The organism is Acinetobacter sp. S4397-1 (assembly GCF_024129285.1).
In the GTDB taxonomy this organism is placed as follows: Bacteria; Pseudomonadota; Gammaproteobacteria; order Pseudomonadales; family Moraxellaceae; genus Acinetobacter; species Acinetobacter lwoffii_C.
The window spans coordinates 1-49,727 of the sequence record NZ_JAMXXZ010000020.1; the positions used below are offsets into that span (position 1 = coordinate 1).

Annotated in this window: 50 protein-coding genes and 8 tRNA genes; 20 read left to right on the top strand and 38 right to left on the bottom strand. The window is 45.3% G+C overall.

All coding sequences use genetic code 11. From position 1 onward, the window contains the following. From NI467_RS10175 to NI467_RS10265, 19 genes are all read right to left on the bottom strand, one after another. Nucleotides 1-90: GTP-binding protein (locus NI467_RS10175; protein WP_072292276.1), on the bottom strand; the 90-nt coding region annotated here is incomplete at its 3' end. Nucleotides 91-241: 151 nt separating this feature from the next. After that, nucleotides 242-316: transfer RNA gene (locus tag NI467_RS10180), tRNA-Thr, on the bottom strand. A 21-nt stretch (nucleotides 317-337) separates the two neighbouring features. Further along, nucleotides 338-413, bottom strand: a tRNA-Gly gene (locus tag NI467_RS10185). A 37-nt stretch (nucleotides 414-450) separates the two neighbouring features. After that, nucleotides 451-534, bottom strand: a tRNA-Tyr gene (locus NI467_RS10190). Between the two features lie 54 nt (nucleotides 535-588). Continuing rightward, nucleotides 589-664: transfer RNA gene (locus tag NI467_RS10195), tRNA-Thr, on the bottom strand. A 107-nt stretch (nucleotides 665-771) separates the two neighbouring features. Next, nucleotides 772-2,265: an anthranilate synthase component I gene (gene trpE / locus NI467_RS10200; protein WP_174659172.1), complete on the bottom strand. Its 1,494-nt coding sequence runs from the start codon at nucleotides 2,263-2,265 to the stop codon at nucleotides 772-774. A gap of 110 nt (nucleotides 2,266-2,375) precedes the next feature. Further along, nucleotides 2,376-3,044, bottom strand: a complete 669-nt coding sequence (gene gph, locus NI467_RS10205) for a phosphoglycolate phosphatase (protein ID WP_151207613.1) — start codon at nucleotides 3,042-3,044, stop codon at nucleotides 2,376-2,378. A 79-nt stretch (nucleotides 3,045-3,123) separates the two neighbouring features. Beyond that, on the bottom strand, nucleotides 3,124-3,783 hold the full coding sequence (locus NI467_RS10210; protein ID WP_174659171.1) for an FHA domain-containing protein: 660 nt from the start codon (nucleotides 3,781-3,783) through the stop codon (nucleotides 3,124-3,126). 62 nt (nucleotides 3,784-3,845) lie between these two features. After that, nucleotides 3,846-6,101 (bottom strand): type II secretion system secretin GspD, encoded by a 2,256-nt coding sequence (gene gspD, locus NI467_RS10215; RefSeq protein WP_253152774.1) that lies wholly within the window; start codon nucleotides 6,099-6,101, stop codon nucleotides 3,846-3,848. A 41-nt stretch (nucleotides 6,102-6,142) separates the two neighbouring features. Next, nucleotides 6,143-7,003 (bottom strand): type II secretion system protein N, encoded by an 861-nt coding sequence (locus NI467_RS10220; RefSeq protein ID WP_174659169.1) that lies wholly within the window; start codon nucleotides 7,001-7,003, stop codon nucleotides 6,143-6,145. After that, the gene (gspN, locus tag NI467_RS10225) at nucleotides 7,003-7,746 is read right to left on the bottom strand and encodes a type II secretion system protein N (protein WP_174659168.1); all 744 of its coding nucleotides are present in this window, start codon (nucleotides 7,744-7,746) and stop codon (nucleotides 7,003-7,005) included. Before gspN ends, NI467_RS10220 begins: the two co-directional genes overlap by 1 nt. A 180-nt stretch (nucleotides 7,747-7,926) precedes the next feature. Next, complete coding sequence (locus tag NI467_RS10230; RefSeq protein ID WP_171478826.1) at nucleotides 7,927-8,253, bottom strand: H-NS family nucleoid-associated regulatory protein; 327 nt, start codon at nucleotides 8,251-8,253, stop codon at nucleotides 7,927-7,929. A gap of 149 nt (nucleotides 8,254-8,402) precedes the next feature. After that, nucleotides 8,403-8,831 carry a thioesterase family protein gene (locus NI467_RS10235; RefSeq protein ID WP_174659167.1) on the bottom strand — a complete coding sequence of 143 codons (429 nt, stop codon included), beginning with the start codon at nucleotides 8,829-8,831 and terminating at the stop codon, nucleotides 8,403-8,405. Between the two features lie 8 nt (nucleotides 8,832-8,839). After that, nucleotides 8,840-10,033 (bottom strand): heme biosynthesis protein HemY, encoded by a 1,194-nt coding sequence (locus NI467_RS10240; protein WP_253152776.1) that lies wholly within the window; start codon nucleotides 10,031-10,033, stop codon nucleotides 8,840-8,842. A 6-nt stretch (nucleotides 10,034-10,039) separates the two neighbouring features. Next, entirely contained in the window at nucleotides 10,040-10,876 is an 837-nt protein-coding gene (locus NI467_RS10245; RefSeq protein ID WP_253152778.1) for a hypothetical protein, read from the bottom strand. After that, entirely contained in the window at nucleotides 10,873-11,655 is a 783-nt protein-coding gene (locus NI467_RS10250; protein WP_174659164.1) for a uroporphyrinogen-III synthase, read from the bottom strand. Before NI467_RS10250 ends, NI467_RS10245 begins: the two co-directional genes overlap by 4 nt. Next, entirely contained in the window at nucleotides 11,655-12,578 is a 924-nt protein-coding gene (hemC, locus tag NI467_RS10255; RefSeq protein ID WP_151207596.1) for a hydroxymethylbilane synthase, read from the bottom strand. Before hemC ends, NI467_RS10250 begins: the two co-directional genes overlap by 1 nt. Before the next feature lie 105 nt (nucleotides 12,579-12,683). Next, the gene (locus NI467_RS10260) at nucleotides 12,684-13,424 is read right to left on the bottom strand and encodes a LytTR family DNA-binding domain-containing protein (RefSeq protein WP_253152780.1); all 741 of its coding nucleotides are present in this window, start codon (nucleotides 13,422-13,424) and stop codon (nucleotides 12,684-12,686) included. Between the two features lie 69 nt (nucleotides 13,425-13,493). Further along, on the bottom strand, nucleotides 13,494-14,648 hold the full coding sequence (locus NI467_RS10265; protein WP_253152781.1) for a sensor histidine kinase: 1,155 nt from the start codon (nucleotides 14,646-14,648) through the stop codon (nucleotides 13,494-13,496). Here NI467_RS10265 and argH point away from each other — a divergent pair. Continuing rightward, the gene (gene argH / locus NI467_RS10270) at nucleotides 14,639-16,069 is read left to right on the top strand and encodes an argininosuccinate lyase (RefSeq protein ID WP_253152783.1); all 1,431 of its coding nucleotides are present in this window, start codon (nucleotides 14,639-14,641) and stop codon (nucleotides 16,067-16,069) included. The genes NI467_RS10265 and argH overlap by 10 nt on opposite strands. Nucleotides 16,070-16,098: 29 nt before the next feature. Next, entirely contained in the window at nucleotides 16,099-16,371 is a 273-nt protein-coding gene (locus tag NI467_RS10275; protein WP_151205448.1) for an oxidative damage protection protein, read from the top strand. 659 nt (nucleotides 16,372-17,030) lie between these two features. Here NI467_RS10275 and pgsA read toward each other — a convergent pair. The 3 genes from pgsA to uvrC all read right to left on the bottom strand — a co-directional run bounded on the left by pgsA (nucleotide 17,031) and on the right by uvrC (nucleotide 20,432). Continuing rightward, on the bottom strand, nucleotides 17,031-17,618 hold the full coding sequence (gene pgsA / locus NI467_RS10280) for a CDP-diacylglycerol--glycerol-3-phosphate 3-phosphatidyltransferase (RefSeq protein WP_253152785.1): 588 nt from the start codon (nucleotides 17,616-17,618) through the stop codon (nucleotides 17,031-17,033). Between the two features lie 107 nt (nucleotides 17,619-17,725). Continuing rightward, complete coding sequence (locus NI467_RS10285) at nucleotides 17,726-18,520, bottom strand: thioesterase family protein (RefSeq protein WP_151207590.1); 795 nt, start codon at nucleotides 18,518-18,520, stop codon at nucleotides 17,726-17,728. A gap of 112 nt (nucleotides 18,521-18,632) precedes the next feature. After that, nucleotides 18,633-20,432, bottom strand: coding sequence for an excinuclease ABC subunit UvrC (gene uvrC / locus NI467_RS10290; protein WP_253152787.1), 1,800 nt, complete (start codon nucleotides 20,430-20,432; stop codon nucleotides 18,633-18,635). 221 nt (nucleotides 20,433-20,653) lie between these two features. On the opposite strand from uvrC, the gene NI467_RS10295 reads away from it, so the two are divergent. Continuing rightward, nucleotides 20,654-21,715: an AAA family ATPase gene (locus NI467_RS10295; protein WP_253152788.1), complete on the top strand. Its 1,062-nt coding sequence runs from the start codon at nucleotides 20,654-20,656 to the stop codon at nucleotides 21,713-21,715. Between the two features lie 11 nt (nucleotides 21,716-21,726). Here the strand turns inward: NI467_RS10295 and NI467_RS10300 are convergent, their stop codons facing one another. Further along, nucleotides 21,727-22,161: a PH domain-containing protein gene (locus NI467_RS10300; RefSeq protein ID WP_253152791.1), complete on the bottom strand. Its 435-nt coding sequence runs from the start codon at nucleotides 22,159-22,161 to the stop codon at nucleotides 21,727-21,729. A gap of 110 nt (nucleotides 22,162-22,271) precedes the next feature. Continuing rightward, the gene (lpxO, locus tag NI467_RS10305) at nucleotides 22,272-23,189 is read right to left on the bottom strand and encodes a lipid A hydroxylase LpxO (RefSeq protein ID WP_151204960.1); all 918 of its coding nucleotides are present in this window, start codon (nucleotides 23,187-23,189) and stop codon (nucleotides 22,272-22,274) included. Nucleotides 23,190-23,681: 492 nt separating this feature from the next. On the opposite strand from lpxO, the gene fadB reads away from it, so the two are divergent. The 5 genes from fadB to NI467_RS10330 all read left to right on the top strand — a co-directional run bounded on the left by fadB (nucleotide 23,682) and on the right by NI467_RS10330 (nucleotide 29,596). Further along, nucleotides 23,682-25,832 (top strand): fatty acid oxidation complex subunit alpha FadB, encoded by a 2,151-nt coding sequence (gene fadB / locus NI467_RS10310; RefSeq protein ID WP_151204959.1) that lies wholly within the window; start codon nucleotides 23,682-23,684, stop codon nucleotides 25,830-25,832. A 12-nt stretch (nucleotides 25,833-25,844) separates the two neighbouring features. After that, nucleotides 25,845-27,017 (top strand): acetyl-CoA C-acyltransferase FadA, encoded by a 1,173-nt coding sequence (fadA, locus tag NI467_RS10315; RefSeq protein WP_151204958.1) that lies wholly within the window; start codon nucleotides 25,845-25,847, stop codon nucleotides 27,015-27,017. Nucleotides 27,018-27,169: 152 nt separating this feature from the next. Continuing rightward, nucleotides 27,170-27,871, top strand: coding sequence for a hypothetical protein (locus tag NI467_RS10320; protein WP_253152793.1), 702 nt, complete (start codon nucleotides 27,170-27,172; stop codon nucleotides 27,869-27,871). Between the two features lie 39 nt (nucleotides 27,872-27,910). Then, entirely contained in the window at nucleotides 27,911-29,020 is a 1,110-nt protein-coding gene (locus NI467_RS10325) for an ImmA/IrrE family metallo-endopeptidase (protein ID WP_253152795.1), read from the top strand. Nucleotides 29,021-29,170: 150 nt separating this feature from the next. Then, nucleotides 29,171-29,596 carry a hypothetical protein gene (locus NI467_RS10330; RefSeq protein WP_253152797.1) on the top strand — a complete coding sequence of 142 codons (426 nt, stop codon included), beginning with the start codon at nucleotides 29,171-29,173 and terminating at the stop codon, nucleotides 29,594-29,596. A 91-nt stretch (nucleotides 29,597-29,687) separates the two neighbouring features. Here the strand turns inward: NI467_RS10330 and tehB are convergent, their stop codons facing one another. The 7 genes from tehB to NI467_RS10365 all read right to left on the bottom strand — a co-directional run bounded on the left by tehB (nucleotide 29,688) and on the right by NI467_RS10365 (nucleotide 33,648). Next, on the bottom strand, nucleotides 29,688-30,551 hold the full coding sequence (gene tehB / locus NI467_RS10335) for an SAM-dependent methyltransferase TehB (protein WP_151204954.1): 864 nt from the start codon (nucleotides 30,549-30,551) through the stop codon (nucleotides 29,688-29,690). 212 nt (nucleotides 30,552-30,763) lie between these two features. Beyond that, nucleotides 30,764-31,036 carry a hypothetical protein gene (locus NI467_RS10340; protein WP_151204953.1) on the bottom strand — a complete coding sequence of 91 codons (273 nt, stop codon included), beginning with the start codon at nucleotides 31,034-31,036 and terminating at the stop codon, nucleotides 30,764-30,766. Between the two features lie 110 nt (nucleotides 31,037-31,146). Next, complete coding sequence (locus tag NI467_RS10345) at nucleotides 31,147-31,896, bottom strand: hypothetical protein (RefSeq protein ID WP_253152799.1); 750 nt, start codon at nucleotides 31,894-31,896, stop codon at nucleotides 31,147-31,149. Nucleotides 31,897-32,093: 197 nt separating this feature from the next. Next, entirely contained in the window at nucleotides 32,094-32,585 is a 492-nt protein-coding gene (locus tag NI467_RS10350; protein ID WP_253152855.1) for a hypothetical protein, read from the bottom strand. Between the two features lie 229 nt (nucleotides 32,586-32,814). After that, a tRNA-Phe gene (locus NI467_RS10355) sits at nucleotides 32,815-32,890 on the bottom strand. A gap of 137 nt (nucleotides 32,891-33,027) precedes the next feature. Next, nucleotides 33,028-33,103: transfer RNA gene (locus NI467_RS10360), tRNA-Phe, on the bottom strand. A 167-nt stretch (nucleotides 33,104-33,270) separates the two neighbouring features. After that, a complete protein-coding gene (locus NI467_RS10365) occupies nucleotides 33,271-33,648 on the bottom strand; it encodes a GNAT family N-acetyltransferase (RefSeq protein WP_151204951.1) in 378 nt (125 codons plus the stop codon). A gap of 97 nt (nucleotides 33,649-33,745) precedes the next feature. Here NI467_RS10365 and hisB point away from each other — a divergent pair, with 97 nt between their 5' ends. From hisB to NI467_RS10395, 6 genes are all read left to right on the top strand, one after another. After that, complete coding sequence (gene hisB / locus NI467_RS10370; RefSeq protein WP_253152801.1) at nucleotides 33,746-34,339, top strand: imidazoleglycerol-phosphate dehydratase HisB; 594 nt, start codon at nucleotides 33,746-33,748, stop codon at nucleotides 34,337-34,339. After that, entirely contained in the window at nucleotides 34,339-34,956 is a 618-nt protein-coding gene (gene hisH, locus NI467_RS10375; RefSeq protein WP_253152803.1) for an imidazole glycerol phosphate synthase subunit HisH, read from the top strand. The genes hisB and hisH overlap by 1 nt, the downstream gene beginning before the upstream one ends. Nucleotides 34,957-35,086: 130 nt before the next feature. Next, nucleotides 35,087-35,566: a DUF805 domain-containing protein gene (locus tag NI467_RS10380; RefSeq protein WP_253152805.1), complete on the top strand. Its 480-nt coding sequence runs from the start codon at nucleotides 35,087-35,089 to the stop codon at nucleotides 35,564-35,566. Between the two features lie 122 nt (nucleotides 35,567-35,688). Further along, nucleotides 35,689-36,351: a 3'-5' exonuclease gene (locus tag NI467_RS10385; RefSeq protein WP_253152807.1), complete on the top strand. Its 663-nt coding sequence runs from the start codon at nucleotides 35,689-35,691 to the stop codon at nucleotides 36,349-36,351. Nucleotides 36,352-36,693: 342 nt separating this feature from the next. Further along, nucleotides 36,694-37,428 carry a 1-(5-phosphoribosyl)-5-[(5-phosphoribosylamino)methylideneamino]imidazole-4-carboxamide isomerase gene (hisA, locus tag NI467_RS10390; RefSeq protein ID WP_253152809.1) on the top strand — a complete coding sequence of 245 codons (735 nt, stop codon included), beginning with the start codon at nucleotides 36,694-36,696 and terminating at the stop codon, nucleotides 37,426-37,428. Nucleotides 37,429-37,497: 69 nt separating this feature from the next. Further along, nucleotides 37,498-38,415 carry a DMT family transporter gene (locus tag NI467_RS10395; protein WP_253152810.1) on the top strand — a complete coding sequence of 306 codons (918 nt, stop codon included), beginning with the start codon at nucleotides 37,498-37,500 and terminating at the stop codon, nucleotides 38,413-38,415. A 104-nt stretch (nucleotides 38,416-38,519) separates the two neighbouring features. Here the strand turns inward: NI467_RS10395 and NI467_RS10400 are convergent, their stop codons facing one another. The 3 genes from NI467_RS10400 to NI467_RS10410 are packed head-to-tail and all read right to left on the bottom strand — an operon-like array spanning nucleotide 38,520 to nucleotide 40,540. Then, a complete protein-coding gene (locus NI467_RS10400; protein WP_151205414.1) occupies nucleotides 38,520-38,921 on the bottom strand; it encodes a hypothetical protein in 402 nt (133 codons plus the stop codon). Nucleotides 38,922-38,940: 19 nt separating this feature from the next. Then, nucleotides 38,941-39,567, bottom strand: coding sequence for a DUF1294 domain-containing protein (locus NI467_RS10405; protein WP_151205413.1), 627 nt, complete (start codon nucleotides 39,565-39,567; stop codon nucleotides 38,941-38,943). A gap of 25 nt (nucleotides 39,568-39,592) precedes the next feature. Next, nucleotides 39,593-40,540, bottom strand: a complete 948-nt coding sequence (locus tag NI467_RS10410; RefSeq protein ID WP_253152811.1) for a homoserine kinase — start codon at nucleotides 40,538-40,540, stop codon at nucleotides 39,593-39,595. A gap of 113 nt (nucleotides 40,541-40,653) precedes the next feature. On the opposite strand from NI467_RS10410, the gene hisF reads away from it, so the two are divergent. Continuing rightward, the gene (gene hisF / locus NI467_RS10415) at nucleotides 40,654-41,412 is read left to right on the top strand and encodes an imidazole glycerol phosphate synthase subunit HisF (RefSeq protein ID WP_253152812.1); all 759 of its coding nucleotides are present in this window, start codon (nucleotides 40,654-40,656) and stop codon (nucleotides 41,410-41,412) included. A gap of 338 nt (nucleotides 41,413-41,750) precedes the next feature. Here the strand turns inward: hisF and NI467_RS10420 are convergent, their stop codons facing one another. Further along, complete coding sequence (locus NI467_RS10420) at nucleotides 41,751-42,353, bottom strand: hypothetical protein (RefSeq protein WP_151207578.1); 603 nt, start codon at nucleotides 42,351-42,353, stop codon at nucleotides 41,751-41,753. A 109-nt stretch (nucleotides 42,354-42,462) separates the two neighbouring features. On the opposite strand from NI467_RS10420, the gene NI467_RS10425 reads away from it, so the two are divergent. Next, on the top strand, nucleotides 42,463-43,473 hold the full coding sequence (locus NI467_RS10425; RefSeq protein WP_174659143.1) for an AraC family transcriptional regulator: 1,011 nt from the start codon (nucleotides 42,463-42,465) through the stop codon (nucleotides 43,471-43,473). A gap of 138 nt (nucleotides 43,474-43,611) precedes the next feature. Here the strand turns inward: NI467_RS10425 and NI467_RS10430 are convergent, their stop codons facing one another. Next, a complete protein-coding gene (locus NI467_RS10430) occupies nucleotides 43,612-43,857 on the bottom strand; it encodes a hypothetical protein (RefSeq protein WP_174659142.1) in 246 nt (81 codons plus the stop codon). Nucleotides 43,858-43,930: 73 nt separating this feature from the next. Continuing rightward, nucleotides 43,931-45,022 (bottom strand): DNA/RNA non-specific endonuclease, encoded by a 1,092-nt coding sequence (locus tag NI467_RS10435; protein WP_253152849.1) that lies wholly within the window; start codon nucleotides 45,020-45,022, stop codon nucleotides 43,931-43,933. Nucleotides 45,023-45,281: 259 nt separating this feature from the next. Between NI467_RS10435 and NI467_RS10440 the strand changes: the two genes are divergently transcribed. Beyond that, nucleotides 45,282-45,755, top strand: coding sequence for a hypothetical protein (locus NI467_RS10440; RefSeq protein WP_253152851.1), 474 nt, complete (start codon nucleotides 45,282-45,284; stop codon nucleotides 45,753-45,755). A gap of 104 nt (nucleotides 45,756-45,859) precedes the next feature. On the opposite strand, the gene NI467_RS10445 is transcribed toward NI467_RS10440, so the two are convergent. After that, nucleotides 45,860-47,740, bottom strand: coding sequence for a potassium transporter Kup (locus NI467_RS10445; protein WP_253152853.1), 1,881 nt, complete (start codon nucleotides 47,738-47,740; stop codon nucleotides 45,860-45,862). A gap of 120 nt (nucleotides 47,741-47,860) precedes the next feature. Between NI467_RS10445 and NI467_RS10450 the strand changes: the two genes are divergently transcribed. From NI467_RS10450 to NI467_RS10460, 3 genes are all read left to right on the top strand, one after another. Beyond that, nucleotides 47,861-47,951: transfer RNA gene (locus NI467_RS10450), tRNA-Ser, on the top strand. A 366-nt stretch (nucleotides 47,952-48,317) separates the two neighbouring features. Further along, complete coding sequence (locus NI467_RS10455; protein ID WP_151205090.1) at nucleotides 48,318-48,545, top strand: hypothetical protein; 228 nt, start codon at nucleotides 48,318-48,320, stop codon at nucleotides 48,543-48,545. A 199-nt stretch (nucleotides 48,546-48,744) separates the two neighbouring features. Beyond that, nucleotides 48,745-48,820: transfer RNA gene (locus NI467_RS10460), tRNA-Thr, on the top strand. Nucleotides 48,821-49,727 lie beyond the last annotated feature (907 nt).

Here is a 49,727-nt window from a genome sequence, read left to right on the forward strand (position 1 = left end):
AGCTGTTAAAGTTGTTTTACCATGGTCAACGTGACCGATTGTGCCCACGTTAACGTGTGGCTTATTACGTTCAAACTTAGCCTTAGCCATGTTAATCTTCCTCGTTTACGTCGAACACAATTCTGAGTAAAACCCAGCTCCGACATATCGTTTAAAAAAACCGAACACCAAATACTTGAAAAGCAGACTAAATAGCCTGCTTTTGGAATATTTTTGCAACTTAAGTTGCCAAACTGTAATCTGGAGCTCTTATCGAGATTTGAACTCGAGACCTCTCCCTTACCAAGGGAGTGCTCTACCACTGAGCTATAAGAGCAAATATTAGTACTTCAACTCATGGAGCGGGAGACGAGGATCGAACTCGCGACATGCAGCTTGGAAGGCTGCCGCTCTACCAACTGAGCTACTCCCGCACGATGTTGGTACTGAACCACTTTGAAGTCTTAAAATTGGTGGTGGGAGAAGGATTCGAACCTTCGAAACTTTCGTAGCGGAGTTACAGTCCGCCCCCTTTGACCGCTCGGGAATCCCACCATTTTACACTTACATCAGTGTCGTTCTTTACTTTGTACTCCAAACTTTCTAAGATGGTGCCGGCACACGGATTCGAACTGTGGACCTACTGATTACAAGTCAGTTGCTCTACCAACTGAGCTATGCCGGCGTTTCTTAGTGTTTCGTACGTTTCGTACGTTTCGTATCGGAACGGTGTGCAGTTTAGCAAAACTTGAAATCCGTGCAAGTGTTTTTTTCAAAAAAAATGCCAAAAACTCACAAAATCAATCCGTTTGACGATAATTCAACCGCTTTGATCACTGCGCGAGCTTTTATTTGGGTTTCATTCCACTCAGACTCAGGATTTGAGTCTGCAACTAAACCTGCTCCGGCCTGTACATAGACCTTATTTTCACGAATAACGCAGGTACGAATCGCAATCGACATGTCCATTTCACCATGCCAGCCTAAATAACCCACAGCACCGCCAAAAATCCCACGTTTTACCGGCTCGACTTCATCAATAATTTCCATGGCGCGGATTTTAGGCGCACCAGAAAGTGTGCCTGCTGGGAAAGTGGCTTTAAAAACATCCAGCGCATCGACATCATCGCGGACTTCACCCTGTACATTCGACACAATATGCATGACATGGGAATAACGCTCGATCACCATTTGATCTGTCACTTGCACTTTTCCAGTTTTTGAGACCCGCCCCACATCATTTCGCCCCAAGTCGATCAGCATGACATGCTCGGCGATCTCTTTTTCATCAGAAAGCAACTCTTGTTCTAAAGCCAGATCTTCTTCTTTACTCTTGCCGCGTGGACGGGTTCCTGCCAGCGGGCGGACTGTAGCAATACCATTTTCCAGACGGGACAGAATTTCTGGTGAAGAACCGACAATATGAAACGGCGTCTGGTTGTCCAGGGTCTGTCCTTGTACCAAAAACAGATAAGGGGATGGATTCAAATGACGCAATGCGCGATAAACCTGTAACGGGTCGCCATCAAAGTCAGACACCATCCGGTGGCCTGGTACCACCTGCATGACATCTCCAGCACGGATATACTCCTTAACCTGCTCTACCGACTCCAAAAACTTATCTTTTCCGGTGAGCGACTCGAAATGCGGAGGGGTATGTTTTTCTGCTTTTAAGCTGACTGGGGTTGCCAGAATATTTTCCAGTTCATTTAATTGTTCCTGTGCTTTTTCATAAGCAACTGGATCCGTGGCATCGCCATGTACAATCAGGAACAAGGTATCTTTTAAATTATCAAACACGATAACGGTTTTAGACAGCATCATCCAGAGGTCTGGCAGACCCACAGGATCCGCTTCAGGCATATTGTTCAGGCGTGGTTCGATATAACGCACCGTATCGTAACCAAAGTAACCGACCAGACCGCCGGTAAAACTTGGCAATGCCGGAAGTTCGGCCTGAGTCGGAACTTTAAACTGGGCCTGAAAATCACGGATATATTGAAATGGATCGCTACATGCCTGCTGCTCAAGGCGGCCATCGGCATGTTGTATTGTGAGTTGCCCTGCATTACAGGAGAATACGGTAGATTCACCGAGTCCAATAATGGAATAGCGCGCCCAGTTTTCACCGCCCTCAACAGATTCAAATAAATAGGCATGTTGATGCTGTTTTAAACGGGCAAATACGGACAATGGGGTTTCTGTATCCGCCAGACGCTGGCGATAAACAGGAATCAGGTTGTACCCTTGTGCTGCAAGTTGCTGGAATTGGGCTTGAGTGGTCATTCGGTTTTTCTCTTTTAATAGGGTTTACTTAGTTTGCAAATTGAAGTGAACCGAGCGACGCCATCGAAAAACCGTATCACTATTCATTCTATTTCCTTTATTCCCTTGTGCTAGTTCAGCAAATCTCTTAAGTCACTCACGATCTGCTGTGGCTGCGAATCCGCAATATCCTCGCCATGATTATAGCCATAGCTGACTACAATACAATCAATGCCGGCCCGACGTGCTGCTTCAATATCATTGCAAGAATCACCAATCAGCAAGACCTGTTCTTTGGCCACCTGATAGTGCTCTACACAATGTAATAGCTGACGTGGATGCGGCTTACGTTCGGCAAACCGGTCACCACCGATGGTATCTGTAAAATACTGTGACATTTCCAAGGTATCCAGAATACTGCATGCCGGACGCTCCGGTTTATTGGTAACACAGATCAGGGTTTTACCTTCGGCCTTGGCCCAAGCCAGAAATTCCAGAATCCCCGGGAAAGGCACGGTATCAATACATGGATCGGCATTGTAAATTTCCAGAAAGGTACTGAGTAATTCCTGATGCTGCGCTGGCATCACCTCACCGACCAAATGGCGCAGGACGCTCTCGCAAAAGAGGGAACTGCCCTTGCCAATCCAGACCCGCACCTGCTCTTCCGTCACCGAGGGCAGTTGCATGATATTAAGACTCATATTCATGGCGCGATACAGATCATGAGCCGAATCCACCAAGGTACCATCCAGATCAAATAAAATCAGCTGGCGCTGTTCGAGCTGTGCAATTGACATCCTGACCCTCGTTTTTAGTTATGCATTGTCAAAAAAGGCATGCGTTCTGCATGCCTTGATTGTATAGCCAATCATCGGCCTATTTAAATAATACCCAGGCAATAATCGCCAGAATCACCAGTACAATCAGGGAAATCAAGCCTACAGAAGCATTTTTCTGCGCCTGTTTTTCCTGTTCAACACGGGAAATCGGCTGCTCTACCGAAACCGGGGCAGGCTCAGGCTTGACGGCGGTCAGATCAATACCTTCAGCAATCGGGGCCGGTTTCGGAATACCGACATTGGTTGGCATGCCATCACGTGTTAACTGGATTGAAGCATCACGCTCTTTCAATTCTGGTATACCTTGCTCATTCATATGTTGAGCTGGCGTTTTTTCAACCACTTCTACATCTTCAGTCACTTTTTCAGCAGTTGCTTCAATGTCTGCAGCAACGTCAACCGCACGAACCGGTTCAAGCACCAAAAACTTCAAGCTGGCGAATTGAACGATATCATCTTGCTTTAACAGGGTTTCCTGCTCAATACGCAGATCATTTACAAAGGTACCATTGGATGAACCCAAATCCTGCACCCACAGTGCATCCTCTTTAAGCAGGAAAGCCGCATGTTTACGCGAAATCTCTGCTGCCTGCAACACAATATCGGCGCTCTGATGACGCCCTACCAGCATGTCACGCTCTATTGCAATATCTTGTCCAGCGAGATCATCTGTAATCGCATGTATTTTCCAAGTCATGAAATCCACTTCTCTATTCTCTTTGCCGCTATCATAACATGCTGCATGCCCATGCGAATATCCTAGCTTTTCGGTCTAAGTGTAGTGGTTGTAACGGTATTTTTACTTTTTTCGATCTGCTCGACAGGCGGTACAGTCTGCTGTGGAATGACTGGCTCGATTGCAACAGGTGTGGTCGTCACTGTAGATGAGTTCGTTGCAGGGGCCGTTGGCACAGTCTGATAAGGCGAATTTTTTAATGGGGTTTTAGACACTGGAATACGCTGCTGATAGACATCATCTACATTTTCCGGCAATTTGGAGAAATTCCCATCTGCATCCAGAGCCAATTGCAAACTATATAACTGGCTATAGCGCTGTTGGGTCAGTTTGCGTACTGCATTCTTGTCGCCCACAATGGTCGGATGAATAAAAATCAACAGGTTACGTTTCTGATTAGACTTTCCTTCGGAGCGGAATAAGCGGCCAAGACCTGGAATGGCACCCAGACCCGGTATAGCCTGACGGCCATAACTGGTGTTGTCCGAAATCAGACCGCCCAATACAATGGTTTGGCCATGTTCAGCCAGAATCGAGGTTTTAATGGCCCGTTTACTGGTCACCAGATCAGATGCCTGTCCTTTATTGGCTTTAACATCCGATACCTCCTGTTCGACTTCCAGACGTACCGTACCATCCTCCCCAATGTGTGGAATCACTTTTAAGGTTACCCCGACATCCTTACGTTCAATCGTGGTATAGGGATTGGCAACACCAGCAGCACCCGTCGATACTGAACCGGTAACAAAAGGTACGTTTTCACCTACCACGATATACGCTTCTTCATTGTCCATCGTGACAATAGACGGCGTAGACAACAGATTGGATTTGGTGGTTTCTTTGAGCGCCTGAATCAAGGCTCCATACAGCTTGCGGGACCCATCTGCCCCTTCTTTATAGTCACCCAGGATTAATGAGCCACCTGTACCCAGCGCACTGCCCGCCCCTGCTAGGCCGCCAGTCAGATAACCCGCGGCAATATTTTTCAGGCTGCTGCCAAAATTATCAAAGTTAATCAAGCCAATACCGCTATTGAGATCACCCAGGGCCCATTGCACCCCAAGCTGGTCCGCGTCATTGCCTTCAATCTCAATAATGGCAGCTTCAATCAGCACCTGCTGGCGACGAACATCCAGCTGGTTAATTGCAGATTCTATTTCACGCATTAACTGCGGATCTGCTTTGACCACCAGCGAGTTCTGGGTAGCGTCCGCAATAATACTAACCCCATTGGCACTAAAACTACTGATGCCCCCCTGCTCGGCTTTCATGCCACTGTTCAGCTGAATACCGGAAGCACCATTACTATTTGAATTGCTGCCAGCACTGTTGCTATTGCTTAAATTACTGATGGGATTGGAGGAAGATGAGTCAGATGACGCATGATCCGAACTACTTTTCACGGCCTGCCCTGTGACCAGACCTTGCAGAATTTCCGCCAGATTCTTGGCACTCGCATATTTCAGGCGAAAGACTTTTAATCCGCCCAGACGGTCGGCGGCCGGCACATCCAGCGTTTCAATCATCTGACGTACCCGTTTGCGGGTGGCCAAATCACCTTTGATCAGAATCCGGTTGGTTCGCACATCGGCAATTACCCGAACACGAGAACCACGCAGATCCTTGGCGGCACCTGTCGCGGTCATCGACTCAATCAGCTCGATCATTTCTTCAGCCTGACTCGATTGCAGGCTTACTGCCTCGATGTCATTTTGCCCTGTTCCGTCCAGATTACGGATGATGGTTTCCAGCTGATAAATATTATTGGCACGATCTGACACGATCAGGGCATTGGTGCCCGGCACAGCAGCCAGATGGGCAAATTGCGGCATTAAAGGACGCAGGGCCGAAATCAGGTCATTCGGATTGGTATTTTCCAGCCAGATGACCCGGGTAACAATCTGGTCTCCACGAGCGCGGCTACGGGCATCATAGGGAATGCCCGAGTTTTTGACATTGCTATCAGGCACCAACTTGATGGTATTACCTGAAGGAATGGCCACCACCCCATTGACATTCAACACGCCTAAAAACAGGTCATAAACTTCATTTTTATTTAAAGGTTTATTGGAAATCACCGTAACATTACCACGTACCCGGGGATCTACTGCAAAATTTTTACCTGTAATATCAGCAACTTCATTAATGAAAGCGGTTAAGTCTGCATCCCGGAGATTAATTTTCCAGGTTTGTGCATAACTGGCCGTACTGACCATAGCCACCAATGGTGCAGCCGCGCACAGCGCCCAAGCTGATCGATTATTATTAAATAAAGCCATAAACTTTTGTGCTTCCTAACCCTATATGTTGTGATGACACATCATTTCAAATCTTGTTGTATGGTCATCACCTGATCACCACGTTGTATTTCGAGTTTCACCTGACCTTCACGTCGAGCCTGTTCTAGTAATTGTGCTTCAGTCTGCCCCTGTGTGAGCGTCTGGCCATTTAAAGACAGAATCCGATCCCCCGGTCTTAAACCCAGGCGGTTACGCAGCGCAAGCGGTGTACGAGAGGTGACTTCATAACTGCCATCGGCTGCACTAACCCCCATATTTTGTAAATATTGTTCACGATTTTCCTGCATCTGCTGAATGGCACGACCAATCTCATTTTGCGGTGATGGGGCAGGAGCTTGAGGCTCAGCCCGACCTTCATTACCTGAAGAGGGCTTGGCAGACAGCAGAGACTGTTCTGGAACAATCGGCTGATTTAAACCATTTTCCAGCCCTTTGAAGAATACTTCCTGCGTGGCCCCGCCAGGACGGCGCAGTACAACCCGATCCCAATACACTTCTGCCAGCTCAAATCCACTATTGGCCAGCGTTTCGCCCACACGGTAACGGTCGACCTGATCATTGATCTTAAAAACTGCTGAAGAGTTATAACTCGGGCTGGCCACCACCACCCCTTGCAAGCTGAGATTAGCAATCTCGGTCGTTGCCGCCGTTTGTGTGTTTTCCTGAAATAACGAAAATGCACTGATATTCGGCACCTGTGGCTGTTGTGAGCCGAGTTCAACCCGATCTACCTGCATGGCCTGAGGAGGAGCCACCAACAACCAGAATAGAGCAGCCAGTTTCCAGCATACATACAGCATTAAAAACAGGAGCAATACAGGTGCAGCCCGGTTAGCTTGCTGCAGATTCAAGTTCTTCAAGTCATCTAGAGAGAAGGCCATCAGTTTAGCCCTCCCATCAGCGGTTGGCGGGTACTAATGACATAGGTGTCCAGACCGGCTTTACCTGTATAAGCAGGTGCATTCATCAAGAAACGCTGGGTGAGCTGGACATCCAGCATGAGATCAGGATCAAGTTTTATATTTAGCATTCGCTGATCGCGGGCATCTCGTACGTCCAGCAGCAGCTGGTTACTTTCATCCGAGAGCTGACCAGTTAAAGCTGGCACATTGATCTGTTCCTGACGCTGGGCAAAAGTATAGATCAACTCTCCTCCTGCCCACTGTAGCTGACCCGTCACCTGGCTAAAGCCCTGCTCTTTTTTATACTTAAAGTCCAGCTCTTTGAGCTGGATTGAATTACTAGGCCATTGCCAGGCGGCCAGCTTTTTTAAGCTTTCTGGTGCCAGCTGACCTTCAAGATTTTTAACTCTTAAAGTTTTGTTCAGGCCGTATGCCAGGGTGCCGGAAAGTTGAGTATTACCGCTATGCAGATCGACTTGAGCCCCCAATCTCAGCAATAGCAGGTCCAGAGGTCTGAGCTGCCAATTCAAGCTTCCAGTTAAGTTTCCTTTTTTCCAGTCTGCACTTCCCTGCCAGATATTCCCGTTAATATTGTGTAAGACCTGATTATTTTTATAAAATTTTGAAACTAACCAAGCTGCTGGCACCTGCAGTACAACAAAGATAAAAAAGGCCCCAATTGCAAGTATTAACCACTTTAAAGTTTTCGGTTTACTGCTCATTCCATCACGACCAACATATCGAATCTGAATTCCCGTTTATCATTTTTACTTCTACAGACCATTATGCACACTTTTTCTATGGCGCCAATTCATAGCTATAAAAAAACCAAGCAGTCATGCTTGGTTCATCAATCATAGCTCGCCTATATGACGAGCTAATGACGAAATATTAATTAAAAATTAAATTAAAAAATCTTCCAGCTTTGCACCTTTTTCCAATTCTGCAACCAGCCAACGTGGCTGTTTACCACGACCGGTCCAGGTATCTGCAGTATTCGATTTACTGCGATAACGTGGCTCTACAGATTTACGTGAGGTTTTTTTACGTTTCGACGCGCCAAACTCGATCAGCTGTTCAATACTTAATCCCACTTTTTCCGCAATCTCTAAAACTTGACGATAAGCTTCTTCAATTTCTTGATCTTTTTTTGAGGCAATCAGGGCTTCAGCTTCAGCTTGCAGGCGTTTTAACTGTTCAACAGATAGATTTGTGATATCCGGCATTATATTCTCCAAAAAATATTTCAATAACATTATTTGTTTTATTAAATAACAGCTTCATCATATTTATTTTAAAAAAAATATTCAATATATAATTGAAGTCTACAACAATTAATTGAAAACTCATTACAAAAAATAAATAATTAGTCTACTTATTAAATTATATGCCCCACACTTGATTCAAGTTGGATGATTTTTTCTCGAATAGTTGGCGGAATGACTGTTTTTTGTAGAGTGTGTTTATTGAGACAGACAATTACTGCTTCTGAAGTGGCCACAATACACTGTTGTACTTCACTCCATAATAGATAATGCATTCTGATCGCAGTATGTCTGAGTTCATCAATACGCACCGCAATCTTTAACTGATCAGGATAGACCACCGGTTTTAAATATCGGCATTGATTTGAAGCCACTACAGTTAAAATATCTTCATCAAAAACATTTAATTGATTTAAATACGCCAGACGTGCAATTTCAATATAGCGGTAATAGATAACATTATTAACATGACCAAAAGCGTCCATATCTCCCCAAGCCACGACCTGTGAGTAAATGATTGGATATTGTTGTAATTCCGACATGATCATCCTTAAATTCTAATTTCTATAAAATTGACATTCGATTCAAATACCTTATGCAGCTGTTGCAACAAATCCTCTCTGTCCTGCAAGACCGACTTAATTCTTAAATAACCCATACGGATATCATCCGGGTATAAGTCCAGCAATTGCTCAGCTTCCTCAGTATGCCCTGTGGCCCGTAACACGTGCCATTTGGCAAAGGTCAGAATAGGCAGGGTCATATATTTATTTTCCCAAAGTGCAATTTGCTCAGCAATATAACTATAATCTGGAGCCTGTCTTAATAGTTGCTGCTGGAACCACAAATAAAAGACATCCTGATTAAATTGCTGTTCCAGTAACTGCATAGCCAGACTTTCATGTTCGGCGCTCATTTCGGGCATTTTAAATAATAGTTTTAGCCATAAGAGGTTAACCTCATAATCACGCGTAAATAACTGGGGTTTTAAATCCAGATACCGTTGCTGCAAATATTTTAAATCTTCTTCACTGGCCTGATCATAGGCCGCTAATAACTGTTCTAACCAGGACTTTTTGACTTTTTGGTCTAAGTGTCCATATTTGGTCGAGCGCAGATATAACCACGGAAACTGTAAGGCAAACTGTCCCCATAATGAATTTAAACGCTGTTCATAGGCAGTTTTCACCTGATTTAACCAAGGTGATAATTCATGCTGGTTTAAAAACTCTAAATGGGTTAAAGCCTGCTGGCCATCTTGCTGAGATAAATAAATTTCTATTCGCTGTAATTCTGCCAGCTCAAATGCCATAGGGTTAGATTGATTTAAGGCTTGCAAAGCTTCGCTATATTGCTGCTGTCCCCAAGATAATCGCGCCTCAATAATATATTTGAGTAGCCCTGAAGTATTAAAAGACTGCTGAATAAAATTGCGCTGATCCTGTGCTGCATTCAGCAACCAGACCACAGCCAACTGCTCATAAGGATGTAAACGGGCAAAACTAAACACTGTTTCATGCTTGCGCTGTTCACGGCTCAAATAGCGTTTGGTGGCATACCAGATCATTTGCATCACCAAACTGGTCAGCGCCAGCATAGCAGCCAGAAACCAGAAGGTGGTCTGAATTTGCCATTCACGCCAGTATAAATAGACATATCCTGGGCCATGGCCATAACTCATCACGCTTAGGATCGCAATGCCAAACAAACACGCCAATAAATAAGCAAGCAAAATCTGTTTCATAAGCGTTTAGCTCAGCAGGGTACGAGTATTTAACAACGGAACAGGCGTTAGTGGCGTGGCCTTGATCTGTTGCAACTGTTTGATCCAGTGCTGACTGCGTTCATCCGGCAATTGCTCCAGCACATCAATGACGCTCTGCAATGCCTGCTGAAAAGCCACTTGCTGCCCCTGTTGCAGGGTGTTTTGTGCAATCAGCAAGCGTAGTTGTGCTTCTTTTAAAATCAGATGGCGTTGCATCAGCACACTGCTCATCTGTTCGACCGGCTCAATTTGAATCCAGCGTTGCCAAAATGAACGAGTTTGCGTAGATGAGGCCTGATGGGGGAGCTGAATTTCTTTTTTAATTTCAGCATCCATCTGGCTTAATAATTCATTCAGTCTGTTCCGTTGCATCACCCGTTCATTGGTCCACTGCTTCAAAGTCTCCTGGTCTTTGACGATCGCCTGTTCCAGACTGCCAGCCAACGCAGGTGCCAGGCCCAGCTGAGCCACTTCATTTTTTAAACGGTTCAATTTTTCTACCGCCATAGCATGTTGTTGCTGTTGCAGAGCAAATTCAATCAGATCCAGATATTGTTCAACCAGCTCCAGGTTTTGATGTGTATCGACCGCGACGGTCTGACTATTCTCAGAACCACTCGCCACAGGTGCTGTAGATGAGTTCGAGACCACTAACCGCTTTAAAGCCACCAGCTGATCATTCAGGTTAGCATTCTGCTGCTGGATCTGATTTAAACGTCCATTTAATTCCGTCTGGGCTGAATTCAAGAGATAGAGGTCATAGCTCAGTTTGACAATCCATGCCAAAGCCAGAGTCAAAAACAGGATGAAAAATTTTTTCATGAATGCCCTAATGTCGTCAGCATATAGTGCAGAATGGTTGATCCGCTTAAGTCATCGAGCTGCGCGAATTGAAAACCTGCCTGATGCTGCTGTTGATATTCCCCCAGGAGCACTGCCAAACGCGGCCCCAAAACCAGATAATGCGCCTGATGAATCAGTTGTGGACAGCTTTTTTCTGCCAGATCCAGCCAGTTGAGCCAGCTGGCTTCACTACTGATTAATACTACGCAAGGCTGTTCAGCCTGAATCACAGCCCGTTTTTTTTCTAGAATGTCTGCACTCTCGGCCGGACATTGCCGTCGGTAAAGTACAAAATTCAATACCTGAACCTTCTGCTCATGCAGATGCTGCATCATGAACTGGCGTCCCCCTTCACCCCGCCAGAAGGCCACCGTCGCTGGCAACGCCAGCTGCTTCAGGACTGGCAATTGCAGCATCCCTTCAGAGGTTTCTAGCTCCGGCACATGACTGTGAATACCATAGGCTGCCAACGCTTTTTCTGTGGCCTGACCGACTGCCACCCACTGCACATGCTGCAAGCTGTGCAGGGCGACACCCGCCTGCTGCAAATACCGCATTCCCAGTTGCACTGCAGTTGGGCTGACCACCACAATAATATCGGCCTGATCCAGCCGGCGATATAAAGCCAGCAGATCCTCTGAAAGAGGCTGTGCGATCAGCTCCAGTAAAGGCAATTCTACAACAGGAATCTGTGCGTTTTGTAACTGCTCAGTCAACTTTGCAGCACGATCTCTGGGTCGGGTATTGATAAACAACATCAGTTTGAATAAAGCGCCTTCAGTAGATCGCCCGCCCCCTGATCCAGCAGGTCTTTGGCCAACTGCACGCCGAGTTGCTCAGCCTCTGTGATATGTCCGGTATGCTGGGCACGTAACAGCACGGCCCCATCTACACTGCCCACCCGACCTTCAATCGAAATATGATCCTGATTTAAAGTCGCATAACCTGCAATTGGCACCTGACAACCACCCTCCAGATAGGCATTAAAGGCACGCTCCGCACGGACGCAAGCATCCGTTTCCGCATGTAAAAGTGGCAGAATAAGATCCAGCACCGCCTGATCGCCCTCACGGCATTCTAGTCCCAAAGCCCCCTGTCCTACCGCAGGCAGACTGACTTCAGCTGCAAGTGTATGACGGATACGCTCTGCCAGACCAAGGCGTTTTAAACCGGCACTGGCTAAAATGATAGCATCATACTGTCCTGCATCCAGTTTAGATAAACGGGTACCCACATTACCGCGCAGGTCAATAATCTCCAGATCCGGACGCTGCTTTAAAATCTGAGTCTTACGGCGCAAACTCGAAGTTCCTACCTTGGCACCGTGTGGCAAGTCATCAAAGCTGGCGTAATGATTAGAAACAAAAGCATCCAGCGGATCTTCACGCTCACAGATCACTGCTAAGGCCAGACCTTCAGGTAACGCCATCGGGACATCTTTCATAGAGTGAACCGCCAGATCTGCACGTCCATCCAGTAAAGCTGCTTCCAGTTCTTTTACAAATAATCCCTTTCCACCAATTTTAGCCAATGGCGTATCCAGGATTTTATCGCCCTGTGTAACAAAAGTGACTAACTCGACCTGTAAACCAGTATGCAGGTCCTGTAAACGCGCACGAATATGTTCCGCTTGCCAAAGTGCAAGTGGACTTTGTCGAGTTGCAATTTTTAGGGTCTTCATAAATTTAAATAACAGCCAATGAGAACAATAGTCTAAACTTAACCTGCTCACTTGAAAATGCAAGTGAATTTACACAAGCTTCAGATTACATTGCCTATATAGCTGTTAAAGCTTATGAATACGATCCCTTAAAATCGGCAAATGGCGTCGACTGACCGCCAGACGCTCCTCCAGTTCCCGGCAACGCACCTGATACTGACCAGAACTCACAACCTCAAGCCCATCCAGATAATGCACAGACACCAGCGCATTACGATGAATCCGGATAAACTGGTCACCAAATTCCAGCTCAAGTTCCTTTAAGGTTTCATCAATCAGGACACTGCCATTTTTGTGCCGTACAGTGACATATTTCTGATCCGCCAGAAAGTAATAGATATTTTCAACTGGCACCAACTCCACACCACGATAGGTCTTTGCCGCAATCTGCTGGCGGCTTGTATTGATATCTTCCATATTTTCTTTTTGTTTTAGTTGGCTCATCTGAGCTTGGGTAAATTTAGTTAAATGCTCCAACACCTGTGCTAATTCCTGTTGCATCACGGGTTTGAGCAAATAGCCTTCCGCATTGGACTTAAAAGCATCCAGTGCATGCTGATCATAGGCCGTACAGAATACAATGGCGGGCATCGGATCAAGCTGGCGTAAATGCTGCGCGCAGATCAGGCCATCCATTTCAGGCATTTGAATATCTAATAAGATGACATCAGGTTCGTGATGGTGAGCCAGATCAATGGCTTGGCGGCCATGGCTAGCAGTGGCAATCACCTGATGGCCCAGCTGAGAGACCAAACGCGATAAGCGTTCGACAGCCAAAGGCTCATCATCACAAATCAGGACGTCCATTTCTCCTCCTTATCCGGCTCATAGCATCACATTCATGAATAGTTTAACCCGGATCTTTTTGATTTATTTTTATTTATATCGGTATCGTAATACTGTCGTGAACATCCCTTCGCCAGCAAATGTCTGTAAGCTGACTGTAGAGCCATAATAAGCCTCCAGTCGCTGTCTGACATTTTCTATTGCAATACCGTGCCCCTTTTTTAAAGTTTTATTTTCCTGCATATAAGGGTTTGTTATGATGATATTAATTTGATTTTGTAATATTTCAATCAATACGCTTATCGTACTCTTTGTTAAGATTTTTTCAACTCCATGAAAAATACTATTTTCTAATAAGGGTTGTAAAGTCAGTAAGGGAATCTGGACTTGAGAATATAGCTCCTTGTTTTCCAGTTTCCATTCAACTTGCAAGCGTTCGCCCAGCCGAATTTGTTCAATCTGCAAATAACGCTGGCACAGATCAATTTCTTCCTGCACGCTGACCAGCTTTAACTCCTGAAAACTAGCCCGGAACAAACGCGACAGGTTTAACAGCATTTGTTCTGCCTTGTCAGGATCAATACTGATCAGGCTGATAACACTATTCAGGCTATTAAACAGAAAATGCGGGTGAATCCGTGCCTGCATGGCCTGAATACGGGCCTTCAGCTCACTATGCTGCTGCTGCTGCCACTGCTCGCGCAGATACAGATAGCGAAAACAAAACATCCCAAGCAATATTCCTAAACTTAAGTGTAGACTGAGCTGATCCAGAATAATAGTCCAGTTCAAGCCCTGAAAACTTAAATTTGTTCCAATATATATCAAAATATTCAAGCTGATAGTAGTCAGCAGCACAATGACCTGTAACAGTAAAAATCCGGACATTAAAGCCAGTTTAATCCCCATTCGCTGAAACTGCTGCTCAAAAAACTCCAGCAGCGCTGCAAAACATAACAGTATCCAGCTGATATACAGCATATATTGCAGCAGCTGTAGCACACTCAAAGCCTGCCAGGACTGGGCTTCTGCCAGCGCCAGGACCAGAGCCAGGGTATTACCACCGATAAACAGCTCGAGCAAATATTGCCACTGTCCCATCTGGCTAAAAAAATAGGAACCCAATCCCTGCCCTGTTCGGGACAGGCAAGATTGATCAGATAGAATTTCGGCAATAGGCTTTGAATTTGTTATACTCTTTTTCGTTCTACTGCTTTTAATCTGATTGAGCCGACATGACCACATCTTCTAATTCCTCTCATCCAGCACACGCCCAGACTTCGGGTATGTGGGGCGGTCGTTTCTCTGAAGCGACTGATGCTTTCGTTGCTGAATTTACAGCATCTGTTCAATTTGACCAACGTTTTTATAAACAGGATATTGCAGGCTCGGTGGCTCATGCGACCATGCTTGCCAAAGTCGGGGTACTGACTGAACAGGAACGCGATGACATTATTGAAGGTCTGACTGCCATTCAGGCAGATATTGAAGCAGGCAATTTTGAATGGCGCATTGACCTTGAAGATGTGCACATGAACATCGAATCACGCCTGACTCAGCGTATTGGCATCACCGGTAAAAAACTGCATACCGGCCGCAGCCGTAATGACCAAGTCGCCACGGATATCCGTCTGTATGTGCGTGATGAAATCGATGCCATTTTAGAATTATTGAAAAAATTACAAAAAGGTATTTTGGAGCTGGCTGCCAAGAACACTAATACCATCATGTCGGGCTTTACCCATTTACAGACTGCACAGCCGGTCACTTTTGGCCATCACTTAATGGCCTGGTTTGAAATGCTGGTACGTGACTCCGAGCGTCTGATTGACTGCCGTAAGCGTGTCAACCGTATGCCACTGGGTTCTGCAGCGCTGGCGGGAACAACCTATCCAATTGACCGTGCCTATACGGCCGAGCTTTTAGGCTTTGAAGCGATTGCTGAAAACTCACTGGATGCCGTATCTGATCGTGATTTCGGAATTGAATTCAATGCTGCAGCCTCACTCATCATGATGCACTTGTCACGTATGTCTGAAGAGCTGATTCTGTGGACTTCGGCACAGTTCAAGTTTGTGAACATTCCAGATCGTTTCTGTACTGGTTCATCGATCATGCCACAGAAGAAAAACCCAGATGTACCTGAACTGGTTCGCGGTAAAACAGGCCGGGTGTATGGTGATCTGATGAGCCTGTTAACCCTGATGAAAGGTCAACCCTTGGCATATAACAAGGATAATCAGGAAGACAAGGAACCGCTATTTGATGCGATCGACACGGTGCGTGGTTCATTGATGGCCTTTGCTGACATGATTCCGGCACTGGTTCCAAACCTTCCGGAAATGCGTGAAGCTGCCTTACGTGGTTTCTCGACTGCCACTGACCTGGCAGACTACCTAGTGAAAAATGGCGTAGCCTTCCGTGATGCGCATGAAATTGTAGGTAAAGCAGTGGCCTTAGGTGTTCAGGAAGGCAAAGACCTGTCTGAGCTCACCCTGGAACAATTACAACAGTTCTCGGATCTGATTCAGGCAGATGTATTTGAAAAAGCACTGACTCTGGAAGCATCGGTAAATGCACGTAACCACATTGGGGGTACGGCACCGGCTCAGGTTGAAGCTGCAATCGAACGTGCCCATGCTCGCCTAGAAAAACTTTATGCTTAACTGCTTTCGCTTTAATTTGGAGTATTGGTATGTCTCGACAAGTATTTTGCCGTAAGTATCAACAAGAGATGGAAGGTCTAGACTTTGCACCATTCCCGGGTGCCAAGGGACAGGAACTGTTTGATACCGTGTCTAAACAGGCTTGGCAGGAATGGTTAAAGCACCAGACCACGCTGATCAATGAAAAGCGTTTAAGCGTGTTTGAACCGGATGCAAAAAAGTTTCTGGAAGAACAACGTGAGAAGTTCTTTAATAATGATGAAACTTTAGAAAAAGCCGAAGGTCTTAAGCCTGAGGCGTGATTAAGTGGAGCACTGCTCCACTAAGCCGCAACACAAGGGCACAGTCTGCATAGACTAAAACCCTGAAAGAATCTCCATATTTTGGGGATTCTTTTTTTTATAGGGCTGAAAATGAGGCAAGACAAGCAAGAAGAGTGGGCCTAAACAACTCTAAGAAAAGAGTGTTTACGACTTAAAGCCCTGCTCTAGTGAGTCCTAAAGTCGTGCTGAAAAATTATTTTCATTTCTAAAACGCAAAATTCGTCATATCGTTTTTCTAAGCTATTTCGAGCCAACAGTGTAGCTTGAAAAATATCTCGCAAGCAGCTCAAGGCAACTTTTTTACTAGCGTATTTTCTGACTTTAAGCAGCCCCTTCCCTTTTAAAAAACCATCAAGTTTGTATCAAAATAATGGATTGTAAAACCCCAATACAGAGCCTCTACAAAACACAACATTCAGCAACAAGAAACCCCATGTTTTTATGAAAACTCCTGTCATAATGGCTAACAAGAAGATGAGATATCTTTGAATAACTATAATAATAACTGAGAAATACCCCGATTTCATCCCAGTTCTTCCCCCAAAGGCTGGGTATTTTTTTACCTGTTATTTTTACAAAACCTTTCTCAATTAACCATAAAAAAAGCCCCATCAATGGAGCTTTCTTATGTATGTCTTTTAAGGCTGTTTTAAATACGGCCAAGCCGCTTTGAGATAAATAAACATCGACCATAAAGTCAGAATTACTGCCGTATACAGCAGTGCATAGGCCAGCATTTCCAGAGGCGGCCAGTTGAGCAGGAATACACTGATCGCAATCATCTGAAAAGCGGTCTTATATTTTCCGACTGTCGAAACCGCCACACTGGTTCGCGCACCCAGTTCCGCCATCCATTCACGCAATGCCGAGACGGTAATTTCACGGGAAATGATCACGATGGCTGCAAATGCCATAGAGATGGTCGGTTGCCACTGGACCAGTACAATTAAGGCAGCCGCCACCATCAGCTTATCAGCCACCGGGTCCAGAAAACGCCCAAATGCAGAGGTCTGGTTCAAGGTCCTGGCAAGATAGCCATCAAACCAGTCTGTTACTGCCGCAATAACAAAAATCGCAGTAAGAACCAGATGCCGCGTTACATTCGGCTCAGCCCCATAAATCCCCACTGCAGGGGGCCAATAGGCCACCAATAAAAATACCGGAATAAGGACAATACGCGCCAAGGTCAAGATATTAGGAATATTCAGGATACGACCTGTAGTCATAGACACCGCCAATTGTTCCCCTCATGTACGATGAAAATGCACACTTTTTCTGAGGTTTGATCCATCATTGATAGGCCTCACTTTATACGAATTGGCGTGCAGTGTCACTAGGCAAACACGGTCACCGTCTGCCTGGCGATCGCAATCAGACGATTTTCACTATCCCAGAGATAGGCATATTCAGTTGCATAACCGTCTGCTGCATGGTCTGTAAATACTTTATATTTAAACCAATCCTTTAACTGGTGCTGTAACGGATGCACATAAGTAACATTCCAGGTCAGACTGCTGGCAGGTGCCCGTTTTTTAAACATTGGCAGTACCCCAGGCGGCCAAATATCAAAAAGTGCCATTAAATCAGCGAGCTGAAATTTACGGTTGCTATGCTTTTCAGGATGAAACCGGAACCATCCACCAAAATCTGGCCTTGTACTGGCACTGCAAGGCAAATTGACATCTGCCCAGGCCAGCTGAAAATGCTGATAACATTCTGGTAGCTCCTGCTCGCCCGGAAACAGCAACAGTTGCTCAGGCGCTGGATAGTCAGGGGCCTGCGGCATTTGCCGGACCTGAATCTCCGACTCCCGGGCCGCTCCAAAACTGGCAAGCAAAATACTTTGTACGGCCTGATCCTGCCATAAACGCACTTCAATGGTGGTGACAGACCTGCCTTGTCGCAAGATTTCTGCGGTCAAACGGACTTTGGCCTGCTTAACCGGACCTACAAAAGTCACACTGGCATTCAGCAGGCGCTGGCTTGGATCCTGAATGGCCAATACCGCTTTTTGCATCATCATCGCAGCTGCAAGACCACCATACAAAGTGCGTCCCTGTAACCAGCCTTCTGGGAAATCGACCCATTCCTGCTCGGCAATTTGTGCATACAATCCATGTAAAGACATTGTTCTTCCTTAGTGCGTTGATCTCTCTTTATTCTGCCTGGAAAAAGCCACTTGAGAAATGACGGATGACACCCCAGTCAGTGAGCATTTTTGCCCGGGTCGTTCTGGTTTTTTATTCATGCAGGGTCTTGTAAATCATGCGTGCCATCACTGAGCCAAGTCCCGGAACCAGTTGCAGGTCTTTTTCTGAAGCTTTTAATACCCCCTGAATCCCGCCAAAATGGGTCAGTAAATCACGACGGCGTTTAGGCCCTAAGCCCGGAATTACTTCCAGTACGGATGAGCCGCGCTTTTTGTCACGTTTGGCCCGGTGCCGGGTAATGGCAAAACGGTGCGCTTCATCACGCACCTGCTGGATCAGATGTAATGCCTTATGATCTTCCGGAAGCTGAATCTTGCTGCCATCGGTAAAATGCAGGGTTTCCAGACCCGGCTTACGTCCTTCGCCCTTGGATACCCCGATCATGAAGGCATCCAGCCCCAGCTCCTGCATCACCTCCATAGCCATATGCAGCTGACCTTTGCCACCGTCGATCAGCAGTAAATCCGGCAGCATGGCCTTTTTATAACGCCGAGTTAAGGCCTGACGCATGGCCGCATAATCATCACCTTCAGTAATGTCATGAATGGAAAACTGGCGATAATCCCGTTTCCGGGCACCCCCACTGTCAAAAACCACACAGGAGGCCACGGTATCCTCACCCATCGCATGTGAGATATCAAAACACTCAATCCGGTCTACCGGACGACCGACCACCTGCTCTAGCTGATGGAAGCGTTCATTCAGTTCAAAATGATTGGCCAGTCTGCCCCGAATGGCATTCTGCACATTCATTTCGGCTAACTCCAGCCACTCGGCCCGGGTTTCCCGGACTCTGGACTTGATCTGGATTTTTTTGTCAAAATGCTGGGACAATGCGGCTTCCAGCTCCTTGCGATCAGCCACCTCAATATTGACGATCAGTTCTGTCGGAATTTCATCGGCCACCTGAAAATAAAAATTAGCAATAAAGTCTGCCAACATCTGCCCCAGATCATCACTGAGCATGTCCGGAAAATAGCCTTTCCCCCCCAGCATTTTGCCATTACGCACATGCATGATCTGCACACAGGTCACACCGGCCTGAGAGGCAATCGCCAATATATCTGCCTCGCCCTTGACCTTATAAATCGCCTGCTGGGCCTGCACATCACGCAGCAAGGCCATGCGGTCCCGGAAAAATACCGCTTTTTCAAATTCCAGATTTTCTGCCGCAGCTTCCATTTTGGCAATCAGTTCCTGATTCAGCTCCCGGGTATCACCACGCAGGAAACGGATTGAATTATCAACATCTTCCTTATAGTCTTCTGGCGAGATAAAGCCGACACAGGGCGCCGAACAGCGCTTGATCTGATATTGCAGACAAGGCCGGGTACGGTTGGCAAAAAAACTGTTTTCACAGGAGCGGACATTAAACAGTTTTTGCAGAATCACCAAAGTATCACGTGCATTATAGGCACTCGGATAAGGCCCAAAAAACTTGCCGACCTGGTGCTTCCCCTTGCCGCGCCCACTGGCCAGACGCGGATAGGGCTTATCCGCCGAGACAAAAATATAAATATAGGACTTATCATCGCGCAGCATGATGTTATAGGGCGGGCGATGCAACTTGATCAGGTTTTGCTCTAAGAGCAAGGCTTCGGTTTCCGAACGCACGATCAGGGTTTGAATGTCATAAATTCGCGCCACCAGAGCCTGAGTTTTCGGATGATCAATGGTTTTGACAAAATAGCTGGATACCCGGTTTTTCAGGTTTTTGGCTTTTCCCACATACAACAATTCACCATCTTTGCCATACATCCGGTAGACCCCGGGCAAGGTGGTCATATGGGCCAAGATTTTTTCAATATGAGGGCGTGCGTTCTCGTTCACCTAAAACCTATTTTTCACCTGCAATATGCAGATATATGTGATGTTTCTTGTGTCATTTTCAAGCAATAATACAAAATTAGCCAGAACGGGGCAGCTAAATCAACAGATTGAGGCAGAGCGGACAGTTATAAGTCCCCTGCCATGCGGTGATTGCTAAAAGCTATAATTTGCCTGCGCGATCTTTGCTATGCTCAAGCTGTTCTATCTCGAGATGATCCAAGATGACCAGTTCCCCATCCGGTATTCGTATTGTGCAACCTGCGACCTCCAGCCAGAGTCGCGCTGAACGGGACCGCCTGATCGGGAAACCACGTTTTCACTTTGAGCCTGAGTCGGTCATGCAATTCCTACGCGAGCGCATTATTGGACAGGATGCTGCCTTAACTGAAATCGAGAACATGCTGCATGTGGTCAAAGCCGATTTTTCCAGCCCGGAACGACCGCTTTCAGTGACGTTAATGCTCGGCCCTACCGGTGTCGGTAAAACGGAAACCGTACGCCTGATTGCTGAAGCAATTTATGGCCGTCCGGATGCCTTCTGCCGGATTGACATGAATACGCTGGCGCAGGAACATTATGCAGCGGCCCTGACTGGCGCACCACCGGGCTATGTCGGCTCTAAAGAAGGCCATAGCCTGTTTGATGAAATCGCGATTGCCGGCAGTCATACCCGTCCGGGCATCATGCTGTTTGATGAGCTGGAAAAAGCCAGTACCGAAGTGATTCGCGGGCTGATGAATGTGCTGGATACCGGCCGCCTCACCTTGACGGCCGGGACCAAAACCATTGATTTTCGTAACTGTATGATTTTTATGACCAGTAATATCGGGGCACAGGCCGCCCAGCAATATCTGGAAAAACTGACTTATCTGCCACAGAAAATGCAGCAGCTTTGTCTGAAAAAGCTACCGACTCAGCGTATTATTGACCACATCATGCAGCGTCAATTTGATCCAGAATTTCTGAACCGGATTGATCGTACCTTGCACTATCAAGCGGTACAGCAGGATGCCTTGCCGCGTCTGGTTGAAATTGAGCTGGAAAAACTCAACAAACGTCTGCAACATCAGCAGCGTCAGGTACATTTAAGCCCCGCCGCCAAGGCCTATTTTTATCAGGGTCATGACATCCGTTATGGCGCCCGCCATCTGGGCCGTAAAATACGCACAGAATTGGAACCGATTCTGGCCATGTATTTCTTGAAACAGCCAAAACAGTTCGAGCTTTTTTTAGATTGTCATGATGGACAACTACGGATTCTGCCTGCCCCCTCGGAGGATTGATTCCCAGCCGCTCAAACTGATTTAGCAGAGGTTCTTGCCTGATGTGATGCAATCGCCTGCATAAATTGTTCTGGTTTTTTAGGCGAAATTAGCACATATTTTTGCGTATCTGCCTGCATATAAGTAATTTTCAAACGTTTTAAAGATAGCGCCGGAGCTACCTCGGAATAATCCGTGGGCTGGATCTGCTGAATAGCATGCAGCGGAATCTGCCAGCTCAACCACAGGCTTTTAATCGACAGCATATCGTCCTGAACAATATAGCGGGTACTCCATACCGGCCACCAGATCACGACAATCGTCAGTATATAAACAGCACTATGCAGCGGATATTGCAGCAGCGTACCCTTGGCCTGCATGGTCAGTAATAGCTGTATGAGCAGTCCACTCATACAGATGATAAAGGCCAGCAGCCACCAGTCTTTTTTGGAACGAAATATGTGCATCGCTTTCCCCTGTTTCTGTATCTATCTTACACAAAATCAGAGTCCTGTGCTGATGCTTCCCGATCAATAAAAAACGCCCAGATGGGCGTTTTTTATCTTTTAGTTATGGTTTAGGAGAACACATAAGGCCGGATAAAAATCAGGAAGAATATCCCCAGCATCAGGAACCATTTCAGAAAATAGTAGAGCTGGCGGTTTTTGGCCTTTAACGCTTTGGCTTGGATACGAATCTGATAAACATAGGCAAAGGCTTTATTTAAGCCACCGGTCTGGTCTCCGGCCTCATTCGGTGAGCTGGCCGCGGTCATCACCTTTTTACCAAACCAGTGATTAAAAGCTTCCATCCAGCGGGTTTTTAAAGGGCGCTCTACATCGGCGAAAAAAATAATCCGGTTTTGATCGGTCTTATTTTCGGCATAGTGAATATAGGTTTCATCAAATACCACACTCTCGCCATCGCGCCAGGAATAACGTTCACCATCGACATCAATAAAACAGCGGTCATCATTTGGAGTCATTAATCCCAAATGATAACGCAATGAACCGGCATATGGGTCACGATGCCGTACCAGACGGCTGTCTGGCGCCAGTTCGGTAAACATGGCGGCTTTAATGCTGGGCAGGGTTTGCAGCAAGGCGGTGGTTTTTGGACACAGCTCTGCTGCAGACGGATGGGCCGAGTCATACCATTTTAGATAAAAGCGTTTCCAGCCGGTCTTGAAAAATGAGTTAAAGCCGAGATCATCATATTTACTGGAGGCTTTGATGCCCCCCTGTTCATACAGAGCCCGGGCTTCATCACGAATCATTTCCCAGTGTTCATCCAGAACCTGCAAGTCCTTAAAATGCTGGGTATCGATATAAGGCTGATTGGGCACCCTGGAAAACAGGTACATTAAAAAATTGATGGGTGCCAGCAAGGTCGAATGATCAAAAAACTGACGGTAAAATGAATGCCGAACTTTGCCACGGCGTTGTATATATAACGCTGAAATGACGAAAATGGCCAAAATAATCCACTTAAGCATATTAGTATCCAGAAAACTTTAGGCCCCCAACTAGGCACAGGAAAAAACACATGAGTCAAAAAATGTCGGTATTATAACAAAGCGGATCTCTCTGCTAGCACTACACTAATGGAACGCAGTGTCGCGTCTATTTGCATTAGCTGAACTGCATATTTTCTAGCTGAATTGACTTTTTTGACTAAAAAACCACAGAGCGAGTATTTGCAAGCAGCCCGTTCTGGGTTATAAAAATTCAGCCATCCCAATAAAAAAAGTGAAAATGAAACAATAACTTCACTACACTACAATGACGGTTCGCTAGAGCCTGACTGTAACCGCAACTGAACTGGTCGCTAAAAATTGATGACCCTTGCGTCACGGCTTGATACAACTTGTGATGTTCTTTTTGGCTATAGTTATCGTAAGATTGGCGAAGTATAAAAGTGTGCGGGAAATGCGCACTTGCTTCACAACATCAACTTAGAAGTCCTCCAAAATAAAGGAGATCAGGGCATGATCCACGCTGGCAATGCCATTACCGTCCAAATGCTTGAGGACGGAATTGCAGAATTCCGCTTTGACTTACAAGGTGAGTCGGTTAACAAATTCAACCGTGCAACGATTGAAGATTTTAAGGCTGCAATTGAGGCCGTATCTCAGGCTGATATTCAGGGTCTGATTGTGACTTCAGCAAAATCTACGTTTATTGTAGGTGCTGACATCACTGAATTCGGGGCTAACTTCGCACAGGGCGAAGAGGCAATTGTTGACTGGGCGATGCCAGTTCACGAAATCTTCAATAGCTTCGAAGACCTGGATATTCCTAAGGTAGCTGCCATTAACGGCATGGCACTGGGTGGCGGTTTCGAAATGTGCTTGGTCTGTGACTACCGTGTGATGTCAGAACAGGCGCAAGTTGGCCTGCCTGAAATTAAACTGGGAATTTTCCCGGGCTTTGGTGGAACAGTACGTTTAAGCCGTCTAATCGGTATCGACAATGCTGTTGAATGGATGGCAATGGCTGCTCCTAAAAAGCCGGCTGCAGCACTCAAAGATGGTGCCGTGGATGCAGTGGTTGCAGCAGACAAACTGAAAGATGCAGCAATTGACCTGGTGAAACAGGCGATTCATGGCCGTCTGGACTGGAAGGAAAAGCGTCAGGAAAAACTGGACCCAGTGAAGTTGAACATGCTTGAGCAAATGATGGCATTCAACACGGCTAAAGGTGCAGTGCTGGCGAAAGCGAATCCAGCTCAATATCCGGCGCCAAAATTATTGCTTGACTCGCTTCAGGCGGGTGCCAGTCTGCATCGTGACGACGCGCTAAAAATAGAAGCTCAAGGCTTTGCCAAAGCAGCAGTAACACCACAAGCAGGCGCATTGATCGGTCTGTTTCTGAATGACCAAGTGGTGAAAAAAGCCTCTAAGCAACATGAAAAAGGTGCACATCCGGTCAATCAGGCCGCTGTACTGGGCGCTGGTATCATGGGTGGCGGTATTGCTTACCAGGCGGCAAGCAAGGGCACGCCAATCATCATGAAGGATATTGGTAACCCGCAACTGGCACTGGGTATGTCTGAAGCCAACAAACTGCTGACCAAGCAGGTTGAACGCAAAAAGATGAAGCCAGCGCAAATGGGCGAAACTCTGGCGCGTATCCGTCCGACTTTAAGCTATGAAGAGTTTAAAGAAGTGGATATCGTGATTGAGGCAGTTACTGAAAATCCTAAAGTCAAAGAAATCGTTCTCGCAGACACTGAAAAGCATGTCCGTGAAAACACGATTATTGCATCCAACACGTCGACGATTTCAATCACGCGTTTAGCAAAAGCGCTGCAACGTCCTGAAAACTTTGTTGGTATGCACTTCTTTAACCCGGTACACATGATGCCACTGGTTGAAGTGATCCGTGGTGAAAAGACCTCTGAAGAAGCCATTGCAACGACTGTCGTTCTGGCCCAGAAAATGGGTAAAACGCCAATCGTGGTAAATGACTGTCCGGGCTTCCTGGTAAACCGCGTCCTATTCCCTTACTTCGGTGCGTTTGACCTGTTACTGAAAGACGGTGCAGACTTCCAGCAAATCGATAAAGTTATGGAAAAATTCGGCTGGCCAATGGGTCCTGCTTACCTGATGGACGTGGTCGGTATCGACACGGGCGTACATGGTGCAGAAGTCATGGCCGAAGGTTTCCCTGACCGTATGAAGCCAGATTACAAAGGTTCTATCCAGACCATGTATGAAGCAAAACGTCTGGGTCAGAAAAATGATGTCGGTTTCTACAAATACGAACTCGACCGTAAAGGCAAAAAAGCTAAGACTGTTGATCCAACAGCATATGACGTAATTGCTCCGGTGGTATCAGGTGAAAAACGCGAATTTGATGCTCAGGAAATTATTGACCGTATGATGCTGGCCCTGTGCAACGAAACAGTACGTTGTCTGGAAGATAACATCGTGGCGACCCCTGCTGAAGCGGATATGGCGATGATCATGGGTATTGGTTTCCCTCCATTCCGTGGTGGTCCATGCCGTTATATCGACCAGACAGGTGTTGCTGAATACGTGGCACTTTGCGACAAGTATGCACATCTTGGTAAGGCTTATGAAGCGCCGCAAATGTTGCGTGACATGGCTGCTAACAATAAAAAATTCTACGGTTAAGGAGTGACGTGAATGGCTACTTTAAATCCACGTGACGTTGTGATTGTTGATGGCGTACGTACGGCCATGGGCAAATCGAAAAACGGTATGTTCCGCAATGTACGTGCCGACAGCATGTCAGCTGAACTTATCCGTGCGTTGATGGTTCGTAACGAATTCGACCCGAATGAAGTTGAAGACGTGATCTGGGGCTGTGTAAACCAGACTCTGGAACAAGGGATGAACATTGCGCGTAACATCGCATTGTTGGCCGACCTTCCTAAGACTGTTGCAGGTCAGACCGTAAACCGTCTGTGTGGTTCTTCTATGCAGGCGATCCATACTGCGGCTGCTCAGATTGCCACTAACCAGGGTGATATTTTCATCATTGGTGGTGTAGAGCACATGGGCCACGTTGGCATGATGCACGGCATCGACCTGAACCCTGCTGCATCTAAGCACTATGCAAAAGCCTCAAACATGATGGGCTTAACGGCTGAAATGCTAGGTCGCATGAACGGCATTACTCGTGAAGAACAGGATGCGTTTGGTGTTGAATCACACCGCCGTGCCTGGGCTGCAACTGAAAATGGTCTGTTCCAGAACGAGATCGTAGGCATTGAAGGTCATAATGCTGACGGTTACAAAGTTCTGTGCGATATTGATGAAGTGATCCGTCCGGATGCCAACATCGAAACTTTCCGTGCTTTACGTCCAGTATTCGACCCTAAAGGCGGTACAGTAACTGCTGCAACGTCTTCAGCATTGTCAGACGGTGCATCGGCTATGTTGCTGATGTCTGCTGAACGTGCTCAAGCTTTGGGTCTGAAACCACGTGCAGTGATTCGCTCTATGGCAGTTGCAGGCTGTGATGCTGCGATCATGGGTTATGGCCCGGTTCCGGCAACACAAAAAGCATTGAAACGTGCTGGTCTGACGATTGAAGATATTCAAACTGTTGAGTTGAACGAAGCCTTTGCTGCACAAGGTCTGTCTGTACTTAAAGGCTTAGGGCTGTACGAGAAACAGAACATCGTGAACCTGAATGGTGGTGCGATTGCATTAGGTCACCCGTTGGGCTGTTCTGGCGCGCGTATTACCACTTCTCTCCTAAACATCATGGAACAGCAAGATACTCAAATCGGTCTTGCGACGATGTGTATTGGTTTGGGTCAAGGTATTGCAACAGTGATCGAACGTGTTTAATTTTTAAATACGTAGATAAAAGAGAACCCCGCTGAATGCGGGGTTTTTTGAAACAATTTGATACATCTATAGAGTATCTACTCCAATATGTATACTTTTCAAACCATCATTTGATGTTATATTTAGTATACAAATTTTCTTAGAGTAGACTTATGCAACGTACATTTCATAGCATGGATTGGAATGAGTTAAATCAAGTTCCTTGCGAAATCTTACGGGGAACTGACGCCAATAACAAACTTATTGAGCTAGGACTTGATATTACGAGTGAATTACAACTTGCTTTTAGATTATCTAACAATGGATATGCGCTTCGCAAAAAAAAGAATCCAGGTCGTGCTATGGGGCGATGGGGTGATATCTGTGAACATGCAGATACTATTTTAGAACCATTGGGATGGTCTTTAATTCGTAATAATAATCAACCTTGTCTTGTTAACTCTGAGAAAAATTTACAGTTAATATTTATGTCACCAAATGATGAGGCTTTTAGTAATGAATTAAATGTCATCACCTCAAAGTGCCATAAAGGTCATGCAACCGAGCTAAAATTATTAGCCAATAAATCTCATTATGCGGACGAGAATTTTTTCAGAACTTTCATTGTTTACTATCAACCAAGCAATCTAATTGACACTGAAAATAGTAGTTTTCTACCCTTTGAGATCGCATACGCTACTGGCATATATAAAGTATCTGCTGAAGGTGAAAAAACCAAATGCTACCCTATTAATCATACATTAAGATTAATTATGTCTGACTCTCCACATGCTCCTGAAGCATATGAAGCACCAATTCCGGATGAGAATAATCCGATTACCGAAGATGACTTCGGAGACTTACAAGCTATTTAACGTTTATAAGTTAAATAATTTGCTTTAATGAGAATTTGTATGTACCAACTTGACCGTATTAAAGCCGCGCAAAATTTGCGCGGTTTCAGTCATTCAAAAACAGCTGAAGCTTTAGATATTCCATTAGCTACTTTTAAAAAGTACTTAAGTGGAGAAAGAACGTTACCTTATGATTTTTGGAAAAAAGCTTCTCAACTTTTTAATGTCCCACTCTCTTATTTCGATGTTAAAAACTCAACGGATTTTAATATGTCCGAAGTTAATTTTAGGGCTAGAGCAAGGATTAAAGCCTCCTATTCAAATGCTATAGCTGAATATATCTCTTTAGCGGAATCAATTAGCCTATATTTTGCAAGAAATATTAAAAACCTTCCTATTTTTAATATTTTAGATGACTACAACCTAGATCCTGATAGTGAAGATTCTCCAGAAATAGCAGCTTTGCGTGTAAGAAGTGAATGGGGATTAGGTGTACAGCCTATCAACAATATAATCTCATTATTAGAGATTAAAGGCATTAAAGTTTTTTCGCTTCCTTTAAATGTTCGAGAGGTAGATGCTTTATCTATTTCATTGGACGGTCAACCATTTGTTTTACTAGATACCTTTAAATCTGCTGAGAGAACTAGATTTGATGCCGCTCATGAGTTGGCTCATATTTTTCTGCATATTTACGATACACAAACTCCAAATGATGATGTCGATTACAAAAAGCGAGAAAGTGAAGCCGATCGCTTTGCATCATGTTTTTTAATGCCTGATGAGAGTTTTCTCTCTTTAGCCCCTAAAGAAATGAGTATCACCAATATGCTTAAGTACAAAAGTTATTGGCGAGTTTCACTTCAAGCGATTAATTATAAATCTCACAAACTAAATCTTCTTACAGATTGGGTTTACAGAAGTAATTGCATGAAAATCAACTCATTAGGCTACCATAAAAATGAGCCTTACCCGACTCACCATGATCACTCTGTTTTATATTTAAAACTACTTAAATTATTAGATGCTAAGGGTGGATTCTCTATAAATGTAATGTTAGATGAAATAGGTATTTCTAAAGATGATTTTAATAATCTAACTTTTAACTCTCTTGATGCCTTTATAGAGTACAAAAACTCTAAGAAACCAAAATTAAGGATTGTCCAATAAAGCTCTTCGGAGCTTTTTTATTTAAATCAAAATGTTATCCCTTTGTAAAATTGGTTTATTTTTCCACCATTAAAATCTTAATTGTGAATCACTTAAATTTTATACGCGTATGATCAAGCCTCTTTTTTCCTACTTCTTTAAGGGGTTTATATGAATATGCTGAAAACAATGATCGCGACTGCAATCGTAGCAACTTCTGTATCTGCAATGGCAACTGAAGCTCAAGTAGCACCTGCTGCTACAACAACTACAGTTCAAACTGTTGCTAAAGAAGCTGTTGCACCTGTGCAAGCAAAAGTTGAAGCTGCTCAAACTACTGCTACAGAAGCAAAACAAGCAACTGAAGCGAAAGTTGAAACAGTAAAAGCTGAAACAACTACTCAAGTAGAAAATGCACAAGCCACCGCAGAACAAAAAGTTGAAGCTGCAAAAACAGAAGTAGCAGAAGCAAAAGACGCAACTGTTGAAACTGCTGCTGAAGTAAAAGAAACTATTACTGAAAAAGCCGAAGCGACTCAAGCCGAAGTAAAAGCTGAGAAAAAAGGCTGGTTCTCTTGGTTTAAAAAAGCAGCTTAAGAATTTTTAAGCATAAAAAAGATGTCTGCCTGACATCTTTTTTTGTTTTGGAGGATTTAATTTATGTTCAGGAATTAAAACTTAATTTTATTTAAACCTTTTGCGCCAGCATGGTGGCAAAGCGCTGTTTAATCCGATGGCCCTGTTCATCTACACGGTGTAACTCACCAATATCTTCATTGTATTTCACCAGATTCCAGCCTTCATAATAAGCACTGAGCTGTCCCGGTTTAAAACTAAATGGAAAGTCTGGCTGTACCGGAATATCGTCTGTATCCATGGCACAGACAATCAGGTTATAACCACCCGGCACGGTGGCCTGCTGCATTTGTGCGATCAACGGCGGAATGGTTTTTGCCTCAAGGAACATCATCACCACAGTACAGTAGATCAAGTCATATTGGCCTGTAATGCGGGTATCTGTGTTGAGATCGCGACGCTGGATCTGCAAGTGATCAATTTGCTCCGTTTGTACAATTTGTCTCAAGGTCTGCAAACTGTTTTCGTTAACATCCCAGGCATCGACTTTAAAGCCGTTCTGGCTTAGATAAAGCGCATTACGTCCTGTACCGCAGCCGATATCCAGCGCACGACCGCCCTGTAAATAGGGCATGGCAGCCAGCACTTCAGAATGGGTAGGATTCAACTGATATTTCTTGCTGAAATAATCATCAGGCCGGCAATAAAAACGCAGCTGGCATTCGACATCCTCGCTGGCAGAAATAATCTTGTGCCAAGCCTCAGGTTCAATAAATGGTGGTTGCTGCTCTGGTGTAAACACATGTTCAGATTGCACCTTACCCGATTCTTCCAGCATGGCAAAATGTAGCTTACCTTTTAAGACTGTCAGTTTTGCCCAGGTACCTGCTTTGGTGTTGTGCTGATTCTTGAAACCCTGAGGAATACTCTGCTGTGTCCAGACCGGAAGTTCCTTATAACAAATGAGTTCTTGCATCAATCTCGTCCTCCATCTCATGCATGCGCCGCCTGTCATGCTTCTAGCGACGGGTTTATGGAGTTCAGCATAGCCTGTTCAGGCCGGAATGAAAATCATGCTTATGTACGCTGTGCTGATACAGCAGCAAGATACAGACCACACCTGAAAAATAAAAAAGCTGCCTAGATCGACAGCTTGGGTGTAGGTAGATCATAAATAGGAGGCTTGGACTAATGTAGTAGTTCTGACTGTAGCCAGCGCATATAATTTTCCTGATCCATAAAATCCGGTGCGCCTCCCAGATCCAGACTGAAATATTGCTGGTTAAACTGGATTACAATCTGTTCGGTATAGTGCCAGTCCTCAATCAGCTTAAAATATTGATTCAAGAAAAATCGGCTCCTGCCTTCATTATTTAAACTTTGTAGTTTTGGACATATTTTATTTGCGACAAACTCACTGTACACCTGCTGAATATCAGCAAAAACCTGAATTGTTTGCATGACTCACCTGCTTAAATGTTATGTCGTGATCTGTGCGACATATTCAATTTAAGCACTGAGTTTGAACAGCAGATGACAGTCATGTGGCAATCCTGTGATTACCTACAGGGCTATAGCTTGTTTTCAACCGCTTTCTGGTTGGCGCTCGCAACTTGTTGCATCTGCCTGTTCAAGTCCAGCATGTCCTTGTACAGCGCATTAAACTCTTTCACCGCTTTATCCTCATAGAACATAAAAATCTGATTTTTCTTTTGCCATTTATGTTGTTTTAATAAAGCAAAAAGCGCATCCGCCTTAGCTAGGCTCTGTTTTTCTATTTCAAAAATCACATGAGCATTACTGTTTTGCTGACTATCTTTCAGATTCTGGGTCAGTTGTTGGCGATAACGATTTTTAATATCCAGTTGCTGAGCCTTATCAATCAGCTCGGCATCACGTTGCTGAATTTTCTGCTGATAATCATTCACGATCTGATGTACCTGCTTGAGCATCGCCTCAGTGTCTGTATACCCCTGCGTCTGGTCCTGGGCTAAGCGGTCAATATTCAGAAAATTCTGCCAGTTGGCTGCCTTCAGTTCACGCAAATACTGGTTGCGCTCCTCGGCACTGTCACGCAGTTGGCCCAGTACAAATTCAGCCATGATGGCATAATCACCATCTAGCCGCTCATCTTCAATTTCCAGCTGGATGGGTGTAGACCAGTTTTGTGCCTGCTCTGCAATCTGCTGTGTTTTTTCTTCCAGCACCATTTCATATTCGGCCAGCTCAGCCTGATTTTTTTGTTGTACTGAATATTGATAAAATAGCCCGATAAAAATAGCCAGGGTCGCACCGGCTAAAATCATAAAAACACGCGGCATGCACACGCTCCAGGTCTGGGATTCAGATCTTGTTTCTTCAATACACTATGCTCATTTTTCAGGCAGAATTCAAGACCGATGAATTTTCTTGTATGTTCAACGACCCTTAGGCAGCATGATTTTGAGAGACAAAAGAAAGGAGTTCTCTCTTTATCCCTCATGCAACACAGTACCGCTGAAGGAAGCGGCCTGAATGATTATCGAAAGGTAAAAGGCAGGCTGATGTTAAGCTGGTTGGGATGAAACTGCTCCCGTACAATCTGCACCGTAGTGGCATTTGCATCAATTCCAAAAGGCTGCAAGATGGTATACAGGCCCTTTCTGGGATCGGCAGATTGTAGTCCTGCTGCCACCACCAGAACATATTCCCGGAACACCACGGGTAGGCTGTCAAGATCAGGCTTGGGCGCTGCACGAACCACATCAATGCTTCCGGCAAAGTCGGCATCGACGCTATAACTTTGAATATCACGTTCGACTTTCATCAGATAACGGTTTAATGCATCCCGCTGACTGGCTTCTTCCTGATAAGGAATAATTTCGGTCATGGCGCGTAGCTCTGGCTCTGCCATCACAATTAAGGTGGGAAGAACCACAGAAGCGGAACTTACAGGAGCAGCCTGGGTGAATGTAGCCGTACCTGCGACAAGCGCAAGCAAGCTGAGGTTTAAAGCTTTTAAGAGAGTCATCATTCATACCCCTCGGATAGAAAAGTAAAAAATATCTGACTTTTATCTTACAAACTTTATGCCGTGATATTGTTAAGTCTGATAAACGGTCATTCGACTGAGTATGACAGGCCTATAAACAGTCTAGCCAACTGACTCTGCGTATGAGACCCCTGCATACAGACAGAAAAATACATCAGGCACAGACAAAAAAAATCCCCAAATTTAGTTTGGGGATTTTTTTTGAATATGGTGGCGAGACCCAGGATCGAACTGGGGACACACGGATTTTCAATCCGTTGCTCTACCGACTGAGCTATCACGCCGATGCGGTGTATTAAGCCGTATCTGGACCCATTAGTCAATCAAAATTATGAAAAAAATGATTGAGTGGGTGAATTTTAATCTAAAAAAAATCCCTGATGGGATCAGGGATTGAAAACTTTAAATTTGTTTTTGAATATGGTGGCGAGACCCAGGATCGAACTGGGGACACACGGATTTTCAATCCGTTGCTCTACCGACTGAGCTATCACGCCAATGTCGCGTATTAAACAGTTTCAGGCCGCAAGCGTCAAGAGCGAAATAAAGAAAAACCACCAAATGTTTAGTTTTCCACCAATACCCCGCTTAAATTGAGCATTTTGGCTTAAAACCGAATCAACACCGGCCTTTCAGCAGCTTTTTACCTCAAACAGCAGGCTGGTTAGATTTTTTCCAGATTCGCCAAACAACGGTGAATGGCACCACAGCCCGGGACAAAGGTTTTTACGCCTTTTTCTTCTTCCATTCGACAGGCTTCTGCAACCAGCCTTTCTGCCACCCCCCGCCCTCGATTGGCTGGATGCACTACAATATTTTCCAGAATCCGGCTTTCACCTTGTCCCGTGGCCCAAATTGCACCAATGATTTTGGTATTAAATTCTGCCGTATAAAGTAGGGTATACTGTGCCAGGTTTTGCTCTAGTTGTTCTATGGCATCTGCCCCATCACTAAATTCAGGGCTGGTGTCATACAGTCGCTCAAGCTGGCTGCGCACTTCATCATTTTCCAAAGAAGTATAAGCATGTACGGTGATAGGCATTGATAAACCCTCCTGAGCAATCTAATATGCGGTGACGTCGTCACGGCGAAAAATATTTTCTACATCAATCATTTTGACGTATTTGAGGAACGTGTCTATGACAGATCGTATCAGTGAAGTGGTAAGAAATACCAACGAAACCAAAATTCGCGTTCGTTTGAACCTCGACGGTACTGGTCAAGGCACCTTAAACACAGGGATTCCATTTTTAGATCATATGATTGATCAAATCAAGCGCCATGGCTTGTTTGATATTGATATCCATTGTGATGGTGACTTGGAAATTGATGACCACCACACGGTAGAAGATTGTGGCATCAGCTTGGGGCAAGCCTTTGCACAGGCACTCGGTAATAAAACAGGTTTAAAACGCTATGGCCATTTCTATGCCCCACTAGATGAATCTTTAAGCCGTGTCGTGGTCGATCTTTCAGGCCGTCCGGGGCTGTTTATGGATGTTCCTTTTACCCGTGCAACCATTGGCCGTTTTGATGTAGATCTGTTTTCTGAATTCTTCCAGGGTTTTGTCAACCACGCCTTAATGACGGTACATATCGACAACCTGAAAGGCAAAAACAGCCATCACCAGATTGAAAGTGTATTTAAGGCTTTTGCCCGTGCACTGCGTATGGCATGTGAGGTTGATCCACGTGCTGCCAATACAGTGGCGTCTACCAAAGGGACACTGTAATGCCCCGTATTGCCCTTCTTGACTATGGCATGGGAAATCTGCACTCGGCAGCCAAAGCCCTGGAACATGTCGGTGCCACTGTGGATGTGACCAATGATCCAAGGCTGATTGCACAGGCAGACAAGATTGTCTTTCCAGGGGTCGGTGCAATGCGTGATTGTATGCAGGGCATGCATGAAGCCGGTATTGATACCGTGGTGCGTAATGCTGTGTTTAATAAACCGGTGCTGGCAATCTGTGTCGGCATGCAGGCGTTAATGCAACATTCTGAGGAGAATGGCGGTACGCCGGCTCTGGGTATTTTTGAAGGGGCAGTCAAGCACTTCCCGGAGATGGCCGGCTTAAAAGTGCCGCATATGGGCTGGAATCAGGTACATCAGGCAGACCCCGATCATCCGATGTGGAAAGATATCGATCAGGACGCGCGTTTCTATTTTGTGCATAGCTATTATGTAGAACCGCAAGACCCGGCTATTGTGGCGGCGCAGTGTACCTATGGCCTTGAATTTTGTACGGCGATTCATAAAGAAAACCTGTTTGCCACTCAGTTCCATCCGGAAAAAAGTCATACAGCAGGCCTGCAATTACTGAAAAACTTTGTGGACTGGAATATCTGATTCCTGCCCCGTCAACAAAGCCCGCGAGATGCGGGCTTTTTTACTGCCTAAGATTTAAGCTTTTCAGATTCAAAGAATAATTATATGATTCTCTCACCAAAAAAAACAAATGAAAATAAAAGGAAATAATATGCTTAATACCATTCATGATTCTGGATTCAAACCTGCTGGCCGTTTTAGCCGTCGTTCTTATCTCGCCTGGAATATGCTCATGGGCTTTTTCTTTCTGCTCATCGGGTGTGTTATCGCCTTGATGCTGCCAGGCATAAATCTGGATACTCTGGGAAGCTCGCTCTCCTCTCCTGTAATCATCCTGTTTATTTTCCTGTACGGCGTGGCTATTTATTTTAGTATGGTCTTTACAATTCGCCGCCTGCATGACCGCAATCATAGCGGCTGGTTCAGCCTGCTACTGCTGGTGCCTGTGGTGAATATTTTATTTGCCCTTTATCTCCTGTTTGCACCTGGGGATCAACAGGCGAACCAGTTTGGACAGCCCCGTACTACCCGTGGCTGGGAAAATGTACTGGCTATTCTGTATATTCTGGTCCTTATTTTATTATTCATAGCGACTTTTATGATATCGGGTGACCCTCTGTCAAAGCTCTAAATCATCCGAGTATTGAAGCATGGGCCTCTTCTAGCTGCCCATGCCTTTCATCCCGCCCTGCTTTTTGCACTTTATCTTAAAAAATTTTAAGCTGTTTTTTTACAAAAAAATACAGCACTGCCATGGATGAATGCTTACATTCCGTCTTACCGAGCAAAGAACACATTGCAACGTTTCCTCGGTTTCAAAATCTTGTACCTGAACGCATCCTTGTGATTAACAGTCTGCAGCAATGTGAAGCCTTGCGTTCGGAGCTTGAACAGGTGACAGTATTCGGTTTTGACTCGGAATCCAAACCCACCTTTAAGGCCGGTGAAGTGTCTACAGGCCCCCATCTGATTCAACTGGCAACTCTGGACAAAGCCTATCTTTTTCAAATGCACGAGCAGATCTGGCAGTTTTTAAAACCGATTTTTGCCAGTCGTGACCAGATTAAAGTCGGTTTCGGCCTGAAAAATGATGCCCATCTCTTTCGTAAAAGAGGGATTGAACTGAACAACGTGATAGAGCTATCGACATGTTTTAGGGATTTTGGCCTAAAAAATCCGGTGGGGCTGAAAAATGCCATGGCTTTACTGTTTCAGGTCAATTTCCCCAAATCGAAACATATCAGCACCTCAAACTGGGCCACAAAACATCTCAGTCCGGCCCAGATCAGCTATGCGACAGCCGATGCCTATGCACCGCGTCTAGTGTTTGAAGAACTACTGGCGCGGGGATTATTACCCAAAGACCTTCCTGGTACCTCACTCAAACCCAAAATCCGGCCGAACTCCACAATGTAGCTGTTTAAAAAGGTTATTCGCTCTTTAGCTGTGCTCTGTATTTTCAGCATTCTATTTTTTCAATACCCCACAATACTTGAACGCCCAACAGCAGCTAAAATAGCCAATAAAGTCCGGTCAATGAAAATCAGCGTGCCTGTGGAATTGCCCTGTTAAATTCAGCCAGCCAGAAAACCACTCTCTATATAAATCACTAAAATAATGGAAATAAATTACAGAACTCTCCCTTATCTTCGGACAGGTTTTCTCTTTTCATACGCTTTATCAGTTAGAAATTGTGACTTTATTTGCTAAGATGAGCTGATACAAATTCATTCTAAAGATTAAGCAAGGAGCGAAAGCATGCTGATCATCCCGGCAATTGACCTGAAAGATGGCAAATGTGTCCGCTTAAAACAAGGTCGTATGGAAGACGATACCGTATTTTCTGATGATCCGGTTGCAACAGCACAGCATTGGGTCAATGAAGGTGCTCGCCGTCTGCATCTGGTAGATCTTAACGGTGCCTTTGCAGGTACACCGGTGCATAAGCCGGTGGTCGAAGCTATTGTCAGGTCTCAACCTGAGCTGCCTATCCAGATTGGTGGCGGAATCCGTTCGCTGGAAACGATTGAGCATTATCTGGAAGCAGGTGTGTCATTTGTAATTATCGGCACCAAAGCGGTTCAGGAGCCTGAGTTCGTCGAAGAAGCATGCAAGAAATTCGCTGGACATATCATTGTCGGTATTGATGCCATGAATGGCATGGTGGCAACCGATGGCTGGGCCAATATTACCGATGTCAAAGCCACTGATCTGGCCAAACGTTTTGCAGATGCCGGCGTATCTAGCATTGTCTATACCGATATTGCCCGTGATGGCATGATGCAGGGTGTAAACATCGAGCAGACCGCCACTCTGGCACAATATTCAGGGTTGCCTGTGATTGCTTCAGGTGGGGTCACCAATATGGATGATGTACGTCAGCTGAAAGATCAACCAGGTATTCTAGGTGCAATTACCGGCCGTGCGATTTATGAAGGGACTTTAAGCCTGCGTGAAGCACAATTATTGCTGGATGAGCAGGAAGCGCTATAATACGTCACTGCTGAAGAAAGAGGTCTGCGGGCCTCTTTTTTTATTGTCCTATTTTTTGATTTCCTTCCCATGTCTACATCTGTTTATCATCTCCGCTCTGGCTGGACAGCCAAAGCGCCTCAAATCGCCCTGGTCCTGATCACGATCATCTGGGGTGGCAGTTTTATTACCGTACAATACGGCCTGAATTTTAGCAGTCCAGTGCTGTTTGTGGGCTTGCGTTTTGCGGCAGCTGCGATTGCGGTAAGTTTGATCTCACTTCAGCATCTTCGGGGCATGACGCTAAAAGAAGTATGGGCCGGTGCGGTAATTGGCGCGGTGATTGCTATAGGGTATGCCACCCAGACGGTGGGGCTACAGAGCATTAGCAGTAGCGAGTCGGCCTTTTTGACTGCCCTGTATGTTCCTCTGGTTCCTTTGCTGCTCTGGCTGCTCTTCGGTAAAAAACCGCAGGTGATGACCTGGGTAGGTGTTCTGTTGGCCTTTGTGGGACTGGTGTTTTTAACCGGAAATGGCTGGGGTGCAATTCAGCTGAATTTTGGCCAGATCCTGACCCTGCTTGGTTCATTTGCAATTGCTTTGGAAATTATTTTTATCAGCCATTTTGCCGAACAGGTGAATGTACGGCGGGTGACTGTACTGCAACTGTTTTTTGCCTCCCTATTCTGCTTTCTGGTTGCACCTTGGCTTGGAGAGTCCCGCCTGCCAGTGTTTCACTGGCATCTGGCTGGTATTTTAGTCGCGCTGGGAATAGCCAGTGCGTGTATACAGCTAGTTATGAACTGGGCCCAGCGGCGGGTAGATCCGTCTCAGGCAGCCATCATTTATGCTGGAGAGCCGATCTGGGCCGGCCTGTTTGGCCGTCTGGCCGGAGAACGCCTGCCCGCACTGGCCCTGCTGGGTGGGCTGATGGTGGTACTAGGTGTCATTGCCAGTGAATGGAAACCCCAATTCCTCAGAAAAATAAAAAAGGAAAAGCTGGGATAGCCAGCCTTCTGCACTTGAGCTGCATCTCAGCCCGCTCAAGAGCAGAAGGTGCAAACCTGAATACAATAAAAATATGCTTTCATTTAAAAGTTCAATCCAGAAGTTCACTGTTCAGCACGATACATGGGCTGGTTATCATTCAGGCGCATAATGCCGCGAATCGCCCGATAGACAATCCAGATCCAGGACAAACCAATGACGGCAATACAAAAAGCTGAAGCGCCCAAAGCCACACCGGTAAAGAGATCCGGATCGTCATGGGTAAAGAACAACAGCAGGAAAGGAATGAAAGCGATGATATTCCAGATCAGATACCACCAGAAAGTGCGGATTTGCCAGGTAAAATGACTTTCAAAAATTGTCCCGCGCACCGCAGAACGTTTTACATAGTTAATCACCAGGGCAATGATTGCCAGCAAGCCCGCGCTAAAAATCGCCACAATATATAAAATATACAGAATCAGGGTTAGGCTTCGATTCGGATCTTTATCAATAGAGTAGTTCATCATGCTCCCGAGGCTGCTCCTAGATATTCAAACTATTCAAGGGAGAAATCAGCCATACCATTAAAATAATATTAAAGGCTATGGTACAAAAATAAATCTGCCTAAAAGGTTGTTTTTGTGTTTTGTGCCTTAATTTTTGCTGTGCCAGCCAGGCAGCCGGCCATCCGCCTAAAAAGGCCACCAGATGCAAGGTATTTTCCGGAATACGGCGATTACCGAGTTGCGCAGCTTCCTTATCCTGAGCATAGAGCCAATAGCTCAGGGCATTGATCAGGCTGATGAACAACAATACCAAACCACTGAGCAGACCGGCCAGAGTCAGCCCTGCCAATACCAGAATATAAACCACACAAGCAATCTGCATCCGCTGTAATTTTTGAGAAGGCGCTGTGGTCGCTGCTGGCTTGCGTGCAGACGCTGTTCGGGCTTGAGAGGCTTTTAGGTACATCACCTGCTGGGCGCGATAACGTCCACGCTCATCCAGAATTACCAGATAATCCAGTGCACAGCCAACAATTGGACGCGGTCCCGGGCGTGCAAAATCCTTGATATGCAAAAACACGCGGTCTTTGGCCTGATCATTGGGCTGAATAAAACCATAGCCCTTATCATCAAACCATTCCACCAGACGCCCCTGATCACGCATGTGCCCCATCCTTTTCTATATCAATTTAAGCAGTGACAAACTTTAAACGTTCAATCAGCATATTACGCATCTCGATTGGATTTTTTTGCAAAATATCTACCCCGCTACGTCCCTCGGTTGTATTCTTCTGGGCCACCTGTAAACGCATCATCCAGAAACGTCCGGCTGCCATGGCCAGATACAGCTCCAGACAGGCTTTTTCACCTTCAGTTAAAGGACGGACACCTTCATAGGCAGTGAGAAAAGCCAGGGCCTTCTCTTCGTTTAAAGTAACATCGGGATAATTGCTACAGAAATCATTTAGGGTAATCGCGATATCAAACAGGAATTCGTCTTTATTCAGCTCATAAAAATCCAGAATTCCCTTCAGCTCGTCACCTTGGAATAAGGTATTGTCACGAAACAGGTCGGAATGGATAAAGCCGCGTGGACGGTCTGGATAGACCGCAGTCAAAGCATCATACAAACCTAAAAGTTTGCCTAGTAACACCTTGTCTGCCGGACTTAAACTGGACTTGAGATCCAGCGCCACACCATACCAATAGGCATGGTCACGTACAAAGGCGCGCTCCAGTTCGAAGTTTTGCAAGGCCATATGCATTTGTGCCTGCGCCACTGCAATCGCCTCAACCTGAGCCACGGTAGGCGATATTGGATGCTCCCCCATCAGACGCGGTGCAATCTGGGCCGGTTTATTCTTGATACGGTGAATCGCTTTGCCAGAGTGAAATAAGGGAACTGGTACCGCCAGTCCAGCCTGCCCCAAACATTCCAGTACAGGCACCAGTTCTCCTGCCGCCTTGTCATCCAGTTCTTCAAAGATGGTCAGGACATATTGCCGGTTTTCGCAGACCAGAAAATAGTTGGTGTTTTGAATGCCTGCCTGAATAGGAATCAGGTCGATCACCTTCAGTCCATACGGTGCTGCAAACTCCTGAACTTCCTTTAAAGTCAAAGTGGTATAAACCGACATAGAAAACCTGCGAAAAAACCTACATATTTTTGCTAGAATACCGTTTCCATCTGCCAAGGTGTAGCGCTTGCGTGGGTGAGTTTCATAATCGGCTGTAATAATTGGAAAAATTTATGCTAGCTAAACGTATTATTCCTTGTCTGGACGTTGATAACGGTCGCGTGGTCAAGGGTGTTCAGTTCCTTGATATCCGTGATGCAGGTGACCCGGTCGAAGTGGCACGCCGTTATAATGAACAGGGTGCCGATGAAATCACTTTCCTTGATATTACTGCTACACATCATGGACGTGACACGACTTATCGTACAGTGGAACGTATGGCTGAATCGGTTTTTGTGCCGTTAACCGTCGGTGGTGGCGTACGCAAGGTCGAAGATATCCGCCTGCTGCTCAATGCCGGTGCAGATAAAGTCAGTATCAACTCGGCTGCGGTCTTTAATCCGGAGTTTGTTCAGGAAGCCTCGCAACGTTTCGGCGCCCAGTGTATTGTGGTGGCGATTGATGCCAAAAGAACTGGTGAAAACAAATGGGAAATTTTCACCCACGGTGGTCGTAAACCGACCGGTATCGATGCACTGCAATGGGCCGAAAAAATGGCCAGTTATGGCGCAGGTGAACTGCTGATTACCTCAATGGATGCCGATGGAACCAAAGCCGGCTATGATATTCCTCTCATGCGTGCCATCAATGACCGGGTCACGGTTCCCACCATTGCTTCAGGTGGAGTAGGCAGCTTACAGCATCTGGCAGACGGTATTATTCACGGCGGAGCAGATGCGGTACTTGCGGCTTCAATTTTCCACTTTGGCCAGCACACCATTCCGGAAGCCAAAGCTTATATGGCCGCCCAGGGCATTGAAATGCGCCTGTGATCTGCTTGATTCAAGAATCAAGCCAATAAAAAAGAGCGTAGAATGGCGCTCTTTTTTTGCTTATTAGGCTGAAACAGTACACATTTCAGCTAAAAAAAAGGAGTCTGACGACTCCCTATAAAACCAAGAATAACTACAGCACTTGGTATCTCATCTACCTCCTGCTTCATCTATCTCCGTGCCTACCGGAGAGATCAAGCAGATCGACAGGCACCAATATAGGTTAATTTTCCAGCACAATATTGACAATAGATCCCCTATTTATTGACAAAACACGACGCCACCTCAAAAGTGAGAACTGCTTGTTATTTTATATACCCATCACTTAGATGTTGATGTTATTGCAGTTGGTCTCGCACTTTGGCCCATTTAGCCGGAAAATAACGGTTGGCCAGACTGGTCAAATGAGTGGATAAGGCTTCAGGCAGTGCAATACCCAGAGGATTTTTTTCCTGCAAATCGGGTGATGAAATGACCCGGGTACCCAGCAGATAATCAAACCAGGGTTTGGTCACGCACCAGTTGGCATCCTGATTACTGTTCATATGGTGGTCATAATGCCAAGGAATTTTTTTTCTGGCCCATTCTGGCTCCAGATGGGCGCGGCGGTGAATATAATAATAGTTGCCCGCACTATACAAAGTCGCCAGAACCATTCCTTTGGACACAGGATAAAATACAAGTCCAAAAACACTGGCCACCACCACCAGCGAACCGATTTCATTACGGGTACGCCAGTTCTTGTAGCCCTCTACATAACCAATATCCGAGAATTCCGTTTTACGCACTTCACGATGATGCTCCCAATGTGAACGCATACTTTCCGGGACCGGGCTATAACGTGCCTGCCCTGCTCTATGGGTTCCATGCAATATATATTTATGGGCAAACCACTCAAAACCATTGGCCACGACCAGTCCTGTCAAAAAACCTTTCCACATGATCAGACTCTCCTTTTTCTTTCTACTATAGATCAAGTAAAAGACTAGATATTGACCCTAAACTTCAATATGATTGACAAAATACGACAAAATACTAAAAACTTTAAACATGCAGACTCAGAAAGATTATGCGGGTTCAGTCTATGGTGGTTTAGGTCATTTGCTGCTGGCTTTTTATAATAAATATCAGTTGAAGCCACCACAAAAATTGCTGGATGTTCAGCCACTGGAACGTTTTGATTATGTCATCTGGCATGATCTGTTAACTACCTTGGAACAACAGTTGCAGCGCCCAGCACTCGGCCTGGAAATTGCCGCACTCGTACAACCAAAATATTTAGGCATACTGGCCTATATTGCCCTGTCCTGTGAAACCCTGAGCGATGCGCTCATGCGTTATCATGATTATCACCGTCTGATCTATGACGGGACACCTTTGCAGATATCTATCCATAATGAGATCCTCAGCATTGGCTGGGACGATATCCCCTTTAACCTGTCCTCCCAGATCACTGATGAAGTCGCGATTGCCCTGTTAATGGAATTTCTCAAATCGATTCTGGATATCCATGATATTCGGCTGCATGAGGTTCATTTCAAACGCTCTCCACCCAAAAACACTATGATTTACGAGCAGTATTTCCGCGCCAAGGTACGTTTTAATCAGGATAAAGCCCAGATTCAACTGACAGTTTCAGAGCTGTCCCGGCCTCTGCGGCAAGGTGATCAGACCTTGCAGGAACTGCTTAAACAGCAAGCTGAGGCCCTGTTAGAAAAATTACCTCATGCCACCGATATGGACCAACGTTTACAGCAAGCCATACTGGCTGGCCTGCAAAAAAACATGTTTCAGATTGAGGCAATTGCCCGGCAGATGAACCTGTCCGTACGCAAATTACAGCGTTATTTGCAGCAGCAGGGGAAAACCTACCAGCAGCGCATGCAGGAAATCCGCTGCATGATGGCCCAGCAATATTTAAAGGACTCACGCTTGAGCCTGCAAGAAATTGCCCTGCTGCTTGGCTATTCTGAACAGAGTGCTTTTCAGCGTGCCTTCAAGCACTGGACGGCGCAGACCCCGCAGCAATGGCGTTCTAATTATTTAGCCAGTGCAAAATAGCAGCGTAGATAAGAGGATGCTGCGCTAAAAAAAGGAAAAATTCAGGATTCAAGCAAAAATATCGATCACAGCCCAGTCGCAGCTTCAGTTTTTCTGAAAAGTTTAGAGGCGACCTTAACCAGATCCTGGTTTACTTCTTTATAAAAACGGATTCTCGATTTCATGAGCATCATCATGCTCAATTTTTTCTGGTAAATCAGGGGTATTTTCCAGTTCCTGAACAATATCATCCAGCAGCGCCTGCAAGACTTTGGCAGCCTTGAGTCCAGCCTGGTCTTTGGTAATTTGCAAATTACCATACAGGCTGACACAGTCCAGATCATTTTCAACTGTCAGATCATGAATGGCATGCGACTCATTGCCATCTTTATAGGCTTTAAACATAGTGGCCCCATCCTATCTGCTTATTCTAAAGTACTCTCTGCATGCTACCCGAATCAGGCTTTTTACAGCAAGTCTATTTCAGCAGTTGCAGAATGAACTGAAGAATCGCTTCGGTCAACTGGCTGATCAAAGCCGTCTGAGTATTGCTTTCTGTCGTATTGCTTGCAGCGGTGTTTCTATTTTGCGTCGGGCTATCGCTGGTCACCGCTTTAAATTCACGCTGCAAGGCCTGCAAGTTTTCCTTGGACACGCCTTCGGCACACTGGCTTTCTGCATCCCAGTGGGAATAGGCAATCTTCTGGTTGGCTTTCACAGCTCTGGCCGTCAACGGTAAATGGTAGGTATTACGTTTTTGCTCTTCGGTTAACTGCGGGAACAGGTTAATTCCCAGCTTTTCTTCCAGATAGCAGACACTCACAACTCGAACCATTTGTGAATTATCGTTTGGCGCATAATACGCCCCGATCGCCCCGGTTTTTGGCATATAAATCGCTTTATAGACGGCGGTTGGCACAATGACGCCATTACCAATGGTTTTCAGTTTTTTCGCAGCAAAGACCGGACCAGTAATCACATACACATCCTGCTTTTGTCGCGTGACTATTGCCCGGGTTGCCTCTTCCAGTTCACGCCAGACCTGCTGATTATTTTTAGGGGCTTGCGGCACCATATTGGCCAGCGAAAAACTGTCATACTGGGCTGCCTTGGTTGGCATATCCGCATTAGGCGCCATATGCCCGCGATCATAGCCTGAACCACGATAATCCGCCAGCGTCGCGCGATGTACTGCCTTCACACGTCCTTCTTCATGGAAGCTGTCTTCACGCGGAATTTTTTGGCTCAGCCGTGCTGGCGTTAAAACCTCTGCCACCCAGAGCGGAGTTTTCGACACCCCTGAATATCCAACATTAAAGCCATTAAAACACAGTGAATAACTGTCTTTTTTCAGACTGTCTTTCATCAGATAAGGTGGAGCATCATAATAAAACTGTGCCAGGCAAGATGAGTTTGACGTCGTTCCCAAAGACACCCACTGACCCAGCCTTTCTTGACCAAATGCAATCGCAAAACTGACCGAGGCCACTACACCCAAGATGATTTTGACACTATTTCCTTTTAACAACGGAGTTACACCACTCTTCGGTTTAGATTGCTTCTTGGCCATGCTGACAACTGCTATTTTCCGATCAATATTGATTTTTGGCGAGCTTAACAAGCTGTGTATATGAAGTATATCTCGCCCCTGTTATTCGCCTAACAATTAAACAAACCCCGCTCATTCAGGTCTTTCCTGTAACAGATTGTCTATTTTTTGATGGTTTTTAAATAGGGTTTTCTGAGTATTCAGTAGCTTTCATTGCGGCAAAAGAATGACTATGCAACAGTATAAAGCTATTTAAATTACGTACAATCATGGAGTCTGCATGAATTCCAAATTAACTCAAATTTTAGGTGTGGGCTTATTTACCAGTGTCCTAAGTGCGGCTGCTTTTGCCGAGCCACCTGTACAGCCAGGTGAAACTCTGGAAAGCCTAGCTAAAGCCAAAATTAGTACCACCGTCAACGGCCAGCAAGGCTCTTTAGAAAGCCTGGTCAATTCAGGGCAGGTGCGCCTGGTCAATCAGCCTGTACCAGCACAGCCTGCACAGCAACCGATGCCAGCCACTTCTTCCGAGGCACCGATGGCCGATCCAAACGCCAACCATCCTCACACCATGCCTAACCAGCTTGAAACTGCACCCGGCATGAACCCTGAACAGCCACAGCCAGCAAGTCCTGAAGCGGCTGCCATAGCGGCTCCTGCTGACATTTCAGCACAGCCCGAGACTGCTCCTATGGCTGAGGCTGCAATAAATGCGACACCTGATATGCCCGCAGTAGTAGAACCAGCACAATAATTCTATGAAGGATGCCTGATTCAGCTATTCCGAACGTGTCTTGCATAAAAAAAACCAGAATACAGTTCTGGTTTTTTTATGGCCTCTAGGGCCTCTATTTAATTTTACATTTCGATCTGACTACCTAACTCTACTACCCGATTAGGGGGAATCTGGTAAAAGTCACTGACCGGACTGGTATTACGCTGCATGGAAACAAACAGCTTTTCTCGCCATGTGGCCATGCCATCCCCTACCGTATGCATAATCCGCTCCCGTGAAATAAAGAAGCTGATCTGCATCAGATCATATTCAAAACCCCATTCGGCATAGGCTTGTTGCAAAGCCTCCGGAATATTCGGCTGGTCTTTAAAACCATAATACATATAGACCCGATAAAAATGCTTGCTAAGCGTTTCGACCTGAATGCGATCTTTTTTCGCCACAAAAGGGATATCCCGGGTAATCACGGTCACCAGAATATTGCGTTCATGCAGCACCTTGTTGTGCTTGATGTTATGTAACATGGCATGCGGAACAATGCTCGGGGTTCCGGTCAGGAAAATGGCTTCACCCGGAACAAACTTGGTCGCATCTCCCATCGAAATACTTTTGATAAACAGTTCGATTGGCAAGGCATCCTGCTCCAGACGGTTGAGTACCAGTGCACGCCCATCTTTCCAGGTCATTAAAATGGTAAACAGCACCGCACCAATCAGAATCGGCACCCAGCCTCCCGCAGCAATTTTTAAGGAGGTAGAGGCAACAAAAATCAGGTCAAGCGTTAAAAATGGAGCAGCAAAGAGTATGACTTTCCAGACTGGCCAGCGCCAGAATCCATAGGCCAAAATACTAATCAGAATAGTCCCGCAAAGCATGGTCATGGTGACTGCCACACCATAGGCACTGGCCAGATTGGCACTGTTTTCAAACAGCAAGATCAGGATTAACACCGAGATAAACAGCATCCAGTTAATAAAAGGCAGATAAATCTGGCCACGCTCTACCGCCGAAGTATGCTTCACACTCAGACGCGGTAAATAACGCAGCTGAATCGCCTGATTGACCATGGAGAACACCCCGGTAATCACAGCCTGAGATGCAATCACCGCTGCCGCAGTGGCGAGTCCAATCATTGGATAAAGTGCCCAGTCCGGGATCAGCATATAAAAAGGATTGGCTAACGCTTCTGGTTGACGTAATAACAACGCACCCTGTCCAGCATAGTTCAGCAGCAGGCAAGGTAAAACAATCACAAACCAGGCCATACGAATCGGCAAGCGGCCAAAATGGCCCATATCGGCATAGATTGCTTCACCCCCAGTCATGGTCAGAATCACCGCGCCCATGGTAAGAAATGCCACATAGGGCTGATCCACAACAAAGTGAAAAGCCCAATAAGGATTCACCATCGAAAGTACAAATGGCGTCTGGGCAATACTCCACAGACCGAAAGCCCCAATCGACAGGAACCAGAGCAAAGTCAAGGGGCCAAAAAATTTCCCCATGGTGCCTGTACCATGGCGTTGCAGCATAAACAGCCCGGCCAGAATCCCGATCGATAGCGGCATCAGCCAGCGGTCAAAGATAGGCGTGGCAATACTCAGGCCTTCAATGGCGGAAAGCACCGAGATGGCTGGCGTGATAATGCCATCTCCAAAAAACAGCGAGGCCCCGATAAACCCCAATGCAATTAGAAAAATTTTCTTCTGATCTGCAATTCGTGTGGTGCGCAGATTTAAAGCCAGTAGCGACATGATGCCGCCTTCGCCATTATTATCGGCACGCATGATAATCGTGACATATTTAAAGCTGATGGTCAGCATCATGCACCAGAAAATCAGGGACAGAATGCCAAGCACAGAGGCTTCACTGATCGCAAGATGTGCTGTGAGGAAACATTGGCGCAGTGCGTATAGAGGGCTGGTACCAATATCTCCAAAAACGACCCCAAGTGCAGCCAGCGTAATCACGGGAAGAGCTGCTTTTTCTGCTGTACTTTGCATATATTGTCTTCGTTTTAAACAAGCATTTTTGCAAATCATAGCATTACGTTAAAAGTTTTTCTGCAAATCAATTGTTTCAGCTTGGCAGCAGCGCTTTTTTTCGATATTATCCTCGGCCATGGTGAGGTGTCCGAGTGGCTGAAGGAGCACGCCTGGAAAGTGTGTATACGTTAATAGCGTATCGAGGGTTCGAATCCCTCTCTCACCGCCAGAATTTTAAAATCCGAATCACATGATTCGGATTTTTTTGTCTTAAAAATAAAAAATCGTATTATTTTTATCATCATTCTCCTTACACACTCTCCCTTTCCAGAAGTTCATAGCTGCTCAGAGCGACTATCGAAAAAAACCCTGCGTTTCTTTAATATTGTGTTCTGCTTTAATTTATTTATATTAACCCATCAAAAATTGGCACAATAATCGCTTCATTTTATTGTCATTAAAGCTATGTTATGGTTCGTTCAGGATATTTAAAAAAGGAGAGAAAAACTAAGACCAGAATAAAAAGACCTTAGATCGAAGTACACCATTTCAACTCAAAGTTAAAAGTAGATACACTGCTATTCGGAGAGCGAACATGAATAACAGCGCAAACTATATAAAACAAATCAAAAATGCAAAACGTGGTGGTTATACCCCGACTATCGCCAAGGATATTAACAAACATAAAATTCAAAAAGCCCTCAAACTTATCGAACAGTGGAGAAGCCTCGCTCAAGAACTCAAACCTCAAATGCAGTTCGATATGGCCTTTACTTTAGAGGAATGCGCACAAGATCTCGCCCAAATCCTGAAACATAAATAGTTTTTTAGCTACACCCCGTGATCTATTTCCAGTTCATTTCAGCTTCGCCCATAATAAAAAATGGGCGATTTACCGCTTAAAGTATGATGACCGCTTATCTTGCAGATTACTCTCAACTCCACATCGCTTTTTTGAAAGATTAACCGGTTATTTTTTGGCTTGCACCCACCCAAAAAATCTGTAGAATGCACTCCACATCGCCGGCATAGCTCAGTTGGTAGAGCAACTGACTTGTAATCAGTAGGTCCACAGTTCGAATCCGTGTGCCGGCACCATTATTAAACCTCGTAAGTCTTAGATTTATGGGGTTTTTTATTATCTATAGTTTTCCAGTGCATTCTTTTCTTGGTTCATCTTGTGGTCCATCAATTCAATAGTCTTGTGGTCTAAAATCAAGAATAAGTAACTATAATCCAAACTAGTTTCCTCCCTATAGCCATTTTCAAGCACTCCACTTCTCCAATCGGGCTACGTTAGAGATGAAGCATCTAGGTATCCCATCGAGGCGTATGACGAGTGGAAAATGGAACACTTGGGGAGTTTTTGATATTTCTTGGATTCGCTGTTTAGTACAGGACTTCTAGGCTCAATCCTTGTAGGTCGTGGGGTATTCTGCTAGAAGATCATTCATATAACCAGGATTCGGGTTAAATATTTTCTTTATTTTAATAAAACTTTAGACTTATTATTCTCCTTGTAAAAAAACACCTCATGATTATTATTAATAATAATATTTTTTGAAGCATTTAAAGTAATATTTTTCACTACGCCTAGACTATTTACTAAAGCCAAGTTAATAAATTTTTCTCCACTTTCTTCGGAAAATGGTGAAACTATTATCAACAATCCATTATTTGATTTAGGTAATACTACAGACGCACCAAAACTATCATCTAAAAAGTTATAAACTTTGGATAATTCTATAATATTAATTAATTCAACCTTACTACAACTATTTTTATTATTTTCTAAAATACATTTTAAATGATCCTTTGAGTTATATGGAAGAGACGTAACAGGAAATCCATCATCATTTTTTTCAATATTATTGTTCTTATGAAAATTTACAGAAATATTTTTTATTCTTATAATAGATTTCTTTCATAAGTCATTTTTTACTCAGCTCCAAGTTATAGATTCCCGCAATTAAATTGAATCTTAATCCCAGTCTTTTGCCTCGAT

Coding starts and splice junctions, on each gene's coding strand:
- NI467_RS10345 (WP_253152799.1), bottom strand. CDS start 31,896: ATGCCGCGTGTTTTTATGATTTTAGCCGGTGCGACCCTGGCTATTTTT.
- NI467_RS10210 (WP_174659171.1), bottom strand. CDS start 3,783: ATGACTTGGAAAATACATGCGATTACAGATGATCTCGCTGGACAAGAT.
- NI467_RS10380 (WP_253152805.1), top strand. CDS start 35,087: ATGCTTAATACCATTCATGATTCTGGATTCAAACCTGCTGGCCGTTTT.
- NI467_RS10275 (WP_151205448.1), top strand. CDS start 16,099: ATGTCTCGACAAGTATTTTGCCGTAAGTATCAACAAGAGATGGAAGGT.
- NI467_RS10240 (WP_253152776.1), bottom strand. CDS start 10,033: ATGAAACAGATTTTGCTTGCTTATTTATTGGCGTGTTTGTTTGGCATT.
- NI467_RS10330 (WP_253152797.1), top strand. CDS start 29,171: ATGAATATGCTGAAAACAATGATCGCGACTGCAATCGTAGCAACTTCT.
- gph (WP_151207613.1), bottom strand. CDS start 3,044: ATGTCAATTGCACAGCTCGAACAGCGCCAGCTGATTTTATTTGATCTG.
- NI467_RS10425 (WP_174659143.1), top strand. CDS start 42,463: ATGCAGACTCAGAAAGATTATGCGGGTTCAGTCTATGGTGGTTTAGGT.
- gspD (WP_253152774.1), bottom strand. CDS start 6,101: ATGGCTTTATTTAATAATAATCGATCAGCTTGGGCGCTGTGCGCGGCT.
- NI467_RS10265 (WP_253152781.1), bottom strand. CDS start 14,648: ATGTGGTCATGTCGGCTCAATCAGATTAAAAGCAGTAGAACGAAAAAG.
- NI467_RS10455 (WP_151205090.1), top strand. CDS start 48,318: ATGAATAACAGCGCAAACTATATAAAACAAATCAAAAATGCAAAACGT.
- NI467_RS10395 (WP_253152810.1), top strand. CDS start 37,498: ATGTCTACATCTGTTTATCATCTCCGCTCTGGCTGGACAGCCAAAGCG.
- NI467_RS10295 (WP_253152788.1), top strand. CDS start 20,654: ATGACCAGTTCCCCATCCGGTATTCGTATTGTGCAACCTGCGACCTCC.
- NI467_RS10260 (WP_253152780.1), bottom strand. CDS start 13,424: ATGGACGTCCTGATTTGTGATGATGAGCCTTTGGCTGTCGAACGCTTA.
- fadA (WP_151204958.1), top strand. CDS start 25,845: ATGGCTACTTTAAATCCACGTGACGTTGTGATTGTTGATGGCGTACGT.
- NI467_RS10435 (WP_253152849.1), bottom strand. CDS start 45,022: ATGGCCAAGAAGCAATCTAAACCGAAGAGTGGTGTAACTCCGTTGTTA.
- NI467_RS10320 (WP_253152793.1), top strand. CDS start 27,170: ATGCAACGTACATTTCATAGCATGGATTGGAATGAGTTAAATCAAGTT.
- hemC (WP_151207596.1), bottom strand. CDS start 12,578: ATGAAGACCCTAAAAATTGCAACTCGACAAAGTCCACTTGCACTTTGG.
- NI467_RS10245 (WP_253152778.1), bottom strand. CDS start 10,876: ATGAAAAAATTTTTCATCCTGTTTTTGACTCTGGCTTTGGCATGGATT.
- NI467_RS10405 (WP_151205413.1), bottom strand. CDS start 39,567: ATGCGTGATCAGGGGCGTCTGGTGGAATGGTTTGATGATAAGGGCTAT.
- pgsA (WP_253152785.1), bottom strand. CDS start 17,618: ATGACTACAGGTCGTATCCTGAATATTCCTAATATCTTGACCTTGGCG.
- NI467_RS10350 (WP_253152855.1), bottom strand. CDS start 32,585: ATGACTCTCTTAAAAGCTTTAAACCTCAGCTTGCTTGCGCTTGTCGCA.
- NI467_RS10300 (WP_253152791.1), bottom strand. CDS start 22,161: ATGCACATATTTCGTTCCAAAAAAGACTGGTGGCTGCTGGCCTTTATC.
- NI467_RS10385 (WP_253152807.1), top strand. CDS start 35,689: ATGGATGAATGCTTACATTCCGTCTTACCGAGCAAAGAACACATTGCA.
- NI467_RS10400 (WP_151205414.1), bottom strand. CDS start 38,921: ATGAACTACTCTATTGATAAAGATCCGAATCGAAGCCTAACCCTGATT.
- NI467_RS10365 (WP_151204951.1), bottom strand. CDS start 33,648: ATGCCTATCACCGTACATGCTTATACTTCTTTGGAAAATGATGAAGTG.
- hisH (WP_253152803.1), top strand. CDS start 34,339: ATGCCCCGTATTGCCCTTCTTGACTATGGCATGGGAAATCTGCACTCG.
- hisF (WP_253152812.1), top strand. CDS start 40,654: ATGCTAGCTAAACGTATTATTCCTTGTCTGGACGTTGATAACGGTCGC.
- argH (WP_253152783.1), top strand. CDS start 14,639: ATGACCACATCTTCTAATTCCTCTCATCCAGCACACGCCCAGACTTCG.
- NI467_RS10325 (WP_253152795.1), top strand. CDS start 27,911: ATGTACCAACTTGACCGTATTAAAGCCGCGCAAAATTTGCGCGGTTTC.
- NI467_RS10340 (WP_151204953.1), bottom strand. CDS start 31,036: ATGCAAACAATTCAGGTTTTTGCTGATATTCAGCAGGTGTACAGTGAG.
- NI467_RS10285 (WP_151207590.1), bottom strand. CDS start 18,520: ATGTCTTTACATGGATTGTATGCACAAATTGCCGAGCAGGAATGGGTC.
- NI467_RS10445 (WP_253152853.1), bottom strand. CDS start 47,740: ATGCAAAGTACAGCAGAAAAAGCAGCTCTTCCCGTGATTACGCTGGCT.
- NI467_RS10235 (WP_174659167.1), bottom strand. CDS start 8,831: ATGTCGGAATTACAACAATATCCAATCATTTACTCACAGGTCGTGGCT.
- NI467_RS10250 (WP_174659164.1), bottom strand. CDS start 11,655: ATGTTGTTTATCAATACCCGACCCAGAGATCGTGCTGCAAAGTTGACT.
- trpE (WP_174659172.1), bottom strand. CDS start 2,265: ATGACCACTCAAGCCCAATTCCAGCAACTTGCAGCACAAGGGTACAAC.
- NI467_RS10440 (WP_253152851.1), top strand. CDS start 45,282: ATGAATTCCAAATTAACTCAAATTTTAGGTGTGGGCTTATTTACCAGT.
- tehB (WP_151204954.1), bottom strand. CDS start 30,551: ATGCAAGAACTCATTTGTTATAAGGAACTTCCGGTCTGGACACAGCAG.
- NI467_RS10410 (WP_253152811.1), bottom strand. CDS start 40,540: ATGTCGGTTTATACCACTTTGACTTTAAAGGAAGTTCAGGAGTTTGCA.
- NI467_RS10420 (WP_151207578.1), bottom strand. CDS start 42,353: ATGTGGAAAGGTTTTTTGACAGGACTGGTCGTGGCCAATGGTTTTGAG.
- hisB (WP_253152801.1), top strand. CDS start 33,746: ATGACAGATCGTATCAGTGAAGTGGTAAGAAATACCAACGAAACCAAA.
- fadB (WP_151204959.1), top strand. CDS start 23,682: ATGATCCACGCTGGCAATGCCATTACCGTCCAAATGCTTGAGGACGGA.
- gspN (WP_174659168.1), bottom strand. CDS start 7,746: ATGAGCAGTAAACCGAAAACTTTAAAGTGGTTAATACTTGCAATTGGG.
- hisA (WP_253152809.1), top strand. CDS start 36,694: ATGCTGATCATCCCGGCAATTGACCTGAAAGATGGCAAATGTGTCCGC.
- NI467_RS10430 (WP_174659142.1), bottom strand. CDS start 43,857: ATGTTTAAAGCCTATAAAGATGGCAATGAGTCGCATGCCATTCATGAT.
- lpxO (WP_151204960.1), bottom strand. CDS start 23,189: ATGCTTAAGTGGATTATTTTGGCCATTTTCGTCATTTCAGCGTTATAT.
- NI467_RS10220 (WP_174659169.1), bottom strand. CDS start 7,003: ATGGCCTTCTCTCTAGATGACTTGAAGAACTTGAATCTGCAGCAAGCT.